56 protein-coding genes (2 of these 56 running past the window's edge) are annotated in these 56,022 nt (G+C 71.1%); 15 read left to right on the top strand and 41 right to left on the bottom strand.

The features are described 5' to 3' along the window. Positions 1-238 carry the 3' portion of a tRNA (cytidine(34)-2'-O)-methyltransferase gene (locus BN4252_RS09150; protein ID WP_096877795.1) on the top strand. The gene continues 227 nt to the left of window position 1, outside the view, so only the last 238 of its 465 coding nucleotides appear in the window; its start codon lies off the left edge, out of view; its stop codon occupies positions 236-238. A gap of 22 nt (positions 239-260) precedes the next feature. Here BN4252_RS09150 and BN4252_RS09145 read toward each other — a convergent pair whose 3' ends face one another. Together BN4252_RS09145 and BN4252_RS09140 are read right to left on the bottom strand one after the other, a co-directional pair. Beyond that, the gene (locus BN4252_RS09145) at positions 261-905 is read right to left on the bottom strand and encodes an MOSC domain-containing protein (protein WP_066529763.1); all 645 of its coding nucleotides are present in this window, start codon (positions 903-905) and stop codon (positions 261-263) included. Between the two features lie 11 nt (positions 906-916). Then, positions 917-4,105, bottom strand: a complete 3,189-nt coding sequence (locus BN4252_RS09140) for an error-prone DNA polymerase (protein ID WP_066529759.1) — start codon at positions 4,103-4,105, stop codon at positions 917-919. A 180-nt stretch (positions 4,106-4,285) separates the two neighbouring features. Here BN4252_RS09140 and BN4252_RS09135 point away from each other — a divergent pair, with 180 nt between their 5' ends. From BN4252_RS09135 to BN4252_RS09115, 5 genes are read left to right on the top strand one after another with little or no spacing between them, the layout of a single operon-like run. Next, the gene (locus tag BN4252_RS09135; RefSeq protein ID WP_066529756.1) at positions 4,286-5,173 is read left to right on the top strand and encodes a MetQ/NlpA family ABC transporter substrate-binding protein; all 888 of its coding nucleotides are present in this window, start codon (positions 4,286-4,288) and stop codon (positions 5,171-5,173) included. 39 nt (positions 5,174-5,212) lie between these two features. Beyond that, the gene (locus BN4252_RS09130) at positions 5,213-6,097 is read left to right on the top strand and encodes a MetQ/NlpA family ABC transporter substrate-binding protein (RefSeq protein WP_066529755.1); all 885 of its coding nucleotides are present in this window, start codon (positions 5,213-5,215) and stop codon (positions 6,095-6,097) included. Between the two features lies 1 nt (position 6,098). After that, positions 6,099-7,130 (top strand): methionine ABC transporter ATP-binding protein, encoded by a 1,032-nt coding sequence (locus BN4252_RS09125; RefSeq protein WP_066529752.1) that lies wholly within the window; start codon positions 6,099-6,101, stop codon positions 7,128-7,130. Positions 7,131-7,153: 23 nt separating this feature from the next. Further along, on the top strand, positions 7,154-7,834 hold the full coding sequence (locus tag BN4252_RS09120) for a methionine ABC transporter permease (protein ID WP_066530844.1): 681 nt from the start codon (positions 7,154-7,156) through the stop codon (positions 7,832-7,834). After that, complete coding sequence (locus BN4252_RS09115; protein WP_066529747.1) at positions 7,831-8,616, top strand: HAD family hydrolase; 786 nt, start codon at positions 7,831-7,833, stop codon at positions 8,614-8,616. Before BN4252_RS09120 ends, BN4252_RS09115 begins: the two co-directional genes overlap by 4 nt. Positions 8,617-8,628: 12 nt before the next feature. On the opposite strand, the gene BN4252_RS09110 is transcribed toward BN4252_RS09115, so the two are convergent. Further along, a complete protein-coding gene (locus BN4252_RS09110; protein WP_066529744.1) occupies positions 8,629-9,519 on the bottom strand; it encodes a sucrase ferredoxin in 891 nt (296 codons plus the stop codon). 117 nt (positions 9,520-9,636) lie between these two features. On the opposite strand from BN4252_RS09110, the gene BN4252_RS09105 reads away from it, so the two are divergent. Next, a complete protein-coding gene (locus BN4252_RS09105; protein ID WP_066529738.1) occupies positions 9,637-10,248 on the top strand; it encodes an AMIN-like domain-containing (lipo)protein in 612 nt (203 codons plus the stop codon). 24 nt (positions 10,249-10,272) lie between these two features. Here the strand turns inward: BN4252_RS09105 and BN4252_RS09100 are convergent, their stop codons facing one another. Beyond that, positions 10,273-11,841, bottom strand: a complete 1,569-nt coding sequence (locus BN4252_RS09100; protein ID WP_066529734.1) for a Y-family DNA polymerase — start codon at positions 11,839-11,841, stop codon at positions 10,273-10,275. Between the two features lie 5 nt (positions 11,842-11,846). Next, entirely contained in the window at positions 11,847-12,575 is a 729-nt protein-coding gene (locus BN4252_RS09095; protein ID WP_143341194.1) for a hypothetical protein, read from the bottom strand. Between the two features lie 112 nt (positions 12,576-12,687). On the opposite strand from BN4252_RS09095, the gene BN4252_RS09090 reads away from it, so the two are divergent. After that, positions 12,688-13,128, top strand: a complete 441-nt coding sequence (locus tag BN4252_RS09090) for a hypothetical protein (protein WP_187370945.1) — start codon at positions 12,688-12,690, stop codon at positions 13,126-13,128. On the opposite strand, the gene BN4252_RS09085 is transcribed toward BN4252_RS09090, so the two are convergent. Both BN4252_RS09085 and BN4252_RS09080 read right to left on the bottom strand, forming a co-directional pair. Beyond that, positions 13,125-13,784 carry a response regulator transcription factor gene (locus BN4252_RS09085; protein WP_066529725.1) on the bottom strand — a complete coding sequence of 220 codons (660 nt, stop codon included), beginning with the start codon at positions 13,782-13,784 and terminating at the stop codon, positions 13,125-13,127. The two genes, BN4252_RS09090 and BN4252_RS09085, sit on opposite strands and share 4 nt — an antisense overlap. Positions 13,785-13,789: 5 nt before the next feature. Beyond that, entirely contained in the window at positions 13,790-14,983 is a 1,194-nt protein-coding gene (locus BN4252_RS09080) for an ATP-binding protein (protein ID WP_066529722.1), read from the bottom strand. A gap of 112 nt (positions 14,984-15,095) precedes the next feature. Here BN4252_RS09080 and BN4252_RS09075 point away from each other — a divergent pair, with 112 nt between their 5' ends. Together BN4252_RS09075 and BN4252_RS09070 are read left to right on the top strand one after the other, a co-directional pair. Continuing rightward, positions 15,096-16,169: a PspC domain-containing protein gene (locus BN4252_RS09075; RefSeq protein ID WP_066529719.1), complete on the top strand. Its 1,074-nt coding sequence runs from the start codon at positions 15,096-15,098 to the stop codon at positions 16,167-16,169. A 14-nt stretch (positions 16,170-16,183) separates the two neighbouring features. Beyond that, on the top strand, positions 16,184-18,085 hold the full coding sequence (locus BN4252_RS09070) for an FAD/NAD(P)-binding protein (protein ID WP_066529716.1): 1,902 nt from the start codon (positions 16,184-16,186) through the stop codon (positions 18,083-18,085). 57 nt (positions 18,086-18,142) lie between these two features. On the opposite strand, the gene guaA is transcribed toward BN4252_RS09070, so the two are convergent. The 4 genes from guaA to guaB all read right to left on the bottom strand — a co-directional run bounded on the left by guaA (position 18,143) and on the right by guaB (position 23,633). Continuing rightward, positions 18,143-19,696, bottom strand: a complete 1,554-nt coding sequence (guaA, locus tag BN4252_RS09065) for a glutamine-hydrolyzing GMP synthase (protein ID WP_066529708.1) — start codon at positions 19,694-19,696, stop codon at positions 18,143-18,145. A gap of 68 nt (positions 19,697-19,764) precedes the next feature. Continuing rightward, on the bottom strand, positions 19,765-20,829 hold the full coding sequence (locus tag BN4252_RS09060) for an HNH endonuclease signature motif containing protein (RefSeq protein WP_078056920.1): 1,065 nt from the start codon (positions 20,827-20,829) through the stop codon (positions 19,765-19,767). Positions 20,830-20,931: 102 nt separating this feature from the next. After that, positions 20,932-22,095 carry a GuaB3 family IMP dehydrogenase-related protein gene (locus tag BN4252_RS09055; RefSeq protein WP_066529703.1) on the bottom strand — a complete coding sequence of 388 codons (1,164 nt, stop codon included), beginning with the start codon at positions 22,093-22,095 and terminating at the stop codon, positions 20,932-20,934. A gap of 14 nt (positions 22,096-22,109) precedes the next feature. Beyond that, positions 22,110-23,633: an IMP dehydrogenase gene (guaB, locus tag BN4252_RS09050; RefSeq protein WP_066529700.1), complete on the bottom strand. Its 1,524-nt coding sequence runs from the start codon at positions 23,631-23,633 to the stop codon at positions 22,110-22,112. 208 nt (positions 23,634-23,841) lie between these two features. Here guaB and BN4252_RS09045 point away from each other — a divergent pair, with 208 nt between their 5' ends. Continuing rightward, positions 23,842-24,198 (top strand): DUF5319 domain-containing protein, encoded by a 357-nt coding sequence (locus BN4252_RS09045; RefSeq protein ID WP_187370954.1) that lies wholly within the window; start codon positions 23,842-23,844, stop codon positions 24,196-24,198. Positions 24,199-24,223: 25 nt separating this feature from the next. Here BN4252_RS09045 and BN4252_RS09040 read toward each other — a convergent pair whose 3' ends face one another. Continuing rightward, positions 24,224-25,237, bottom strand: coding sequence for a hypothetical protein (locus tag BN4252_RS09040; protein ID WP_066529692.1), 1,014 nt, complete (start codon positions 25,235-25,237; stop codon positions 24,224-24,226). Next, on the bottom strand, positions 25,234-25,809 hold the full coding sequence (locus tag BN4252_RS09035; protein WP_230208618.1) for a sigma-70 family RNA polymerase sigma factor: 576 nt from the start codon (positions 25,807-25,809) through the stop codon (positions 25,234-25,236). The genes BN4252_RS09040 and BN4252_RS09035 overlap by 4 nt, the downstream gene beginning before the upstream one ends. Positions 25,810-26,110: 301 nt before the next feature. On the opposite strand from BN4252_RS09035, the gene BN4252_RS09030 reads away from it, so the two are divergent. Further along, positions 26,111-26,422 (top strand): WhiB family transcriptional regulator, encoded by a 312-nt coding sequence (locus BN4252_RS09030; protein WP_066529686.1) that lies wholly within the window; start codon positions 26,111-26,113, stop codon positions 26,420-26,422. Between the two features lie 114 nt (positions 26,423-26,536). Here BN4252_RS09030 and groL read toward each other — a convergent pair whose 3' ends face one another. From groL to BN4252_RS08985, 9 genes are all read right to left on the bottom strand, one after another. Beyond that, the gene (groL, locus tag BN4252_RS09025; RefSeq protein ID WP_066529684.1) at positions 26,537-28,153 is read right to left on the bottom strand and encodes a chaperonin GroEL; all 1,617 of its coding nucleotides are present in this window, start codon (positions 28,151-28,153) and stop codon (positions 26,537-26,539) included. 25 nt (positions 28,154-28,178) lie between these two features. Further along, positions 28,179-28,478, bottom strand: a complete 300-nt coding sequence (gene groES, locus BN4252_RS09020; RefSeq protein WP_066529676.1) for a co-chaperone GroES — start codon at positions 28,476-28,478, stop codon at positions 28,179-28,181. A 217-nt stretch (positions 28,479-28,695) separates the two neighbouring features. Next, positions 28,696-29,742: a tRNA (adenosine(37)-N6)-threonylcarbamoyltransferase complex transferase subunit TsaD gene (gene tsaD, locus BN4252_RS09015; protein ID WP_066529670.1), complete on the bottom strand. Its 1,047-nt coding sequence runs from the start codon at positions 29,740-29,742 to the stop codon at positions 28,696-28,698. Further along, positions 29,739-30,218: a ribosomal protein S18-alanine N-acetyltransferase gene (rimI, locus tag BN4252_RS09010; protein ID WP_066529663.1), complete on the bottom strand. Its 480-nt coding sequence runs from the start codon at positions 30,216-30,218 to the stop codon at positions 29,739-29,741. Before rimI ends, tsaD begins: the two co-directional genes overlap by 4 nt. Beyond that, entirely contained in the window at positions 30,215-30,856 is a 642-nt protein-coding gene (tsaB, locus tag BN4252_RS09005; protein ID WP_066529661.1) for a tRNA (adenosine(37)-N6)-threonylcarbamoyltransferase complex dimerization subunit type 1 TsaB, read from the bottom strand. Before tsaB ends, rimI begins: the two co-directional genes overlap by 4 nt. Continuing rightward, a complete protein-coding gene (locus BN4252_RS09000) occupies positions 30,856-31,365 on the bottom strand; it encodes a hypothetical protein (RefSeq protein WP_066529659.1) in 510 nt (169 codons plus the stop codon). The genes tsaB and BN4252_RS09000 overlap by 1 nt, the downstream gene beginning before the upstream one ends. Positions 31,366-31,404: 39 nt before the next feature. Beyond that, on the bottom strand, positions 31,405-31,890 hold the full coding sequence (gene tsaE, locus BN4252_RS08995; protein ID WP_066529657.1) for a tRNA (adenosine(37)-N6)-threonylcarbamoyltransferase complex ATPase subunit type 1 TsaE: 486 nt from the start codon (positions 31,888-31,890) through the stop codon (positions 31,405-31,407). After that, entirely contained in the window at positions 31,887-32,984 is a 1,098-nt protein-coding gene (gene alr, locus BN4252_RS08990; RefSeq protein ID WP_066529653.1) for an alanine racemase, read from the bottom strand. The genes tsaE and alr overlap by 4 nt, the downstream gene beginning before the upstream one ends. Positions 32,985-33,018: 34 nt before the next feature. Further along, positions 33,019-33,675: a hypothetical protein gene (locus tag BN4252_RS08985; RefSeq protein WP_066529652.1), complete on the bottom strand. Its 657-nt coding sequence runs from the start codon at positions 33,673-33,675 to the stop codon at positions 33,019-33,021. A gap of 88 nt (positions 33,676-33,763) precedes the next feature. On the opposite strand from BN4252_RS08985, the gene BN4252_RS08980 reads away from it, so the two are divergent. Next, entirely contained in the window at positions 33,764-34,618 is an 855-nt protein-coding gene (locus BN4252_RS08980) for a poly(ethylene terephthalate) hydrolase family protein (protein WP_066529650.1), read from the top strand. A gap of 15 nt (positions 34,619-34,633) precedes the next feature. Here BN4252_RS08980 and BN4252_RS08975 read toward each other — a convergent pair whose 3' ends face one another. The 10 genes from BN4252_RS08975 to eccCb all read right to left on the bottom strand — a co-directional run bounded on the left by BN4252_RS08975 (position 34,634) and on the right by eccCb (position 45,363). After that, positions 34,634-34,903 (bottom strand): hypothetical protein, encoded by a 270-nt coding sequence (locus BN4252_RS08975; protein ID WP_230208617.1) that lies wholly within the window; start codon positions 34,901-34,903, stop codon positions 34,634-34,636. Continuing rightward, positions 34,903-36,780: a hypothetical protein gene (locus BN4252_RS08970; RefSeq protein ID WP_066529638.1), complete on the bottom strand. Its 1,878-nt coding sequence runs from the start codon at positions 36,778-36,780 to the stop codon at positions 34,903-34,905. Before BN4252_RS08970 ends, BN4252_RS08975 begins: the two co-directional genes overlap by 1 nt. Beyond that, entirely contained in the window at positions 36,777-37,091 is a 315-nt protein-coding gene (locus BN4252_RS08965) for a hypothetical protein (protein WP_066529633.1), read from the bottom strand. The genes BN4252_RS08970 and BN4252_RS08965 overlap by 4 nt, the downstream gene beginning before the upstream one ends. A gap of 131 nt (positions 37,092-37,222) precedes the next feature. Next, complete coding sequence (gene glmM / locus BN4252_RS08960; RefSeq protein WP_066529630.1) at positions 37,223-38,566, bottom strand: phosphoglucosamine mutase; 1,344 nt, start codon at positions 38,564-38,566, stop codon at positions 37,223-37,225. A gap of 136 nt (positions 38,567-38,702) precedes the next feature. After that, entirely contained in the window at positions 38,703-39,269 is a 567-nt protein-coding gene (gene rpsI, locus BN4252_RS08955) for a 30S ribosomal protein S9 (protein ID WP_066529629.1), read from the bottom strand. Next, positions 39,269-39,712, bottom strand: a complete 444-nt coding sequence (rplM, locus tag BN4252_RS08950; protein ID WP_066529627.1) for a 50S ribosomal protein L13 — start codon at positions 39,710-39,712, stop codon at positions 39,269-39,271. The genes rpsI and rplM overlap by 1 nt, the downstream gene beginning before the upstream one ends. 243 nt (positions 39,713-39,955) lie before the next feature. Further along, the gene (locus BN4252_RS08945; RefSeq protein WP_066529625.1) at positions 39,956-40,240 is read right to left on the bottom strand and encodes a WXG100 family type VII secretion target; all 285 of its coding nucleotides are present in this window, start codon (positions 40,238-40,240) and stop codon (positions 39,956-39,958) included. 32 nt (positions 40,241-40,272) lie between these two features. Then, positions 40,273-40,590: a WXG100 family type VII secretion target gene (locus BN4252_RS08940; RefSeq protein WP_066529618.1), complete on the bottom strand. Its 318-nt coding sequence runs from the start codon at positions 40,588-40,590 to the stop codon at positions 40,273-40,275. A gap of 124 nt (positions 40,591-40,714) precedes the next feature. After that, positions 40,715-41,641, bottom strand: a complete 927-nt coding sequence (locus tag BN4252_RS08935) for a type VII secretion-associated protein (RefSeq protein ID WP_066529616.1) — start codon at positions 41,639-41,641, stop codon at positions 40,715-40,717. Further along, the gene (gene eccCb / locus BN4252_RS08930; RefSeq protein ID WP_066529613.1) at positions 41,638-45,363 is read right to left on the bottom strand and encodes a type VII secretion protein EccCb; all 3,726 of its coding nucleotides are present in this window, start codon (positions 45,361-45,363) and stop codon (positions 41,638-41,640) included. Before eccCb ends, BN4252_RS08935 begins: the two co-directional genes overlap by 4 nt. Positions 45,364-45,589: 226 nt before the next feature. Here eccCb and eccD point away from each other — a divergent pair, with 226 nt between their 5' ends. Then, entirely contained in the window at positions 45,590-46,924 is a 1,335-nt protein-coding gene (gene eccD / locus BN4252_RS08925; protein WP_066529610.1) for a type VII secretion integral membrane protein EccD, read from the top strand. Continuing rightward, the gene (locus tag BN4252_RS08920) at positions 46,924-48,090 is read left to right on the top strand and encodes a S8 family serine peptidase (RefSeq protein WP_066529609.1); all 1,167 of its coding nucleotides are present in this window, start codon (positions 46,924-46,926) and stop codon (positions 48,088-48,090) included. The genes eccD and BN4252_RS08920 overlap by 1 nt, the downstream gene beginning before the upstream one ends. Here the strand turns inward: BN4252_RS08920 and eccB are convergent. The 9 genes from eccB to infA all read right to left on the bottom strand — a co-directional run. After that, positions 48,087-49,334 (bottom strand): type VII secretion protein EccB, encoded by a 1,248-nt coding sequence (gene eccB, locus BN4252_RS08915; protein WP_078056874.1) that lies wholly within the window; start codon positions 49,332-49,334, stop codon positions 48,087-48,089. The genes BN4252_RS08920 and eccB overlap by 4 nt on opposite strands. Positions 49,335-49,395: 61 nt before the next feature. Beyond that, positions 49,396-51,534: a DUF6541 family protein gene (locus BN4252_RS08910; protein WP_066529605.1), complete on the bottom strand. Its 2,139-nt coding sequence runs from the start codon at positions 51,532-51,534 to the stop codon at positions 49,396-49,398. A gap of 77 nt (positions 51,535-51,611) precedes the next feature. Further along, a complete protein-coding gene (gene truA / locus BN4252_RS08905; protein ID WP_066529597.1) occupies positions 51,612-52,457 on the bottom strand; it encodes a tRNA pseudouridine(38-40) synthase TruA in 846 nt (281 codons plus the stop codon). A gap of 167 nt (positions 52,458-52,624) precedes the next feature. After that, a complete protein-coding gene (rplQ, locus tag BN4252_RS08900; protein ID WP_066529594.1) occupies positions 52,625-53,200 on the bottom strand; it encodes a 50S ribosomal protein L17 in 576 nt (191 codons plus the stop codon). Between the two features lie 46 nt (positions 53,201-53,246). Next, the gene (locus tag BN4252_RS08895; protein ID WP_066529591.1) at positions 53,247-54,260 is read right to left on the bottom strand and encodes a DNA-directed RNA polymerase subunit alpha; all 1,014 of its coding nucleotides are present in this window, start codon (positions 54,258-54,260) and stop codon (positions 53,247-53,249) included. Positions 54,261-54,418: 158 nt separating this feature from the next. Then, entirely contained in the window at positions 54,419-55,024 is a 606-nt protein-coding gene (rpsD, locus tag BN4252_RS08890) for a 30S ribosomal protein S4 (RefSeq protein WP_066529589.1), read from the bottom strand. 28 nt (positions 55,025-55,052) lie between these two features. Next, the gene (gene rpsK / locus BN4252_RS08885; protein ID WP_066529586.1) at positions 55,053-55,454 is read right to left on the bottom strand and encodes a 30S ribosomal protein S11; all 402 of its coding nucleotides are present in this window, start codon (positions 55,452-55,454) and stop codon (positions 55,053-55,055) included. Positions 55,455-55,457: 3 nt separating this feature from the next. After that, positions 55,458-55,826 (bottom strand): 30S ribosomal protein S13, encoded by a 369-nt coding sequence (rpsM, locus tag BN4252_RS08880; protein WP_066529581.1) that lies wholly within the window; start codon positions 55,824-55,826, stop codon positions 55,458-55,460. Between the two features lie 180 nt (positions 55,827-56,006). Further along, positions 56,007-56,022, bottom strand: the 3' end of a protein-coding gene (gene infA, locus BN4252_RS08875; RefSeq protein ID WP_018017508.1) for a translation initiation factor IF-1. Its footprint extends 203 nt past the window's final position; 16 of the gene's 219 nt are visible here — the last part of the coding sequence; the start codon falls outside the window, past its right edge; it ends in the stop codon at positions 56,007-56,009.

The following is a 56,022-nucleotide window of genomic DNA, read 5'->3' as shown; positions in this document are numbered from 1 at the left end:
CGCCTTCACCACCCAAGCCCAGCACTACTACCACGAGGTGGAGTACCGCGACGGTGACGCGCTGCTGTTCGGCACCGAGCCCACCGGCCTGCCCCACGAGCACGCCCACCACCCGCGGGTGACCGAGCGCCTGCGCATCCCGATGCGCCCGGGCCGCCGCTCGATGAACCTGACCAACTCGGCTTCCGTTGCGGTATTCGAGGCCTGGCGCCAGCTCGGCTTCGCCGGCGCGGTGTAGCTGCGGGGTTTAGCTGCGCTGTTCAGCCGAACTGCTTGTCCCAGCGCTCCTGGTAGAGCGGCGGGAGGATCCGCAGCTCCCACAGCTCGCGCGCCAGGTCCCTGTCGCCCATCCACGCGGCGAAGGCGTGCCCCATGGTGAACCCGTGTGCGGGGGTGTCCAGGACCTCGATCGCGTCGCCGGGGCGGATAGTGCCCGGGGTGATGACGCGGAAGTAGCTGCCGCAGTCGCCGGATTCGGTGAAGCGGCGCACCCAGCCCCGCTCCCCCAGCCACGCGGCGAAGGTGCGGCACGGCGTGCGCGGTACGGACACCTCGAGCTCCGCCTCGCCGACGCGGAACCGCTGGTTGAGCACCGCATCCGCCCACACGATGCCGGAGGTGGTGAGGTTCTCGCCGAACGCGCCGTTGGGCAGCTCGCGCCCGAGCTCGCGCCCCCACTCGTCGAGCAGCTCCCGCGAATAGGCGTAGACCGCTTTCTGCTGCCCGCCGTGGTGCTTGGTGTCCCCGATGAAGTCACCCTCCACGCCCGAGCCGTCGCCGTAGTTGGGGCCGGGGGTGGCCACCCGGATGCTCGCCGCGGGGACCTTGTGGATGCCGCTTTGGCGTTGCTGCCCGCCCGGCTCCGGGCGGGGCGCGGCGACGTTGGTGGAGACGACTTCAGCCATGCGCCCCAACGCTAGCGGAAGTCGCGGGAGCCCCGTGTGAGCCACTGCCCCATCTCTAGCGGCTCGAGCCGATCCGCCACCACCGACACCGCGCCCGAGGCGTTCTGGACGATCCCGCGCACGATCATCGCCTTCGCGGTGCGCGCCAGCACCTTCTGGCGGTTCCACAAGCCCACGGAGATGACCACGTTGATCAGTCCCGTCTCGTCCTCAAGGCCGAGAAAGGTCACCCCGCCGGCGGTAGCGGGGTGCTGGCGGTGCGTGATCACGCCGGCAACGCGCACGCGGGTGCCGTCCTCCACCCCCAACAGCTGGTCGGCGCGCAGGACGCCCGCCCCGGCCAGGCGCCCGCGCAGCATCTCCACCGGCATGGCGCCGGGCGTGACGCCGGTGGCCACCACGTCCGCCGCCATCAGCTCGAACGCGTTCATACCGGGCAGCGCCGGGGCGCTGATCGCCGACATACCCGGCAGCATGCCCTCGCGTTCCGTGGCGGCGATCCCCGCCTGCCACATCGCCTGCCGGCGGTCCACGCCGAAGCAGTCCAAGGCGCCTGCGCGCGCCAACGCCTCCACGTGCTCCACGGTGAGGTCGGCCCGGCGCGCCAGGTCCGGGATGCCGGTGAACGGCTGCGCCGCCTCGATGCGGTCCGCCGCCGCGGCGCCCACCCCCCGCACCAGGCCGAGGCCCACCCGGATGGTGCCGCCGCGCTCGTCTCCGTCGAGGCAGCGCGCCTCGCGGCCGGACTCGTTGACGCACACCGGCAGCACCCGCACGCCGTGACGGCGCGCGTCCTGGATCAACGACTGCGGCGAGTAGAAGCCCATCGGCTGCGCGCGCAGCAGCCCCACGCAGAATTGGGCCGGGTAGTAGCGCTTGAACCAGGCGGAGAAGTACACCAGCGAGGCGAAGGATTGCGAGTGGGATTCCGGGAACCCGTACGCGGCGAACGCGACGATCTTTTGCCACAGCCGGTCCGCCACTTCCGCGCCGATGCGGTTGGTCTCCCAGCAGCCGTCGAAGAAGCGCTGCTTGAGCGCCGCCATCTTCTCCGGCGATCGCTTCGCCCCCATCGCGCGCCGCAGCCCGTCCGCCTCGCGGCCCGAAAAGCCCGCCGCGTCCACCGCCACCTGCATGAGCTGCTCCTGGAACAGCGGGATACCCAGCGTTTTGCCCAGCGACTTCTCAAGCACCGGGTGGTCGAACTCCACTGGCTCCAGCCCGTCGCGCCGGCGCAGGTAGGGGTGGACGGATCCGCCCTGGATCGGCCCGGGGCGGATCAGCGCCACCTCCACCACTAGGTCGAAGAAGCGGCGCGGTTTCAGCCGGGGCAGCGTGCCCATCTGCGCGCGGGACTCCACCTGGAACACGCCCACGGAATCGGCGCGGCAGAGCATGTCGTACACGCGAGCGTCGTCAAGCGGGAGCTCCCACAGGCGCACCTCGCGGCCGGTGGTGTCGCGCACGAGGTCGATCATGTGGTGCAGCGCCTCGAGCATGCCGAGGCCGAGCAGATCGAATTTGACCAGGCCGGCGGAGGCGCAGTCGTCCTTGTCCCACTGCACCACCGAGCGGTTTTCCATCCGCGCCCACTCCACGGGCACCACGTCTGCGATCGGGCGGTCGCAGATGACCATGCCGCCGGAGTGGATGCCCAGGTGGCGCGGCTGGCCGCGGAACTCGGCGGCGAGCTCGGCCACGGCGGCCGGGGGTTCGGCAACCTCCTTCGACCAGCTGTCGGCGGCGCCCTGGGCGTAGCCGAGGGCGCGGGCGGCGTCGCGGATCGCGCCCTTGCGGCGGTAGGTGATCACGTTGGCCACCTGCGCCGCGTTGTCGCGCCCGTAGCGGGCGTAGACGTACTGGATCACTTCTTCGCGCCTGCCGGATTCGATGTCGATGTCGATGTCCGGCGGCCCGTCGCGGTCCGGGGACAAAAAGCGCTCGAACAACAGCCCCGCCTCGATCGGCTCGACGTTGGTGATGCCGAGCGCGAAGCACACCGCGGAGTTCGCGGCTGAGCCGCGCCCCTGGCAGAGGATGTTTTCGCGGCGGCAGAAGTCCACCAGGTCGTGCACGATGAGGAAGTAGCCGGGGAAGTTAAGCTCGTCGATCACCCCTAGCTCGTACTCGATTTGGGCCATTGCTTGCCGACGCACCCTTTGCCCCCGCGCCGCATACCGCACCTGCGCGCTACTGAGGGTCAGCACCCGCAGGTGGCTCATCTCGTCGTGGCCCTCGGGAGTGGGGAAGGCGGGCAGCTCCGGGGCGACCAGGTTCAGCGTGAAGGCGCACTGCGCGGCCAGCTCGGCGCTGTAGGCCAGCTTGTCCCCGCAGCCGGGCAGCATGGCCAGCAGCTGGTCGGCGCTGCGCAGCCAGTTCGCCCCCATGGGGTGGAGGTCCCCGTGCGCCTGGGCGAGCGACTCGCGCCGCGCCAGCGCGCGCTTCGCCGCGGCGAGACGGGCGGCGTCGCGGGTGGCGGCGGCGGGCACGGCGGTGACGATGGCGGGCAGCCGGCGCCCGCGCGCATCGCTCACGGCGTCGAGGAGGGCGTGGTGGTCCGCGTCCTCCGGGGTCATGGAGACCTCGTACTCCAGCACCACGTTCGCTTCCCCGAAGCTGTCGATCACACGGTCGATCTGCCCGCCTTCTTCGGCCCACCGCCAACCCGCCAGGGCGACGCACGTACCGCCGAGGCGCTCCCCCACCAGCTCCAGCGGCGGGTAGGCCACCTTGCCCTTCTCGCGGGTGGCCATGTGCGCGTCGGCCATAAGGTGGGACAGGCGCTTGTACCCCTCGGGGCCGCGGGCGATGACGGGGAGGACGGGGGCCCCGGGTGCGTCGACAAGCGAAAGCTCCGCTCCGAAGACGGTGCCGATCCCGGCGGCGGCCGCGGCCTCGGCGAACTTCACCGCGCCGTAGAATCCGTCCCTATCCAGCAGGCCGAGGGCGGATATGCCCAGCTGGCGGGCGCGCTCGACCAGCTCCTCCGGGTCGCTGGCGCCGCCGAGGAAGCTATAGGAGGACACGGCGTGCAGCTCCGCGAACGGCTGCGCGGGCGGGCGGGGCGGCGCGGGCGTTGCGGGCGGCCGCGCGGCGGGCGTGCCCGTGTGCCCCACCGGCACCGGCGCGGGGCCCGGGCGGCCGGAGAGGATGCGCTCGAGCCGCGACCAGGACAGCGGCTCTCCCCCGTTAAATCTCACGTCGGCAACGTTACCACCGTTCGCACCTGTGTTCTAGTCCCGGCGGCCGCGGCCAGAGGCGGCCCGGGCGGGTGCGACAGACAGCTCTGTTAGCGCCGCGGCGCGAAAATAGACTAAGCGGTATGCGGGGTGCTAGATTCGTGCGCGTCATCAATTTTTCCGCAGCATAAGGAGACCCCCATGCGCGCACAACGTTTCATCGCGGCAGCCGCGGCGGCCACGCTGGCCTTCACCGGCCTCACCGCCTGCTCCAACGAGTCCGAGGACAACGCCGCCGGCGAAAACGGCAACGTCACCGTCCGCATCGGCACCACCGACGCGGACCAGGAGGCGTGGTCCGTCTTCTCCGACCTCGCCGCGGAAAACGGCATCGACCTGGACATCGTCCAGTTCTCCGACTACCCGCCGGTCAACGAGGCGCTGGCCCAGGGCGAGATCGACCTGAACAAGTTCCAGCACATCCTCTACCTGGCCAAGTACAACGCCACCTCCGGCAACGACCTCAAGGTTGTCGGCTCCACCGAGATCTACCCGCTGGCGCTGTTCTGGAAGGACCACACCTCCCTCGACGGCATCGAGGGCAAGGAAATCGCCATCCCCAACGACGACTCCAACCAGGGCCGCGCCATCAACGTGCTGGTCCAGGCCGGCCTGGTCACCCTGAAGGACGGCGCGGACCCGCTCGCCCCGGCCCCGGCCGACATCGACGCGGCCAAGTCCAAGGTCACCGTCGTGCCGGTGGACGCCTCCCAGACCCCGTCCGCCTACAACGAGGGCCGCCCGGCCATCATCAACAACTCCTGGCTGGACCGCGCGGGCATCGAGCCCTCCGAGGCCATCTTCCAGGACGACCCGGCCTCCGAGCAGGGCGAGCCGTACATCAACATCTTCGCCTCCCGCGCCGAGGACCAGGACAACCCGACCTATGTCAAGCTCGCCGAGCTGTGGCACGACGCGAAGGTGGCCGAGGCCGTGCAGAAGGACTCCCGCGGCACCGCCGTGGAGGTCGAGCGCCCGGCGAACGAGCTCAACGACATCCTCGCCCGCCTCGAGCAGAACCAGAAGTAGAACCAGAAGTAGAAGCAGAAGTAAAGGAAACGCACCACTATGCGCGCACAACGTATCGCCGCGGCCGTCGCGGCAGGGCTGATCGCGGTCTCGGGGGCGGCGGCGTGCTCCTCTGGGGAGTCGTCGACAAGCAACAGCTCCGACACGGTGACCGTGAAGATCGGCACCACCGACGCTGACCAGCAGGCCTGGACCGCCTTCGCCGACAAGGCGGAGGAAGAGGGCATCCACCTGGACATCGTGAAGTTCTCCGAGTACCCCACCGTCAACCCGGCGCTGGACGAGGGGCAGATCGAGATTTCCAAGTTCCAGACCATCAACTACCAGGCCCAGTACAACGCGTCCGCGGGCAAGGACCTGCGCATCATCGGCTCCGGCGAGATCAACATCCTCGGCCTGTTCTGGAAGGGCCACGACTCCCTCAACGGCATCGACGGCGCCGAGGTGGCCATCCCCAACGACCCGTCCAACCAGGGCCGCGCCATCAACGTGCTCGTCCAGGCCGGCCTGGTCACGCTGAAGGACGGCGCGCCGACGCTCACGCCGACCCCCGCCGACATCGACGCCGCCAAGTCCAAGGTGACCGTCGTGCCGGTGGACGCCGCGCAGACGCCGAACGCCTACAACGAGGGCCGCCCCGCGGTGATCAACAACAACTGGCTCTCGCGCGCCGGCATCGACCCGGCCAGCTCGGTCGCGGCCGACGACCCGAACTCCGAGCTCGCCGAGCCGTACATCAACGTCTTCACCGTCCACGGCGAGGACCTGGACAACGAGACGTACAAGAAGCTCGTGGAGATCTGGCACTCCGACGAGGTCACCCGCGCGCTCGACGAGGACTCCAACGGCACCGCCGTGCAGGTTGAGCGCTCCGCAGACGAGCTGAACGCCATCCTGGACAAGCTTGTGAAGGAATACAGCTAAAATGTCTCAGACCGGCACCCGGGTGGAATTCCGGGACGTGAGCAAGGTCTTCCGCACGGGCGGCCGCGAAGTCAAAGCGGTCGACGGCGTGACGCTGACCGTCGAACCCGGGGAGATCCTCGGCGTGATCGGCTACTCGGGTGCCGGCAAGTCCACGCTCGTGCGGCTCATCAACGGCCTCGACACCGCGACTTCGGGGCAATTGCTTCTCGACGGCACCGATGTCGTCGGCCTCCCCGAGAAGGACCTGCGCGGCATCCGCCGCAACATCGGCATGATCTTCCAGCAGTTCAACCTGCTTTCCTCGCGCACCGCCGAGGGCAACATCGAGTACCCGCTGCAGCTGGCGGGCATGGGCAAGGCCGAGCGCCAGGCGCGCGTGGCCGAGCTGCTCGACTTCGTGGGCCTGGCGGAACGCGGCAAGAACTACCCGGAGCAGCTCTCCGGCGGGCAGAAGCAGCGCGTGGGCATTGCGCGCGCGCTGGCCACCAACCCGTCGCTTTTGCTTGCCGACGAAGCCACCTCCGCGCTCGACCCCGAGACCACCGAGGAGGTCTTGGGCCTGCTGCGTCGCGTGAACGAGGAGTTCGGCATCACCATCGTGGTGATCACGCACGAGATGGACGTGATCCGCGCCATCGCCGACAAGGTCGCCGTGATGGAGAACGGCCGCGTGGTGGAGTACGGCTCCGTCTACGACGTGTTCTCCAACCCGCAGACCCACGTGGCGAAGCGCTTCGTGTCCACCAGCCTGCGCAACACCCCGAACGAGGTGGAGGCGCGCGAGCTGCTCGACGCCGCCCCGGGCCGCCTCTTCACCGTCGACCTGAAGGAGAACTCGGGTTTCTTCGGCGCGGCCGAGGCGGCGCGGCGCAAGGGCGTGTCGGTCCAGCCGGTGCACGCCGGCATCACCACGCTGCAGCAGCACTCCTTTGGCAAGATGACGGTGCGCCTCACTGGCGACGACGCCGCCATCGACGAATTCCTGTCCACCCTGCAGCGCACCACTGACATCGAGGAGATCGCGCGATGACGAGCACCGTGACGACCAGCACCGTGAACCAGTTCATCCTCGCGGAGGCGAATTGGGACCGCCTCGGCCCCACCTTCGCCAGCGCGATCGGCGACACGCTGTGGATGGTGGCCATCACAATGGTGGTGGGCGGCTTCTTCGGCCTCGTGCTCGGCGTGTTTCTCTACACCACCCGCCCGGGCGGCATCCTGCAGAACCGCGCGGTGTACACCCTGATCAACGTGGCGGTGAACTTCTTCCGCCCGATCCCGTTCATCATCATGATCGCGATGCTGTACCCGATCACGCTCGCCGTGGTGGGCACGACAATCGGGCGCGGGGCGGCCACCTTCGTGATGTGCTTCTCGGCCACCTTCACCGTGGCGCGCATCGTGGAGCAGAACCTGGTGGCCATCGACCCGGGCGTGATCGAGGCGGCGCGCTCCATGGGCGCCGGCCCGTGGCGCATCATCCGCACCGTGATCCTGCCGGAGGCGCTCGGCCCGCTGATCCTGGGCTACACCTTCATCTTCATCGCCGTGATCGACATGTCCGCCATGGCGGGCTACATCGGCGGCGGCGGTCTTGGAGACTTCGCCATCGTCTACGGCTACCGCCAGTTCGAGCCGCAGGTCACCTGGGCCGCGGTGATCGTAATCGTGGTCATCGTGCAGCTGGCGCAATTCTTGGGCAACTGGCTGTCCAAGAAGGTTATGCGCCGGTGAAAATAGCGGCGTTCGACTTCGACGGCACGCTCCACTTCCCCGGCCGCGGGCCTGGAGCAGCGTTCGACCGCCCCTCCTTCGCGGCCATCGATGCCTGGCGCAACGCCGGGCATCTCGCCGTTTGCGCCACCGGGCGATCCGGCACCGCCCTGACCCACGGCCTCGGCGGGCCGGCGGACGCCTTCGACTACCTGGTGCTCTCCAACGGTGCCGTCGCCGCCGCCGCTACCGGGCGGCCAGACCCCATCTTCTCCTACCCGCTCGACCCCGCGGTGCTCGAGGCCGCCGTGGACGAATACGAGCACCGGGACGGCGCGGCGGTTTTCGCCACCACCGACGGCGACGTGGACGGCGTCTTCGCCGACAACACGGGCGCAACGTCCAGCCTCACCGGCCACTTCACGCCCATGACCCGCGCCGACATCCCACTGCACCGCTTCGCCGTGGTGCCGCTGTGGATCCCGCGTGATGCGGCCCTGCGCGCCGAAGCGGTCGCGTGGGCGCGTGGGCTGGGCGATGTCACCGTGGCGCAGAACCACACCTACGTAGACATTATGGCGCCGGGGCGCAGCAAGGGCGCCGGTATCCTCGAGCTGCTGGCGGCCCTCGGCATCGACCGCGGCGGGGTGGAGCTCTACACCTTCGGCGATTCCTGGAACGACCTGCCGATGCACGCGATCGCCGACGTCTCCCACAGCTTCCCCCACTCCCCCGCCGAGGTGCGCGCGGCCACAGACCGCGTCATCGGTTCGGTGGCGGAGGTGCTGCCCACCTACATGTAGCAGGGGGCATTGCTACTCGACGCCCGGCTCCACGCCCTCCGCCACCCACACCTTCTCCCGCTTCGGCGCCTGACCGCACGAGGCAACCACGCCGTCCACCTCGCGGCGGCGCAGCGACACGGTGTAGGCGCGCTCGCCCGACCGGACGGTGACGGTTGCGGTGTCGTCTGCTGTGTCGGGTGCGTCGACAAGCAACTGCCCGATAGCAACCTCCTCCCCGGCGCGCGACAGCTCCGCCGCCACCGCAATCTCCGCGACCTGGGCCGGCGGGGGCAGCGTGCCCCGGCCGCGGTTGCCGGGGACGAAATACCGGCCGGCCAGGGCGTGGTCGATCATCGCGCCCGCGGCGGCCTGCGACATGCGCCCGAAGCTGTACGCCCACGGCATGAGCAGCATCGTCGGCGCGAAGCGGTGGCCCTTGATGTGGGAGGTCTCCCACACCACGTCGTCGCTGCGCTCGAGCTCGCGCACCAGCGAGCGGCCCTTCACCGCGCAGCAGCGGTCACGCTTGCCGTGCGTGCACACCAGGACCAGCGGCGTGTCGCGGCGCTGCGCCCCGTTGTTGCCCGGGCCAGAGAGGTCGAGATCGAGCACCGCTCCCGGGCCGTCCACGTGCAGTACCTCCGTGACCGCCTCGTCGGCGAAGACGAGGTAGACGTGGTGGTCCGGGATGTCGCGGCGCTCACGGCTGGAGTGGCGGATGAGCAGCAGCGTGGCGTTGTACTGGGCCAGGTGCGCCTTCAGCTTCGCGCTCAGCTCCGCGCCGAGCGTGTCCCCGTCAAGCACGTCCCGGCTCCACGGGCCCGGCCACTCGAGAAGGACGTACGTGGAGCCCGTCTTCGCGGTCCCGGGCAGCGGCTCGGCCTGGGCATCGGAGCAGAACACGTCGGCGGGGTTAGTCATGCCTTACATAGTAACTGCCCGCGCCGAGGCGGCGGCTGGTCTAACAGTTTGGTAACCATTTGCGGTTTCGCGCCCGAAGGTTTGGTGCGGGCGGGGCGGGTGGATAACGTGAGGCGGGTGTTGAATCGAAATGCCCGCAGCCGCGCCGCGGCCGCCGCCGCCCTTGTGGCGCTCGGCGTCGCGGGGTGCGACGCGGGCGCGGACGGTGCCGGCGCACCGGTGATGGCGTCCGTATCGGGTGTGTCGGGTGTGTCGGGCGGATCGGGCGGGTCGAGCACGGCGCTGCGGCCGCTCGGCACCGCCGACGCAGCCGCCAAGACGCAGCGACCCTCCGAGCCGGCGCAGCTCGCGGTGGCCGGGGTGCGCGTGGGCAACCACGAGGGCTTCGACCGCGTGGTGCTGGACCTAGTCGGCGATGGCGAACCTGGCTGGTTTGTGGATTACACGCCCACGCCAATGCGCGCGACGGTGGGCAAGGCCCTGCCGGTGAGCGGCAACGCCTTCTTGAGCATCAACGTCGACGGCACCGTCTACCCCTTCGAGCTGGGCCTGGATTCCGAGGTGCCGGTGGAGTCTGCGGGCAACACCGGCAACATCGTTGACGTGGTGCACGGCGGCACCCACGAGGGCCGCAGCCAGGTGGTGGTGGGTCTGCGCTCCGAGACGCCGTACTCGGTGCAGGTGCTGCAGGATCCGAAGCGCCTCGTGGTGGATATCCTGCAGGCTTAGTGCACCGCCCTTTGTAAACCGGCCTTAGTACACCGCCTCCACGCGCCAACTGCGGCGCGTCCACACCAGCAGCCAGCCCGTTACCTCCGCCTCCCGCCCGCCGGGGTGGCCCACCACCTGCAGCCGGGCGGCGCGGTTGTGGTTGGCGGCCGAGCCCCACCAGCCCCCGTCCACCGGCCACGGCCCGGCCCACCCCGTGACCAGGTACTTCGTGTCGCCCCAGGCGAGCGCGTAGGGCTTGGCGCTCAGGAGGGCTTCGGCCGTGACGGCCACGGGGGTGCCGGTCGCGCTGATCAGCACGATGCGCGAGGCGGGGTGGTCGATGCCCCCGCCGAGCCGGGCCGGGAGCGGGGCCGGCACCGCGCCCGGCCACGCGTGCTCCGCTGGCGCCGGTGCCGCCTCGCCGAAGGGCACAAGGCGGATGCGCTCGGCCACCCCACGGCCGCCGACGAAGCGGGGCTGGAGCACCGCGTCGATGCCGAGCTGCGACTGGACGCGCTCGATGACGCGGCGCGCTCCGTCGGTGGAGGAACCGTCGGCCCACAGCTCCCCCACCGGGTCCGGCTCGCTGAGCTCCAGCGGCTCGAGGATGAGGGAGGTGATCGCGGCGGCGCCGTCCGCGCCGGCGGTGCGCTGCGCGGTGAGCCAGCCGTCCAACTGCCAGCGCACACGGTCGGCGGTTCCGGCCTCGGTGAGCGCCTCGCGGGTGCGCCACACCCGCTCGACCCGGGTACCGCCGTCCAGCTCGGCCACCACCTTCAGCCGCAGGCAATTGCGCCCGGTTGCTTTGAGACGCTCGTGCAGCCCCGCTGCCAGCGCCCGCGCCGCGAAGGCGGCCGCGTCGACGCGCTCGATCGGATCCTCCGGGGTGATCGCCACGGCCAAGTCCGCGGCCGGCAGCTCGGGAGCCACGCGGCGGTCGGGTGCCGCGGATGCGATGCGGTGCAGGTGCATGCCGGCCGCGCCGAAGCGCGTGGTCACCGCTGCCGGCGGGATGGCCGCCAGATCGCCGAGGGTGGCAACGCCGAGCTGGCCCAGGGTGGTCACCGTCTCCGCGTCCGCGGCCAGCGCGGGCTCCGCGGTGAGCACGCGCAGCGGGTGGCCGGCGAGGAACTGCGCGGATCCGCCCGGCGGCACGACGCGGGAGGTGCGCGCGGCGATAGCGGCGGTGGCGATCTCATCGGCGGCGCCCGCGAAGGCGTCGATGCCGCGCCTCGACGCGGCGTCGACCAGCATCTCGAGCGCCGTGTCCTCGCTTCCGTGGAAGCGCGCGGCCGCCTCTACGTCGGCGATGACCAGGCCCGGGCGCAGCACCTCGACCGAGGCGGCGACGTCGTCCAAACTGGCGGCCAGCGAGGCGAAGAGACGGCCGTCCCGGTCCGGGTTGTCCTCGATGACGGTGAGCTCCGGGGCGGCGGCCTGGGCGTTGCGCACTCGCATCCCGCGGCGGATCCCGGCGCGCCGCGCTTCTTGCGAGCACACCTTCACGCGGTGCTGGGCGGCAATGGCGATGGGCTCGGCCAGCTCGTCGTCGAACTCCAGCTTCGCCGCCTGCACCGGCCAGTCCGGGAACCAGAGTGCAGCCACGCGCATGAGGTTTACGTCACCGCCCGCAGCCGCGGCCGCTCGGGGGCGGCACCCAGGGTGAGCGTGGCGCTGGCCGGCCGCGCCCCCTTGCGCTCGGCGCGCACCCGGATGTCGATCCCGGCGATACGCCCCAGCCCTTCCCCGATGCCGTGGAAGGCGGTGATGGTGCCGGTGACGCTGAGCGCCGGCGAGGGCACGGTGGTGTTGACGGCAAGGAGCGCCGCGCTGCCCTTGCGCAGGCGCGCCAGCAGCGGCCGCGCCCGCACCGGGGTCAGCTCCAGCGGCGCGCGGGTGCGCATCACCACCAAGTCGAGCCCCTCGGCCAGCACGCCCGCCACCGCGATGTCCTCGATGCCTGGCTCGGGCACGGCGATGACCCGCTCCAGCCCGTCGCGCCCCACACCCGCGTACGAGAGCTCCGGCCAGCCCACCACACCCGCGTACCCGCCGGCTGCGGCGACCTGGTCGATGATTTCCACCACTAGCGCCGGAGTGTCGCTACAGTGCGTGACGGCACCGCGGGGCAGCCCGCCGTTCGGCAGCACGTGCGATAAAGGCCCGCCCACGGCCAACACCCCATCGCCCTCGACCACGGGGCGCGCCACCTCGCCGCCGAGCGCCGCCATCTTGGCGCGAAGCTCGGCAATCTGCGCGGCGCGACCGCCCTGCACTGCCGTTTCCCGTACTCCCGCAGCCTCCCCGGGGAGCTCCGCGAGTACCCGAATAGGTGTTCCACTCACGCCGATCAGTATGCCGGGCGCGCCCGACGCGGGCAACCGTAAAGGTCGAACATGTTTTCTATAGCGGGCGGGCGCTGGCCGCCGCGCGCAGCCGGCTGGTAACGTCCCCGCCATGTTCACCGCGCCGTTCACCGCGCCGTACACCGCGGCCGCCGCAGAGGCACGCAGCCGCGTCACGCCCATCCCCACCCCGCCGCTTGTGCGCCTCGTCGGCTCGCTCGGCGCGGCGGGCTCGGTCGCGGCGATGGTGTCCCGCCTCGGCGCCGGGCCGAAGGTGGCGGTGGCGCTCGTGTGCGTCGCCGCCGCCCTCGCCGTGGTGCTGGCGCACCCGTACCGCCAGCGCATGCGGGCGTTTGCGCGGGAAAAGAACGTGGCGACGGTGCCGTCGATAAGCATGCTCCTCCCCCTCATGGCGTGGTGGCTGATCCTCATGCTCGCGCCGCTCGCGGACTGGCCGGTGTGGGGCGCGCTGCTCACCTTCGCGGCCGTGTTCGGCGCGGCGTGGGTGCTGTTCCCGCACGTGGACGGCTCGCGGCGCCTCGCGTACGCCTAATCCAGCGCGCGGTCCGCGGCCCAGCGCGTGAGCTGGTGCCGGTTGGACGTCTGCGTTTTGCGCAGGATGTTCGACGCGTGCGTCTCCACCGTCTTCACCGAGATGAACAGCTGCTGGCCGATCTCCTTGTACGTGTATCCGCGCGCGAGGAGCCGCAACACCTCCAGCTCCCGCCGCGTCGGGGCGCCCCCCGCCGGGTCTTCCCCCGCGCCGCCGGACGCGAACGCGTCGAGCACGAGGCCGGCCAGCCGCGGGGAAAAGTAGGCGCCCCCGCCGTGCACGCGCTCGACCGCCTCCGCCAGCTCCGGCCCGCTGATGGACTTGGTCACGTACCCGCGGGCGCCGGCGCGGATCAGGGAAATCACGTCCTCCGCCGCGTCCGAGACGCTCAGCGCCAGGAACTTCGCGCTTGTCGACGCCCCCTCCAAAACACCCCGCATCACCCCCAGACCTCCCCCGTCTGGCATGTGCACATCCAAGAGCACCACGTCCGGGCGGGTCCGGGCGATCCCCGCCACCGCCTCCGCCACGGTGCCGGCCTCGCCCACCACCTCGATCGCAGTGCCCGCGCCGGCACCTGCGCCCGCCGCCGCCAGCTCGGCGCGCACCCCGGCGCGGAACACAGAGTGATCATCAACCAAGAAGACGCGGATCATGCGCTTCAGCGTAACGGCTCGCCCACCCGCAGGGTCAGCTCCACCTCCGTGCCCTCGCCCGGCGCCGAGGTGACGCGCGCCGCGCCGCCCGCGCGTTCCATGCGCCCGGTGATCGAGTCGCGCACGCCGTGGCGGTCGGCCGGCACCGCGGCCGGGTCGAAGCCGACGCCGCGGTCGCGCACGAACACGGCTAGCTCGCCGGCGAGGTACTCCGCGTACACGTCGACGCGCTCCACGCCGGCGTGGGTGGCCGCGTTGACCATCGCCTCTCGCGCCGCGAGGACCACGGGCTCCGTGGCGGCGTCGAAGCCGCACTCCCCGCCCACCGTGACCAGGCTGACCACCACGCCGAAGAGGTCCTCCACCTCCCCCGCGGCCCGCCCCAGCGCGGCGAAGACGGTGGGCACGGCGTCGGTGGTTTCGGCCGCCTTCTCGGCGGAGTCGAACAGCCAGGCGCGCAGTTCGCGCTCCTGGCCGCGCGCCAGCCGCGCCACCTCCTCCGGGTCGCCGGCGCGCTTCTGTATCAGGGCGAGGGTCTGCAGCACCGAATCGTGCAGGCGCGACGCAATCTCCGCGCGCTGATCCGCCGCGGCCTTCTCCTCGCGCTCCTGCACCAGCGAGCGGGCCAGGCGCGCGATCACCGGCACCACCACCACGCCCACGCCGAAAAACGTGGCCGCCACCGCGGCGACCACCCCGCCGGTGCCCGCGGCATCGCCCATCACCGCGAGCGCGATCACCCCGCCGAAAATCAGGGCGATGCCGGCCGCCAGCGCCGCCGTCGTCCACCCACCACCCCGGCCGCGGTCGTACGCCTGCAGCGCCAGCACCGCACCCACCGCCACCAGGCCCAACACCGCCGTAACCGCGGAACCCCCGCCGTCCGCCACCTGCAACGTGGCCAGCGAGGCCGCGGAGGCGATGGCCGCCAAGAGGTAGTCCACCCGGCGCGGCCAGGCCGCGCCCACCGGTGCCGCGCCGCCGGGCGCCAGCGGCGTCATCACCCACACCGCAAGGTAGAGCAGTCCCCCCAACCCACCCGCCAGGGAGGCGAGGGTGAAGAAGAGGCGTATGTAGCGGACGTCGACAAGCAAATGCTCCGAAAGCCCGGCGGCGACACCCGCAACCACCCGCCCCTCGCGCACGCGGGTGAAACGCGGCGTGAGCGGCGGCCGCGCGGCCGGAGAGTAAGCGGGCATGGTGGCGATTCTCCCACGCGGGCCCGGCCGACGGATCCGGGGAAACCCTGGTTTTCACAAATCAGGGGGATTCCGGATGGTGGGCCCGCGCCCGCGGCGGGAAAATGGGGGCATGGACACACCCAACGACTTCCAAACCACCGTGCGGCAGATGTGGGACACGCGGCCGCCGCGCATCCCGAAGGACCAGGGCGGCAACGCCCTCCTCGGCGGCGTGTGCGAGGGCATCGGCGCCCGCTACCGCATCGACCCCGTGCTGGTGCGCATCATGTTCGTCGTGCTCGGGCTGGCGTTCGGCGGCGGCATCTTCGCGTACCTGCTGTGCTGGATGAACATGCCGCGCTTCGGCATGACGGTCAGCCCCGGCCGCGCCATCGCTACACCGAAAGACCAGCTCACACCCATCGAGCGCAAGGAACGCTCCGCCGGCTGGTGGCTGGTGCTGGGCCTGGTTGTTTTCTTCCCCTCCGTGTCGTACGCGGGCGACCTGCGCGCCGTGGTGGTCACCGCGATCGTGCTGTTCGGCGCGTGGTACCTCGCCCACCGCAGCGTGCCGCAACCGCCCGCAGGGTTGCTGCCCTCGCAAGGGGCATTGCCTGACGACGCCGCCGTGGACACCTCCCACCTCACCCCGCCCGAGGGCTACCCGCACCCGGGCGTCGGCACCGCCACCCCGCCGGCGTGGGACCCGCTGGGCGCCGCGCCGGAACTGTGGCACCTGCCGGATCCCGGCCCTGCCGAGCCCGCGCGGCCTGCGCCGAAGGCGAGCCAGAAGTGGGTGTGGATCCCCATCGGCGTCGGCATCGCGGCGCTCACGGCCGCCGTCCTGAGCACTGCCGGCTCCGACGGCGCGGCGGATGGGGGCGCGAGCAGCAACGCCGGCGACATCTCGCTCGCCCCCACCAGCGAGGAGGGCTTGGACGACGTGGACAGCAGCCTCGGTGACATCAGCCTGGACCTGAGCGAGCTGCCCGCCCTGGACCAGCCGCGCACCATCGAGGTCTCCAACAACCTTGGCGACATCCGGATCACCCTCCCCGAGAACGCCAAAGTGAAGGTGAGCTGCTCCAGCAACATGGGCAGCGTGGACTGCCCCAGCGGCGTGATCAACGCCGACGCGCCGGGCGAGCTGCTGGAGCTGCACGTGAGCAACAACCTGGGCGACACGACAGTCACCCGGCCGTAGGGAGGAGCGGACTCGTGGCAGCATCGATCGCGATCATCGGCGGAGGCCCGCGGGGAATCTCCATCACGGAGCGCATCGCCGCGTACCTGCGCGGCACCAGCCCCGCGCTCACCCTGCACATCGTGGATAGCGCCCAAGTCGGCGCCGGCCGCGTTTGGGACACCGCGCAAACCCACACGCTGTGCATGAACACGCTGGCCGGCGCCGTCACGCTCTTCACCGAGCCGGGCGCAACCGTGGGCGCGCCCGTCCTGGAGGGGCCCACCATGTATGAGTGGATCCAGCTCGTGCGAGGCGATCGGGAGGCGGTCAGCGGGCCGAAGCGCTCGCTTTTCGACGCCCACCAGCCCGCCGCCCTCCCCCAGTTCGATGCCGAGATCGCCGCGACGCGCCCCGAATCGAACCCCTCGCGCGCCCTCTACGGCGAGTACCTGCGCTGGGTGTGGCGGGTCGCGCTCGCGCAGCTGCCGGCGTCGGTGGAGGTGGTCGAGCACGCGGCGCGCGCCACCCGGTTCGCGGGCGGGGCCATTTCGCTTGTCGACGCAACCGGCACCACCACCATCCACACCGACGCCGCCGTCCTAGCCTCCGGCTGGGTGCTACCCGCCGCAACCGAGGAGCAGCGCGCCTTCGCCGGGTCCGGGCTGACCTACATTGGCGCGGGAAACCCCGTCGAGCAGGACGTGGCGCGCCTCGGCGCCGGCGAGCGCGTCCTGGTGCGCGGGATGGGTATGGGCTTTTTCGACCTCATGGCGCTGACCACCATCGACCGGGGCGGCCGCTTCGTGGAGGACGCTTCGCGACGATCCGGTTTGCGCTACGAGGCGTCGGGAAGCGAGCCCCACTTTGTGCTGACCTCGGGCCGCGGCTATCCCTACCTGCCCAAATCCGAGTACCACTCGCTGCCGCCGAAGGCCAACCTGAGCCGGCTGCGCGCGGCGATCAGCGCCCACGCCGCAGTCGACGGGAGCGGGGCGCTGTCCTTCGGCCGCGACCTGTGGCCGGCGCTCGCGCGCGACGCCTACGCCGAGTACTACCGCACGCTCGCCCGGGTGCGCCCGGACTCGCTCCGAGCTCCCCTTGAAGAGGTGCTCGCCGCGATCGATGCCGCCGACCTCGGGGCGGCCGCGAACAGCGACGACATCATCCCCGTCGCCCGCGCGCTGAGCGGGGTGCTCGACGGCCTGACCAGCGAGCCGTTCAACATGGCGCACTGGGTGGACCCCCTCGCCGGGACGCATGCGCTGAGCATCGAGGACCTCGGGACGCGGATCACGGACGGCATGGTCGCCGACATCACGGAGGCGGTCGCCGCGTGGGATTCGCCGGTCAAGGCCGGTTTGTGGGCCATTTCTGCCGGGCGGAAGCCGGTCGCCGTCGCCACCCAGAACGGCCGCGGCGCGCGCGAGGCGGCACTGGGCCAATACATGGCGTTCGGGCAGATGGTCGGCTCCGGCCCGCCGCTGTTCCGCACCCGCGAGCTGCTCGCGCTGTACGACGCCGGCCTAGTCACTTTCCTCGGCCCCGAACCCCACGTCACTGTCAATTCGCTGCGATACCGCGCCGCCAGCCACAGCCGCACCGCCCACGCCGCCGCGCTCGCGGACGCCTTTCTCCCGGCCCCCGACATCCGCCGGGCCGCCGACCCGGTCAGCCGCTCGCTCATCGACGCCGGCCGCGTCCGCCCCTTCTCCCCAGGCGGCGTTGCCACCGGCTCACCCGAGACGGACGCGAACACCCGCCGCACGGTGCACCCAGACGGCTCGTTGGATGCCCACCTGCACATTACGGGCATCCCCACCGGCGATCAGTGGGCCGACACCACCATCTCCCCGATGCCCGGCACCGACCCGCTCATGCTGCAGGAGACGGACAAAACCGCGCACTCCCTGCTGGTGCAGGCAGGCGCGGTGTAAACGTGTTCGGGGCGTCCGGGGCGTCCGGGGCCGCGGGTCACGCGGTGCGCGTGCGCGCTACTCCCACTCGATGGTGGCCGGCGGCTTCGAGGTCACATCGAGCACCACGCGGTTGACATCCGGGACCTCGTTGGTGATGCGGGTGGAGATGGACTCGAGGACGTCGTAAGGCACGCGCACCCAGTCAGCGGTCATGGCGTCCTCCGACGCGACCGGCCGCAGCACGATGGGGTGGCCGTAGGTGCGGCCGTCGCCCTGCACACCCACGGAGCGCACGTCCGCGAGCAGGACCACCGGGCACTGCCAAATTTGCTCGTCGAGGCCGGCCTTGGTCAGCTCCTCGCGCGCGATAGCGTCGGCGGCCCGCAGGGTGTCGAGGCGCTCCTGGGTCACCTCGCCGATGATGCGAATGCCCAGACCCGGGCCCGGGAAGGGTTGCCGGTTCACGATGACCTCGGGAAGGCCGAGCTCACGGCCCACCGCGCGCACCTCGTCCTTGAACAGGAGGCGCAGCGGCTCGACGAGCGTGAACTCAACGTCGTCAGGCAGGCCGCCGACGTTGTGGTGGCTCTTGATGTTCGCGGTGCCCGTGCCGCCACCCGACTCGACCACGTCCGGGTACAGCGTGCCCTGCACCAAGAAGTCGACACCCTGGTCAGACAAAACGTCCGCCACCGCGCGCTCGAAGGAGCGGATAAACTCCGCGCCGATCGCCTTGCGTTTCGCCTCCGGCTCGGTGACCCCGGCGAGCTTGTCCAGGAACGCGGCGCGCTCGTCCACCGTCACCAGCTTCGCGCCGGTGGCGGCCACGAAGTCGGTCTCCACCTGCTCGCGCTCACCCTGGCGCAGCAGACCGTGGTCGACGAACACGCAGGTGAGACGGTCGCCGATAGCGCGCTGCACCAGCGCGGCCGCCACCGCGGAGTCCACGCCGCCGGACAGGCCGCAAATGGCGCGCCCCTCGCCCACCTGCTCGCGGACCTGGTCAATGAGCTGCTCGGCGATGTTCGACGCGGTCCAGTTCTGCTCCAGCCCAGCGATCTCCGTGAGGAAGCGGGTGAGCACCTGCTGGCCGTGCGGGGAGTGCATCACCTCGGGGTGGTACTGCACGCCCGCGAACCCGCGCTCCGGGCACTCGAACGCGGCCACCGGGGCGCCCGGCGTGGACGCCGTGACAGTGAACCCCTCCGGCGCGGCCGTGACCGAGTCACCGTGGGACATCCACACCGGGTGCTCCTCGCTCAGGCCCGCGTGCAGCACACCTCCGTCAACGCGCATCGGCGTGCGGCCGTACTCGCGCGCGCCCGTCTCGGCGACGGTGCCACCCAACGCCTGCGTCATCAACTGGAATCCGTAGCAGATGCCGAAGATCGGCAGACCGAGCTCAAATACTTCCGGGTCGAGGTGCGGCGCACCGTCTGCGTAGACCGACGACGGCCCGCCGGAGAGCACCAGCGCCACCGGGTCCTTGGCCTTCAGCTCGGCCGCGGTGATGGTGGAGGGCACAACCTCGGAGTACACGTTGGCCTCGCGCACGCGGCGGGCGATCAACTGGGCGTACTGGGCGCCAAAATCGACAACGAGAACAGGGCGAATCTGCGGAGTAGTCACGGGCCTAGATAGTAGCCGATCAGCGCTACCCGCCCGAGCGCGCTTCCGCCGTCAGCCGATGCGGGCAACTACTGGGGAAACAAGGTTCGCATCGCCGCGAACGGGTGGTAGGGATTCGCCACCGCGTACCCGCCCGGGGAGCACCACGTTGGGATCCCGGCGACGTTCTCGATGCGTCCGCGGCGGGCGCGCCCGGGGTCATCGTCGTTGACCCGGTTGTGGTACCGGCACAGCGGAGACAGGTTGGCCAGGTTCGTCTCGCCGCCGCGACTCCACGCCTCGATGTGGTGGATTTCGCACAGGTCCGCACCCTGCCGGCAGCCCGGGAACGGGCACACCGGCATCGCGGCGCGGGCCAAGTTCCGCTGCTTGCGGTTAGCCAGGCGCTCGGTCCGGTAGAGGTTCACCGGGCCCGCCTGCGGGTGGAAGGCTGCGACCTCGAGCTGCTCGCCATAGTTAGCTTGCAGGAACTCGGCGCCGGTCATTGTGGTGGCGTCGGTGAGGCCGAGGACCACGTCGTCGCCTTCGCCGTCGAGGATGCGCACGTACTCCGGCAGCGGGACCAGGATCATCGGACGTGGCACGGCCCGGGCGACCCCGCCGCCCTCGCCCCGCATCAGTGAGAGCAGGTTCTCAACAAGCTGCGGCCCCGCAGGTTGCTCGGGATCGATCCCCTGGTTCAGGTGGTGCTCTAGGTCCGCCACGTCGCGTTCGTCGGCGGTGGCCGTCACCGTCCGCAGCCCGTCGCGCGATTTCGAGAAGGCGACCCGCTTCACGGGCTTCCGCGCCGGTTTCGGCACCAGCTCTCGCACCAGTGCGGACAGGGTGCGGTAGTTGCGCTTTTGTCGTAAGAGCCGCAGCCGGAGCTTCATACGCGTCCGGGAGCGGCGGATGCGCTTGAGCGCCCGCTCGATCATCACCAGCTGATCAAACGTGAACGCCGCCTCCCGCGCGAGCCGAACCGCGGTGGCCTGCTGTTTGACTGCCTGGGTCGGCCCAAAGTATACGTCGTGAAGCAAGGCCCAATCTTTGACCTTGGCGGACGAGAAACCAGCGGCCAGGGCTTGCCCTCTGTCGTACCCTTCAAGTGCATCGATGGTTGTGCCGCGGAGCATTGATTCGAATGGAGTCATGCCGGGGACGTTAAGGCAAAATATCCGAATCGTAAAGGGCAGGAAAAATGCCCTGTGGAATTTCTGATCGAATTCCACAGGGCATTTTCATTAAGCGAGCGTTTACAGGGACGGACGCACCGTGAGCTGGACTTTTTGGAACTCCTTGACGTTGGTGTACCCGCACTTTGCCATCGTCCGGCGCAGGCCGCCCACCAAGTTCAACCCACCCCACGGGTCGTTCGACGGGCCGTGGAGAACCACCTCGAGGGGGTACTGGGTTTCCGCGAAGTTCACGTACACGCCGCCGCGGGGGTGGCGCGGGTGCGCAGCCTGCGGCTCCCAGTAGGAACCACCGCCGGCCGCTTCTTGGGCCTTTGCTAGGAGACGCCCCACCATCACCGCATCGGCACCGCAAGCGAGAGCGGTGGCCAGCTCGCTGTCGTCGTAGGTGGCCACGTCGGCGACGATGTGCACGAAGCGGCCCTCGGTCTCATCCAGATAGTCGCGTCGCGCCGCGGCAACGTCCGCAATCGCGGTGGCCAACGGCACACCGACGCCCGAATCGGACGCGGCTTCACCTGCACCGACGATCACACCGGCCACGCCAGCGCGCATGAGGTGCGTGGCCATGGAGTAATCGAAGACGCCGCCGGCGATCACCGGAACCTCGAGCGAGCCAACGAATTCCTTCAGGTTGAGCGGCTCACCGCCCTGCTGCACGTGCTCCGCGGAAACAAGGTTGCCCTGAATGAAGAGCAGCTCCGCGCCGGCCGCGATCACCACGGGCGCAAGCTCGCGCGCGTTCTGCGGGCTCACGCGCACCGCCACGGTCACACCGGAATCGCGCACCTGGCTGATCCGCTCGGCGAGCAGGTCGGTATCCAACGGCTTGGCGTGGAGGCGCTGCAGCACCTCCACCGCCCGCGTCTTCGACGCCTCGAACTCGAGAATGGCCTTCCGCGAATTCATCTCCTCCGGGTACTGCGCGGTGCCGGTCACCTCGGCGATCGCGTCTTCCAGCGATGCGCAGCGGCCCCACAGCCCCTCCGCGTCGATCACGCCGAGACCGCCCTGCTTGCCCATCTCGATGATGAACTCGGGGCTGGCCAGCGCGTCGGTGGGGTGAGAGAGGATCGGCGAGTCGAAGGTGTAGGCGTCCACGTGCCACGTGGTGTCGACGTCCTTCGACGAGCGGGTGCGGCGGGTGGGTACCAGGGAGACGTCGTCAAGCGAATAAGCCCGGCGTGCCTCGCGCCCGATTCCAATTTCGACGTAGTCGCGCATAATCGAATCCCCTCCTAACCGCGGTAGTTCGGCGCTTCGACAGTCTGCGTGATGTCGTGCGGGTGGCTCTCGCGCAGGCCGGCGGCGGTGATCTGCACAAACTTCTTCGTCTGCAGCTCCTCAACCGACGCGGAGCCGGTGTAGCCCATCGCGGCGCGCAGGCCGCCGACGATCTGGTGCGTGATCGCGTCGATCTCGCCGCGGTACGGCACGCGCCCCTCGATGCCCTCCGGCACGAGCTTGTCCTCGCTGGCCACGTCCGCCTGGAAGTAGCGGTCCTTGGAGAAGGAGCGCTTCTCGCCCGTCAGGCCTCGGCCCTGCATCGCGCCCATGGACCCCATGCCGCGGTAGCGCTTGTACTGCTTGCCGCCCACAACCACGATCTCGCCCGGGGCCTCCGCGGTGCCCGCGAGCATCGAGCCGAGCATCACGGACGACGCGCCGGCGGCCAGCGCCTTCGCCACGTCGCCGGAGTGCTGCATGCCGCCGTCCGCGATGATGGGCACCCCGGCCTGCTTCGCCGGCACGGCCGCCTCGAGGATCGCGGTAATTTGCGGGGCGCCCACGCCCGCCACTACGCGGGTGGTGCAGATGGAGCCCGGGCCGATGCCCACCTTGATCGCGTCCGCGCCGGCGTCGATCATCGCCTGCGCCGCGGTGCGTGTGGCCAGGTTGCCGCCGATAACGTCGACGCGGTCGCCGAAGTCCTTCTTCACGCGCGCCACCATCTCCAGCACGCGGTTGTTGTGCGCGTGTGCGGAGTCGACCACCAGGGCGTTGACACCCGCCTCGACGAGCAGCCCGGCGCGGTCGTACGAGTCGTCGCCCGTGCCGACGCCCGCCGCGACCAGCAGCCGGCCAGCATCGTCCTTGGACGCGTTGGGGTACTGCTCGCTCTTGACAAAGTCCTTCACCGTGATCAGGCCCGCGAGCTTGCCGTCCGACGTCACGATCGGCAGCTTCTCCACCTTGTTCGCGGAAAGCAGCCGCAGCGCCTCGTCCTTGCTCACGCCCTCCTCGGCGACGACGAGCGGCATGGGGGTCATGACCTCGGCAACCTTGCGGTCGAAGTCCGGCTCGAAGCGCATGTCGCGGTTGGTGATGATGCCCACCAGGCGACCGTCCGCGTCCACCACCGGCAGGCCGGAAATGCGGAAGCGGGCGCACAGCGCGTCAACCTCGGCGAGCGTCATCTCCGGCGACGCGGTGACCGGGTCGGTGACCATGCCGGACTCCGAGCGCTTCACAATGTCCACCTGCTCCGCCTGCTCTTGGGCGGAGAGGTTGCGGTGGAGTACGCCGATGCCGCCCTGGCGGGCCATGGCGATGGCCATGCGGGACTCGGTGACGGTGTCCATCGCGGCCGAGGCGATCGGGATGCCCAGGGTGATGTTGCGGGTCAGCTTGGTGGAGGTGCTCACCTCGGACGGCACGATGTGGGACTCGGCGGGGAGCAGGAGCACGTCGTCGAACGTGAGGCCGCGCAGCGCCACCTTGTCCGGATCATCCCCGCCCGTGAGAACTCGCTCGTTTGCCATGGATCTAGTGTCTCCTCTCCCGCGTGGTTGCCCACGACGATTGCGCCGGATCATCCGCCGATAGCTTTGCCCCATGATATTACGCGGGCGCAGCCGCGGCGCCTTTGCGGAGGTAGGCGGGCCAAACGCCGCGCGCGCCCCCGCAAACGCCCGCGTGGTGGCCGTGTCAGGGCGGCCTACTAGGCTTGGGGGCGTGAATTACGACGACATGATGCCCCTCGACCCGTTCGCGGACGACCCGAACGACCCGGCATCGTTCATCGACGATGACGAGGTTGTGGAGCCGCTCTCCGACCGGGAACGCGCCGAGGTGACCCAGGACTTGGCTTATGTGCGCGACTGCATGCGTCGCCTGCGCCCGCGCGGCATCCTCGGCATCTACTTCCAGTGCGAGGACTGCCAGGAGCTGCACTACTACGACTGGGAGATTATGGAGCAGAACATGCTCGCCTCCCTGCGCGGGGAGCTGCCGCCGGTGCACGAGCCGAGCGCCGACCCGAACGTGGACGCGTACGTGCCTTGGGATTACGCGATGGGCTACTTGGACGGGTTGGACGCCCGCTAGCGCCGAGCCGGCCGAGCCGGACGGGCTAGTTGCTCGAGCCCGTCACCACGCGCGGCACGGCACCCTCTTCGGCAGCCGGGGCTGACGGGCCGCCGTATTGCACCTGCGGGGTGAGCTCGCGCGAAGGCTGCACCACCTGCGGCGTGGCGCCCTCGGGCTGCTGCGACGCAGGGGTTTTGGCGCTCGGCTGCGGCGCCGGTGCTGGGGCTGACGGCTGCTGGGGCTGCGCCGGCTTGACCTCCTGCGGCGGTTGCGCGGACTGCGACGCCGGGGCGGGCGCCTGGCTCGACGGCGCGGGCTGCGACTCCAGCGCCGGCACCACCACGGTGGTCACTGCGGCCTCGGGGTCCTTCGGCTGCGACGGGTCCGGTTGCGCGGGGACGGCAGTCACGGTCACCGTCACCGTAGGCAAGTTGCGCATGCTTTCCGACGCATCCTCCGCACCGCGCCCATTCCCCGCCGGCCGGTTCATGGCGTCGACGAGCGAGCGCGCCTGCTCCAGCAGCGCGTTGAGGTGCTCCGTGTCGCCCTCCTGGGAGGCAACCTGGATCTGCTGCAGCGTCGACGCAAGTTCCACGGCGCGGGTGCGGTCGCCGAAGACGGTGGTCGCCGGGCCCCACAGCGGGGAGCCGGGCGTGGCGTTGTAGAGCGCGGCGCCAGAGCCGACCACGAGCGCGGTGGCCGCCGCGGCGCCGATCAGGCCCGACGCCCACGGGTTCATCGCCCTCCTCGACGTGCCGGGCGCTGCGGCGCCTCCAGTCTCCGCGGCCCCGCGGCGGCCCCGGCGCTGGCGCGCGGCGTCGAGGGAGGCGGGCGCTTCGGGTGCGTCGGCAAGCAGTGCCCCCAAAACGTCCGGCGCGGCGGGCATCGGCCGCTCCACCTCGGCGCGCAGGCCGAGCAGCAACCCGGCGAGCGGGTCGGCGCCGCCGGTGGGGTCCTCCCCGCGGGAGAGGGCGTCGAGGAACGCGTCGTCGGCGCCCACCGGCGCAAACTGCGCGGTCGCGTCGTCGCGGTTGTGCTCATTGGCGCGGCGTGTCATTCCTCTGTTCCCTGTTCCTCTAGCGCTGCTCGCAATTTTGCCAAGGCGCGGTGTTGCGCAACCCGCACCGCCCCGGGGGTGGACCCCACGGCCTCGGCTGTCTCCTCCGCGGAAAGGCCCACGAAAACACGCAGTACAACGATATCTCGGGCCTTGTCACCTAGTAGATCGAGCAAAGCGCGAATTTGGTTACTCTCGTCGCTTTCCAGGGCGAACTGCTCCGGCGACACGCCGTCCGCCGCCGCGTCCGGCACCTCGTCCGTGGGCTGCAACCGGTCGCGAGAGAGCGCCCGGTGCGCGTCCGCGACCTTGTTGAACGCGATGCCGTAGACGAACGCCATGAACGGCTTGCCCATGTCCTGGAATTTGTGGATGGAGGTGGCCACCGCGAGGCACACCTCCTGCGCCACGTCCTCCGCCGTGGGGGTGCGGCCGCCGCTGATGCGGGCACGCGTGTAGCGCAGCACCTGGGGGTGGATGAGGCGGATCACCTGCTGCAAAGCCCGCTGGTCCCCGGCTGCCGCCAGGGGGACGAGGCGGCGAAGCTCACCGTCGACATCGGTTTCAGCCACGGTTCTCCTTTCGCCGGCCATGCTCCGAGCCAAGTGGCCACCCTACGCGCACGGGCCCCGCTCTACCAGCATCCGGCCCGCACGCGCCGCGCCATGATTTCTTCCGCTGAAATTCACCAGCGCGTAACCTTTGGCAAATTCCCAGCTAAGGCGCACTTCTCCGCAAGGTTTCACGGCGGATCAACGTGCGCGTTACCGCCAGTACATCATCCGTTCACCCGCGGCGTGGACACTGCCTCTCGGCACGTTGCTCGCGCCGCGTGCGAAGGCTTGAGAGGTACACCAAAGGAGCTCCACACTAATGTCCCTGCCGCACCTGCTTCCCGGTCCGAACGCCGATTTCTGGGATTGGCAACTCAGAGGCGCCTGCCGGGGCGAAGCGTCCGAGGTCTTCTACCACCCGGACGGCGAGCGGGGCCGGGCCCGCACGCAGCGCGAGAACCGCGCGAAGGCGATCTGCTTCAGCTGCCCGGTGCTCTCCCAATGCCGCGAGCACGCGCTGCGCGTCGCCGAGCCGTACGGCATCTGGGGCGGCATGAGCGAGTCCGAGCGCCAGGCGGCGCTGCGCGGCGCCCGCGGCGGGATGAAAGTTGCCGCCGTATCCGCCAAGTAGAGCTTTTTTGCTTATCGACGCACACGCCCCGCCCACCAGCCCGAAATCCGGGCCGCGTGGGCGGGGCGTGCGTTGTTGCGTACGGTGTTGCTGGCGCTGTAGGCGCGGCTCGCGCTAGTGCGCGTGGCCGTGGCCGTGCGCTTCCTCGTCCTCTTCCGCCGGCTTGGTCACCACGGACGCTTCGGTGGTGAGCACCATGCGGGCGACGGACGCGGCGTTAACCACGGCAGAGTGCGTCACCTTCACCGGGTCGATGATGCCCTGCTCGATCAGGTTGCCGTACTCGAGCGTGGCGGCGTTGAAGCCCTCGCCGTTGCTCATCTCGGCCACCTTGGACACCACCACGGCGCCGTCGAGGCCGGCGTTCTGGGCGATCCAGTAGGCCGGCTTGGTCAGCGCGCGGGACACCGCGAGCACGCCGGTCTTGCGCTCGCCCTCGAAGCCATCGGCGAACGCCTCGAGCTCGCGTGCGATCTGCACGAGCGCGGAACCGCCGCCGGCGATGATGCCTTCCTGCGCGGCGGCGCGGGCGGCGTTGATGGCGTCCTCCACGCGCAGCTTGCGCTCGTTCAGCTCGGTCTCGGTGGCCGCCCCGACGCGCAGCACCGCGACGCCGCCGGAGAGCTTGGCCAGGCGCTCCTCCATCTTCTCGCGGTCCCACGTCGAGTCGGTGGCCTCGATCTCGCGGCGGATCTGGTTGCGGCGCTCCTCCACGGCCTCGGCGGTCCCGGCGCCGTCGACGATCACGGTGTCGTCCTTGGTCACCGTCACGCGGCGCGCGGAACCGAGGTGCTCCAGCGTGGCGTCCTTCAGGCTCACGCCCACCTCTGGGTCGATCACGGTGGCGTCGGTGACCACGGCCAGGTCATCCATGAAGGCCTTGCGGCGCTCGCCGAAGTACGGCGACTTCACGGCCACCACCTTGAGCGCCTTGCGCAGGGTGTTGACCACGAGGGTCTGCAGCGGCTCGCCCTCGACGTCCTCGGCGATGATGAGCAGCGGCACCGACTCGGTGGCCACCTGCTCGAGCAGCGGAAGGAAGTCCGGCAGGGAGGAGATCTTGTTGCGCACGAGCAGGACGCGCGCGCCGTCGAGCACGGCCTGGCCGGCGTCCGGGTCCGTCATGAAGTAGGGCGACAGGAAGCCCTTGTCAAAGGAGATGCCCTCGGTCAGGTCCACGTACGACTCGATGGACTGGGACTCCTCGACGGTGAGCACGCCGTCCTTGCCCACCTTGTCCATGGCACCGGCGACCATCTCGCCGACCTCCGGGTCGCGGGAGGACACGGTGGCCACGTTGGCGATCTCCGCGGAGGAGGACACCTCGGTCGCGCGGTTGGTCAGCTCCTCGACGACCTTCTCGGCCGCCGCGGCGATGCCCTTGTTCAGCTCGATCGGGTTGGCACCGGCCGCCACGTTGCGCAAGCCCTCGGCGACGAGTGCCTGGGCGAGCAGGGTAGCGGTGGTGGTGCCGTCGCCGGCGATGTCGTTCGTCTTGACGGCCACGGACTTCACCAGCTGCGCACCGAGGTTCTCGAAGGGGTCCTCGAGGTCGATGTCGCGTGCGATGGTCACGCCGTCGTTGGTCACGGTCGGGCCGCCCCAGGACTTGGACAGCACCACGTTGCGGCCGCGCGGGCCGAGCGTGACCTTCACCGCGTCGGCGAGGGTGTCCACGCCGCGCTGGATGCCCTCCCGGGCCTCCTGGTCAAATGCAATGAGTTTTGCCATTGGTGGCTTCGCCCCCTTCGGGTTGTTATTTTTCGACGATCGCCAGCAGGTCGCGAGCCGAAAGCAGCAGGTACTCCTCGCCGTTGTACTTCAGCTCCGTGCCGCCGTACTTGGCAAAGATGACGGTGTCGCCCTCGTGGACGTCCATCGCGACGCGGTTGCCGGACTCGTCCAGGCGGCCCGGGCCGACGGCGATAACGGTGGCCTCCTGCGGCTTCTCGGCGGCGGAGTCCGGAATAACCAGGCCGGAGGCGGTGGTGGTCTCGGCCTCGGCGATCTGAACCAGGACCTTATCTTCGAGCGGGCGGATGTTGACGTTAGCCATGATCGGTACCTTTGGTGCCTTTCGTCTCATTGAGCGTAGGCGCGCCCCGCGGGGCGGCCCAGGGTAGTTTGTCGCGGTCAATCCCATGTCGCGCAGCCGTCGTCGCGGGTGAACAACTGTGCTCGAGACAACCCATTTAGCACTCTACCGCCGTGAGTGCCAGCCGACAACACCGGCCCCGCGCCGCGCCGCGCCACCCCTCGCGCCGCGCCATGCGCTAGACCAGCGGCACGCCCACGTCCAAGCCCGTGTCGGTGCCGACCCCCAGGCCGGACGGCCGCCCGCCCGCGCGGATCAGCTGGGCGGCTAGCGCCGCGATCATCACCCCGTTGTCAGTGCACAGCCGGAACCTGGGCACGCGCAGCTCGATGCCCCGCTCCGCGCAGCGCTCGGCAGCCAGTTCGCGCAGCCGCGAGTTGGCCGCCACCCCGCCGCCGAGCAGCAGCGTCGACGCGCCCGTGTCCTCGCACGCTATCACCGCCTTCGCGGTGAGCACGTCGCATACCGCCTCCTGGAAGGACGCGCACGTGTCCTCCACCGAGATCTGCTCGCCCGCGCGCTCGGCTGCCTCAACGTGGCGCGCCACGGCGGTCTTCAGCCCGGAGAAGGAGAAGTCGTAGCGGTGCTCGCCGCGCAGGTCCTCGGCGCGGGTCAGGGCCCGCGGGAACGCGACGGCGGCGGGATCGCCCGCGCCCGCCAGCCGGTCCACCACTGGCCCTCCCGGGTAGCCGAGGCCGAGCAGGCGGGCGACTTTGTCGTAGGCCTCCCCGGCTGCGTCGTCAAGCGTCGAGCCCAACTCGCGCATCGGCGTACCCACGGCCTCCACCTCGAGCAGCTGCGTGTGCCCGCCGGACACCAAAAGCGCCACCGAGTGCGGCAACTCCGCCTCCCCGTCCAGGTTTGCCACCGCCACGTGCCCGCCGAGGTGGTTCACGCCGTAGAACGGCACCCCCCACCCAGCTGCGTACGCCTTGGCCGCCGACGCCCCCACCAGCAGCGCGCCGGCGAGCCCCGGGCCCACCGTCGCCGCGACCGCGTCCGGCTTTTCGATGCCCGCCTCAGCGAGCGCCGCCTCCATCACCTGCGGCATCGCCTCCAGGTGCGCCCGCGACGCGATCTCCGGCACCACGCCGCCGAAGCGGGCGTGCTGCTCCATCGAGGACGCCACCTGGTCTGCAAGGATTTCCATGGTGCCGTCGCCTCGCAGACGCACCACGCCCACCCCGGTCTCGTCGCACGAGGACTCGATGCCGAGCACGATCATTGACGCTGCTCCCCTTCCCGTTCGCTCTTGCGGCGGCGCATCATCGAATACGCGTCCGCACCGGAGGGCTGATAGTAGCCCTTGCGCGTGGCCAGCGTGAAAAACCCGACGCTTTCGTACAACCCGATCGCGGGCGCGTTGTCGGTGCGCACCTCGAGGAACACCGGCCCGTCCAATAGGTCCGCGGTGTGCAGCAGCTGATCCAAAAGCGCCCGCCCCAGGCCTCGCCCCTGGTGCCGCGGGGCCACGCCGATGGTGTGCACCTCGAACTCCGGGTCGTCGCGCGGGCCCAGCATCGCCAGCCCGGCGTACCCCGCGAGCTCGCCGCCGTCGAACGCGCCCACATAAAAGGTGTGCGGCTTGGCAAACTCCGCCGCGAACACGTCGCGTGACCACGGCCCGTCGCCGGCGAAGAGCTCGGCTTCGAGGTCGGCGACTGCGGGTGCGTCGCCAAGCGAAAGCTCCCGGAACCTCACGGGATCGCGGGGGAGGTGGGCTTCGCCTTCGGCTCGACGGCGTCGGGGCGGCGCAGGTAGTGCGGCACGAGCGGGCCCGGCTCGGCGGAAAAATCCGCCGCGCGCAGCAGGCCGAGCGTGTTCGGTGAGACGTGCCGCACCTGCCCCGCCTCCACCTCGAGTTGGCCAGCGAGGTGCGGCGGCACGCTCACCACATCCACGCGCTCGACGGGCACCGCCCCGGGCGCGCACACGCCCGGCCCGGCCACGCGGCGGCCGCGCTCGTAGTGGGCCCAGTACACCTCGCGGCGGCGCGCGTCGGTGACCACCAGCACGCGGCCCGCCTCAATCTGCGCCGCGACCGCGTCGTGCGTGACCACCCCGTGCACCGGCACGCCGAGCGCCTGGCCCAGCGCGGACGCCGACGCCATGCCCACCCGCAGCCCGGTGAACGGGCCCGGGCCGCAGCCCACCACCACGGCGCCGAGGTCGCCGAAGCCAACTCCCGCCTCCGCGAGCACAGCCTGGACCGCCGGCATCAGGCGCTCGTTGTGCGCCCGCGTCTCGGTGATCGACTCAGCGAGGGCTTGTTGCTTGTCGACGTCCCCGACGCCAACCACCAAATCCCCCGTCGCAGTGTCGATCCCCAGGGCCAGCATTACTGGTTGATCCCGAGCGCCCAGTGGCCGTCGGTGTAGAAGAACGGCAGCGCGTAATCAAGCTGGTAGCTGTCGGACTGCGGCAGGGTGCAGATGTCGATGTCCTTCAGGGCAACCTGGTCCAGCACCACCGGCGCGGTCTGGTCCTGCGGCAGCAGCACCATGTAGCCGTACGCGCCGTCAAGGTCCGGGGCGTTGTCGGTGAGCTCGAAAGCCTCGAGCTTCGCCTGCTTGAGCTGCTCAGGCTCGCCCGGGCAGAGGGTGGTGTAGCCGGCGAACTGCTCCGCGTCGTACACCCGCGCCGGGCTGACCAGCTGCGCCACCGAGGCGCCGCCCGTACGGCTGACGCTCTGCATGGTGGTAGCCAGCGAGTTCGTCGGCGCGACCTGCGCCTCGCGGGAGTCCGCGGGGCGGGTCATCGGGATAAAGATCAGGCCGGCGAGGATAATCAGCCAGGCCACCACGGCGAGCACAAGCCACTTGCGCTGGGAGTTCGAAAGTTTGAGCATGCGCTCTACCCTACCTTCCCCCGGCCCGCCTCACGCAGCTCACCCGGCGCGCCAAGAGATGATCCGCCCCTCCGATTCGGCGTCCTCGCGCACCAGCGTCTCGCGGTCCAGCTGCACGAACAGGTAGCGCTCCGCGATCTGCTCGACCAGGCCGCCGCCCCACTCGGCCACCACTACCGCGGCATCGAGGCCGGTATCGAGGTCCAGGGCGTCGAGCTCGCCCAGCGGGTCGCCGAAGGATCCTTCGCCGATGAGCCGGTAGGCGTCCACGTGGATCAGGGCGGGGCCATCGCCGAGCGGGCGGTGCTCGCGGGCGATGACGAAGGTGGGGCTGGTCACGCGGCCGCGCACGCCCATCCCCTCGGCGATGCCTTGGGTGAACGTGGTCTTGCCGGCGCCGAGCGGCCCGTCGAGCACCACCACGTCACCCGCCTCCAGCGCGCGCCCCAACTCCGCGCCCAGTTGCCTTGTCGACGCCGCCGTGGGGCAGACGCGGCTACCCTCCGCGGGAAATTCCGGTGTCACTGAGCTGACCCCTCCAGTTCGATGTATTCCCGCCGCGTGCGGCCCTTCGGCGCACACACAATTTCGTAGTCGATGGTGCCCACGCGGCGGGCGAGCTCCGTGGCGGACACGCCGCCAGGGCCGAAGATGACCGCCTCGTCGCCGGCGCGCACGCCGTGCTCGTTGGCGCCCAGCCACACCACCATCTGGTCCATGCACACCCGCCCCACCACGGGGTAGCGCCGCCGGCCGAGCGTGACCTCCAAGTGCGGCTGCCACGCGCGCGACACCCCGTCCGCGTAGCCGGCCGGCACCAGCGCGGTGTAACCCGCCGCCGGCGCCCGCCACGTCAGCCCGTAGCTCACCGGATCTCCCTCGCCGACGCGCTTCACCGCCAGCACGGTCGCGACCCAGCTCATGGCCTGCGCGAGCCCGTGATCCTCGCCGGGGACCGGGTCGAAGCCGTACAGGCTGATGCCGGGGCGCACCTGCTCGAAGTGCAGGTCGGGGCGAGACCACGTCCCGGCCGAGTTGGCCAGGTGGTTGCGCACCGGGTTCAGGCCCGCCGCGCGGGCGCGGGCGATCGCGGCGCGGAACCGCTCCCCCTGGGTAGAGGTGTATGGCTCGCCCGGGGCATCGGCGTGGGAGAGGTGGCTCATCAGCCCGGCGACCCGCACCTTTCCCGCCGCCTCCGCGGCCGCCGCCTCGGCGAACACCTCGCCCCACTGCTCTTCGTCGAAGCCGGAGCGGTGCATGCCGGTGTCCAGTTTGAGGTAGATGGTGGGGCTCAAGGGGGCGTCGATAAGCATGCGCAAATGCTCGAACGTGGGCACCGCGAGCTCAACCCCCTCCGGCACCTCCTCGGTGGGCGACCACAGCCACGCAATCACCGGCTTGTTGGTCAGCGCGCGCACTTGGCGGGCCTCCGCGAGCGTGGCCACCCCGAACGCGTCCGCCCCGTGCGCCTCCATCACCGGCACGCAGCGCTCGACGCCGTGGTTGTACGCGTCCGCCTTGACCACGCACACCAGCTCCGCCGAGCCGGCACGCCGTTTCAAAGCGGCGGTGTTGCGGGCGATTGCGTTGAGGTCAATGCGCGCGGACAGGATGTGCATGGTGCCCCATTGTGCACCCGTAAGCCGCCGCGGCCTACAGCAGGTGCACGACGCCGAGCAGGGTGAGCAGCGCGGCCACCGCCCACGTCGCCGCCGAGGACACGGTGCCCGGATTCGCGCGAGCCCAGTCGAACGCCCGGCCCGCGGCGCTGTCCGGGGCGCGGCGCACAAGCCCGACCAGCAGCGCGGCGGCGGTGGGCAGGGAGAGCGCTACCGTGGCGTAGAGCGGAATCGCGGCGTACCGGGCCGCCGCCCCCACCCCGGACGCGGACAGCAGCGCGAGCCCGCCGTAAAACGGCGCCGAGGTGGCGGACTGGATCACGCCGAGCACGAAGCCGGTGGCCACCGTGAGCGCCGACGGCGTGCGCAGCGGCCGCAAAATGCGTTCGACCAGCGCCGAATTATCGCCGCCACGCACCGCCAGCAGGGCAGTGACCACGCCGGTGGCGATGAGCAGAAGCCCGAAGATCGGCCCCTCCACCACCCGCTGCACCACAGGGCCGAGCCCGTCGAAGATGACCAGCATCACCAGCGCGAGCCCCGCCACGCCCAGCCAGTCGCCCGCGATCAGCAGCCCGGTCGTCGCGGCGTAGCGCCCCCCGCGCGGCGACACAATCCCAACCGCCGCGACCACCGCAATAAGTAGCAAGTTGATCGAGTCAATGAAAGCGAGGGAGAGCGCGCCGAGCACGCAAGCCACCCTAGACCATGCCCCAACGCGGGAAGAAGCCCCGCTTCTCCGCGGCTCCCGCGCCGCGCGATGAAGTAGACTCTCCCGCGTGTCTGCGAACTTGAAGCAACTTTCGGATCTGTCCAACCGCGGCCCGCACCACGTGATGGAGGGCGACCTCGGCTACACGGGTCTCCCGGGCAAGGTGTATGCCCCGGCTAAGGGGCGCGACCTGCCCGCAGTCGCCTTCGGCCACGACTGGCGCCGCGACATCAGCGCCTACGAGTCCACGCTGCGCCACCTGGCCAGCTGGGGCATCGTGGTGGTCGCGCCGGACACCGAAACCGGCCTGAACCCGGACCACCGAGGCTTCGCAGCGGACCTCGAGACGGCGCTGCAGATCGCTGCCGGTGTGCGCATCGGCAACGGCAACATCACCGTCTCCCCCAACAAGCTCGGCCTGGTGGGCCACGGCATGGGCGGCGGCGCGGCGGTGCTGTCCGCGGTGGACAACGAGAAGGTGGGCGCGGTCGCGGCAATCTACCCCTCCAACGTGGCGCCCTCCGCTGTGGAGGCTGCCCGCAACCTCTTCCTGCCGGGCCTGATCATCGGCCCCGGCGAGGACGCGGACGCGCTGTTTTCCCCCGGCAACCCGGCCAAGCTGGCGTACAACTGGGCGGGCAAGGCGGCCTACCGCACCGTGAAGAAGGGCGACCAGGAGGGCTTCTCCGAGGACAGCCTCGGTTGGCGCCTGCTGGGCCTGGGCAAGTCGGACCGCAAGAACCAAACCACGGTGCGCGGCCTGGTCACCGGCTTCCTCCTCCACCAGCTCGCCGACGAGAAGAAGTACGCGGCGTTCTCCGACCCGGAGGCCTCCGGCAAGAACGTCGAGTCCCTCACCGGAGACAAACTGGCCAAGGCCGCCGGCCTGTCGCGCGACAACAGCGCGTTTTCCCTGTTCTAGCCGCGCGTAGGCCGGTTAGCTGCTGGCGGGCCCGTATCCGCCGGGGCCTTCCCGCCGCAGCACGGATTGCACCTGCCCCTTCGAGCGGTCCTTGCGCCGCGGCATGCCGTATTCGCCGCGCGCCACCGGCATGGGCTGGCGCTGCGGATACATCTCGCGCGAAATCGCCTGCTGCTTCGCGGCGACCTCCATCTTGCGCTGCGTCTCCGCCACCAAGGCTTCAAAGTCCTGCATCCGCTTCGCCGTCCGGCGCTGATACATCTCTGCAAATTCCAGAAAGTCCACTACCACTGCCCCGCTTTCTTAATCCCCCACGTTGCGCTGCCTTTTCCTTCAATGCGCGCGTGCGCCCCAGAGCTTAGTGCAGGTTCGGGCCCTTTGCTTGTCGACGCCCCCTGCCCACCATTCCCCGCCCCCTGCGCCGCAACATGCGCCACCTTCTCCGCCGGCGGGGCGGGCTCCGGGACGCGTGCGAGCTCTGGCGGCGGGGCGGCAACCTGCTGTTGCGCTGGCACCGTGTCCGCCGGCGGCGGCGGCGCGGGGCACGGCTCACTCGGCGGCGGTGCGGGCGGCGCTGGCGGCGCGGGCGGCTCCCCACCGCCGCCCGGGCAGGCGAGGATCTCGTGGATGCGGTTTCGGAGGTGCTCGATGCCGCCCATCACGGCAGTCGCCCCACTTTGCGCCCACGGCCCGATGATCGTCCGCAACCCCTCCCCCGCGCCGGCCGTGCGGAACAGCTCCGCCACGCCGCCGTCGAGGCACCCGAGCGACGCGTTGACCGTCGCCTCGAGGGTGAAGTCGAACGTGATGGTGAGCCCGCGGCCCTCGGCGGCACCGCTCGGCCGCTGGGGCAGGCGCTCGCCCGTTGCCGCGCCGTCCACCCGGTTCGCGGGCGCCTCCGGTGCCGCGCCGTTCTCCCCCGGCGCCTGCACGGCCCCCGGCGCCTGCGGCTCAGGCCCAGCGCACCGGCAGAGCCTCTCGTACGAGGGGGCGCCGCCGGTGCGCGCCGGGGCAGCACCGGATCGGGCGGCGGCGTCGGCGGAGCCCGGCAGGTCGGTTCGGCTGGCCGCCGGCGGCACCGTCGTCGCCGCGGGGGCGGCGGGCGTCTGCGCGGATGTCACGCTCACGCCCGGCGCGCCACCGGGGCCCGGCACAGCTGGTGCCTGCGGCGTTTGCGGCACCTGTGGCACCTGCGGCACCGCCGCGGCCGGGGTCGTGCCCGCACCCGCCGCGGAAACCGGTGCCTGCGCACCGGCCGCGGCCTGCGCCGGACCAGCCGGACCAGCCTGACCAGCCGGACCAGCCGGGCCCGGGCACTCGGACACAGGCGCGGGGGCGGGGGGCGTGCCACCGGCTGGCGGCGCCACAGGCGGGCCGGCGGCGGGCGGGGTGACGCGGGTGCCGTCACCGGGCGGGTGCCCCGTGCAACGCTCCGTGCCCTCCGCGCTCTCCGCACCCTTACCGCCCTTACCGCCCTTACCGCCGTCATAGCCGACGGGCGGCGCCGGGCGCCGGCACGCGGCCGCGCCGATGCGCTCGGCGATGCGCCCGAGGATCGCGCGCACCGTCTCCACGCCGTCCTTTACCGCCTCGGCAGCCGCGCGCAGGCCCGCCACCGCCATCTCCGCCGCCATCTTCACCAGCTGCGGAACGCCTGCACCCAGCGTCATCCTCAGCAGCCGAAGTGGCGCCTCGAGGATGAGGCCGACGGCCACCGCCGTCGCGCCGAACACTTTGTCCACGGCGCGCGAGCATGCGCGCATCTGCTCGCCGGTGCCCCGCGCCTCGACGAAGAACTGCTGCTCCGCCTCCGCATCCCGCTTGTCGCGCGCGACCGCCCCGATGGAGGACAACCAGCGCCCGGCTGACGCGGGGTAGCAGGCCGCGGCGCCGTACTGGGCGGCGTCGAACTGGGCGGCGCCGAACCCCTCGTCGCCGAGATTGCGCGAGGCCCCGTTGAAGTCCCCCAGGTCCATGCCGCTGAAGTGGGAAAGGTGTTTACAGATATCGTCGCCAAGCAGGCGCGCCTGCGCCTTCGTCGACGCGCCCGCGCCCGGCGCGACCGTGACCAGGCGGCTCACCTCGGTAACCTGGCGGTGAAGCTGCGCCACCACCTCGTCCTTGGGGGCGCGCGACGCTACTGCGGTAATGATCACGCTCACAGCCCGCTCACCCCGCCGAGCTCACCGGCCGAATCGGCGTCGGCGCCCTCAACCACGTGCGAGAGCTCCACAATGCTGCGCCAATTCTGCGTGCGCACCGCGAGGAAATCGTGCGTGGCCTCGTGCAGCTCGTCGAGCGCCGCGGCGATGCGCGCGCCCTCCTGCGTAAAGCCCGCGCCGAACGCGGCGGGCGCAACCGGCACCCGGTTGCGGTCGAGTGCGCGGGCGGCGGACTCGTAGGCGTCAATAGCCGATCCGTAGTGCGCCCGCAGTTGCGTGGTGTCGAGGTCGGGCCCCTCGAAAGCGTCCATAGTCTCCCCCATGTGCTCGGGGCCGCGCGCGGCCCGGTCTGAAAACGGTTGCACGTATTCAGACTCCCCCAAGCACCCCCCGGTTCCATCGGCGGACGAAAAACTTTCCGCCCGCCCGGTCGGAGCCGGCGCTACACGGCGGCGACCACCGCGGCAAGGCGGCCCGCCACCTTGCGGGCGTGCTCTTCCTCGGCCGCCTCCACCATCACGCGGAACAGCTCCTCGGTGCCGGACGGGCGCAGCAGGACGCGGCCGGAATCCCCGAGCTCCGCCTCCGCCTGCTGGATCGCGGTCTGCACCTCCTCGGCCTCCATGATTGCCCCCTTGTTGGACACCGGCACGTTGATCAGCACCTGCGGCAGGACGGTCATCACGCCCGCGAGCTCGCGCAGCGTTTTCCCGGTTTCCGCCATGCGCGCCATCAGCATCAGGCCAGTCAGGGTGCCGTCGCCGGTGGTGGCGTGCGCGGGCACCACCACGTGCCCAGACTGCTCGCCCCCGAGCGAGTAGTCGCCGCGCCCCAGCTCCTCGAGCACGTAGCGGTCCCCCACCGCCGTCTCCTTGATCTCGATGCCGTGCTCGCGCATGGCCAGCTTCAGGCCCAGGTTGCTCATCACGGTGGCCACCAGGGTGTTGTCGTGCAAGGCGTTGCGCTCCTGCATGCCCGTGGCCAGGATGGCCATGATCTGGTCGCCGTCCACGATGGTGCCCTCCGCGTCCACGGCCAGGCAGCGGTCCGCGTCGCCGTCGTGCGCAAGGCCCAGGTCCGCGCCGTGCTCGACCACGGCCTGCTGGATCTGCTCCATGTGGGTGGAACCGGAGCCGTCGTTGATGTTGAAGGCGTTGGGCGTGTTGAAAATCGCGGTCACATCTGCGCCGGCGGCGGCGTACGCCTTGGGCGCCACGTCGGAGGCTGCGCCGTTGGCGCAATCCACCACCACCTTGATGCCGCTCAGGTCGGCGCTCACTGCCGCCTTCAGGTGCGCCAGGTAGCGGTCCTGCGCGTCGACCGCCTCCTCGATGACGCGGCCGATGGCGGTGCCGGTGGGGCCGGTCTCAGACAGCTCGTGCATGGCCGATTCGATCTCGTCCTCGAGATCGTCGGGAAGCTTCTTGCCCCCTGCCGAGAAGAACTTGATGCCATTGTCCGGCATGGGGTTGTGGGAGGCGGAGATCATCACGCCAATGTCCGCGCCGTAGTCGTCGGTGAGGAAGGCCAGCCCGGGGGTGGGGATCACGCCCACACGCAGCACGTCAACGCCTTTGGATGCCATGCCCGCCGCCATCGCCGCGGCGAGCATCTCGCCGGAGACGCGCGGGTCGCGCCCGATCAGCGCCATCGGCCGGCGCCGCCCGGAGGCCCGGTCGCGGGTGAGCACGGTCGCGGCTGCGGCGCCCAGCTTCATCGCCAGCGGCGCCGTCAACGCCTCGTTGGCCAGCCCGCGCACGCCGTCCGTTCCAAAAAGTCGAGTCATGGGTGTCCATTATGCCCGAGGGCTTTTGCTTCTCGACGCTCCCCTTCACGCCGCCACCCACCCCCGCACCAAACACCACCGCCCCCTGCGGGCACCGGAGGAGGTGCACGTAGGGGGCGGCGTGAGCGTGAGCGGATTAACGCTTGGAGTACTGCGGCGCGCGGCGGGCCTTGTGCAGACCAGCCTTCTTGCGCTCCACGGCACGGGCGTCACGGGTGAGCAGGCCGGCCTTCTTCAGGGTCGGGCGCTCCGCCGGGTTGTAGACGTTGAGTGCGCGGGCGATTGCCAGGCGCAGGGCACCGGCCTGGCCGGTCGGGCCGCCGCCGGCGATGTTGGCCTTGATGTCGAACTGGCCCTCGCGCTCAAGCAGCGTCAGCGGGGTCAGGATGTCCTGCTGGTGCAGCTTGTTGGGGAAGTAGTCCTCGAAGTCGCGGCCGTTGACGGTGATCTTGCCCTCGCCCTCGACGACGGTCACGCGGGCGATGGCGCGCTTGCGGCGGCCCACGGTCTGGATCGGGCCCTCGTGCAGCTGCGCCGGCTCGGCGGTCGCCGCAGCCTCAGTCTCGTCGACCTCGGGAGCGATGGCGTCACCGATGGTGTAGTTGAACTCCTCGGTCGCGGCGGTCGCAGCGTCGATGTCGGCTGCGTCGGCCACGAAGTCGTCGGCGACGTTGCCCTCGGTGTAGTTGTTCGGCTCGGTCATTACTGTGCCACCTGCTTAAACTCGTAGGTTTCCGGCTTCTGAGCGGCGTAGGGGTGCTCGGAGCCGACGAAGACGTGCAGCTTCTTGATTGCCTGGCGGGAGAGGCGGTTGTGCGGCATCATGCCCTTCACAGCCTCCTCGATCACGCGGTCCGGGCGCTCGTCGAGTGCGCGGCCCAGGGTCATGGACTTCAGACCACCCGGGTAGCCGGAGTGGCGGTAGCGCATCTCGCGCTCGCGCTTGTTGGACGAGATGTGGATCTTGTCGGCGTTGATCACGATGACGTGGTCGCCGGTGTCAACGTTCGGTGCGAACTGGGGCTTGTGCTTGCCGCGCAGCAGGTCTGCGACGGTGGAAGCGAGCTTGCCCAGCACCACGTCGGTAGCGTCGATGACGTACCACTGGCGGGTGATGTCACCGCTCTTCGGGTGGTAAGTAGACATGCATGACTCCTTTAAAGTCTGTCTAGTGGCTGCCGGCCATAGCGGTGTGCCCCGTCCATCCCCGTCGGCGGCCGGTGGAGACCCGGCGGGGGACGCGCTAGCCCGGGGTAACCCGGCCCGGCACGGCACACAGGGGTACGACTTTACGGCACCTCGCTGCTCAGCTCCAAAACGCAGCGCCCCGCCCGCCCGCGGTGGTGGCCGCGGAACGGGCGGGGCGCCGGTGGACCCCAGTGCGGGTTGCTAGCCCCAGCTGTTGGCGGCCGCCGTGTTCACGGCCATCATCTGGTTGTTGCCCTCCTCCACGGTGTCCGAGATCTGGTTGAGGATGCGGTTGAGGTCGGCCGCGGCCTGGTCCCACTTGGCCTGGTGAGCGCGGTAGCTCACGGCGGCCTCGCCCTCCCAGGAGTCGGTCATCGGCTTGATCATGTCCTTCAGGTCGGCGAGCTGACCGTCGATGCGGGACGCGGAGGAGCGGATGTCCGAGGCGGCGTTGGAGATCTGGGCGAAGTTGTACTTGATCTGCATGCGAGTGTGTCCTTTCGTGGGAGCGTTTTTGGCTAGAGCGCGAGGCCGGAGGTGGCGGCGAGGCGGTCGAGGCCCTCGGTGGTGGTCACGTCGGTGTTCTCGTAGTGCTTGGCGTTGTCGCGGATGTTGCCGGAGATGGAGGTCAGCGCTTCGGTGAGGCGGCGCTGGGCGTCGTCGTAGCGCAGCATCAGCTCGTCGAAGCTCTGCTGCGCGCGGCCCTCCCAGGACCCGCGGATTGACTGGGCGACGTCCTGGATGCGGTCGATCTCACGGTTGACATCGGCGTTGACTGCGTCCGCGTGGTCCGCGGTGGAGCGCATGACGTCGGCTTCGGTTGCGAATTGGCTCATGGTGATTCCCCCTCGAGGTTGAAACGGTTGAGAACAGCCGGACCGTTCAAGCGGTGAACTGTTCATGTATTTGACTGCCAAAACCGCCCCCCGGTTCCATCGGCGGCGAAAAAATTTTCTGCCCTTAAGAAACGGGCCGGTAGGAGGCGGAATCCATGGCCATGCGGCAGGTTGCCTGCTGCACCTGGGTGGGCGTCGTGCGCGTATGGCAGCCGACGAAGATCTGCCGGTTGCCGGCCGGCCACGTGCGCCACAGCACCTCCGAGCCGTCCCCGGGCAGCTCGCGGTACGTCAGCTTCTGCCCGTCCACGGCCACCAGCTCGGCCCCGGGGTCCGCCTCGAGGTCGCGCCGCAGCTGCTCGGCCATGGCCTCGGGCGGCAGGTTGTACAGCTCGTCCACCGCGATCTCGAGGCGGAAGTCCGGGTCGAGCCCGGTGGCCCGCCACAGCTCGCCGTCCGGCTCGAGGGTGAACCCCGCCGGCAGCTCCACGTGCAGGCCGTCGCGTTGGAGGACCACGGTTCGGGGAGGGGCTTCGTTGCTTGTCGACGCCTCCTCCACACCGCCATCCCCCTCAGCCGCCGCCCCACTCGCCATCGCCGCGGTTTGGGTAACCGTGGTCTCGGGCGGCGGCGCCGGGTCGGGCGGCGCGTGCAGCGTGCGCGTCGTCGCGGCCACGGCCACGGCGCACGCGGCGGCCGCGGCGGCCACCACGGCGGCCACGGCCCACACCGCCCAGTCGCGCCCGCCGGGCTCCTCGCCGGTGGGGCGGTGCAGTTCGAGAGCGGGGGAAGGTGGGTCGGGTGCGTCGACAAGCGAAAGCTCCTCGCAGGTCACCGCGATCCCCGAACCGGCGAGAGCGGCCTCGATCTGCGCGGCGCGCTCCGGCTCGGCGCACAGGTGCACCCGCGCGCCGGCGGTGTCTGGGCCGAGGGCGGTGCGGATCTGGGCCGCGATGTCGCGCGGCGACGGCGCGTCGAAGCGGTGCAGGTTCAGCGCGCCGGAGAACACGGTCGCGGTGTCGCTGGCGGTCACCCGCAGCTCGGCGCTCACAGCGCACTACCCGCCGGATAGGGCGCAGCAACCTGCACCGCGCCGACGATCTCCCCGCCCTGCACCAGGGTTGCGCGCCCGGGCGCGAGCGGGCCGGGGCGCACGCCGAACACGGTGCCTTCCTCGCGGGTGCCGTCCATCACCAGCACATCCGGGTGCGCGTCCTTCAGCGCGCCGAGGAAGCCCGAGAACAGCGCCCGGGACACCCCGCCGAACTTGCGGGCGCACACCACGTGCAGCCCGATGTCGCGCGCGTGCGGGAGCAGCTCGGTCACCTCGCGCAGCACCGGGTCGCCCACCAGGTCGAAGTCGTCGATGACCAGGTAGATATCCGGCCCCTGCCACCAGGAGCGCGCCGCGAGCTGCGCGGGCGACACGTCCGGCCCCGGCAGGCGGCCGCGCATCGTGGCCGCCAGCGCCTTGACGGCATCCGCGATCGCGCCGGCCTGCGCAGCGTAGAACGCCACCATCTCCTCGCCCGCTCGCCCGAGGTGGGCGCGGCGCGGGTCCAGGATCACCATGCGCGCCGACTCGCGCGGCATCGCCCCGACCGCCTCGATCGCGGCGGCGATGAAGGTGGACTTGCCCGCCCCGCTCGCGCCGATGGCCAGCGCGTGGCCCGACGCGCAGTAGACGGGTCCCAGGCGCGGCCCGCCCACCCCAATCGGGAGCCGGGGCGGGTCGCACAGCAGCCCCCGCACCTCGACGTGGGCCGGAAGCACCTTCAGCTTGGGCACCGACGGCTGGCCCGCGGTGGCGCGGGCGACGTGAGCGAGGTCCTCCGCGCTCGTGCGGGCGAACAGCACCATCTTGCCCTCCGGGCTCAGCCCGATTCCCGGGCGCGCGGGCAGGGCGCCCTGCGCCTTGCGGTCGATCAGCGAGTCCATGGGCTCGGTGAGCTTCAGCTCGAAGCGGGTGCCGATGAGATCGCGCACACCCGAGCGCACCGCGCTCCAGCGCTGGGTGGTCAGCACCAGGTGCACGCCGGCAGCCGGCCCGTCCGAGGCGATGCGGGCGAGCGGCTCGCGCAGGTCCTCCAGCTTGGAGTCGGGGGCGAGCAGCGCGTGCCAGCCGTCGACAAGCAACAGCGTCCGCCGCGCCGGGGGCTCGGCGGCGTCGATGAGGGCGAGCACCTCGTCCACCACGCGGCGCACGCGCTCCTCGTCGCCGCGCGCCGCGGTGCCGGCCACGTGCGGCAGCACCTCGAGGCCCGCCAGCCCGCCGCTGCCGGCGTCGATGGCGTAGATGGCCACGCTGTCAGTTGGCTGGGTCAGCGCCACCGATGCGGCGAGCGTGCGCAACGCCTCCGACTTGCCCGTCTGCGGCGCGCCCGCGATGGCCACGTGCCCGCCGGCCGCGGCCAAGTCGATGCACAGCGTGTCCTGGCGCTGGTAGTACGGCTCGTCGAGCAGGCCCACGGGGACCTCGAACTCACCTTCGGGCGCGCGCTGGTGCACGGCGTGCAGGCCCAGGGCCTTGGGCAGGGGCGGCAGCCACACCTTGTGCGCGCGCATCCCCTCCGCCTCGGCGAGCGCAGCGGTGACGCGCACCACCGCATCGAGCACCGTGACCGAGGGATCCTCCACCACGGTCTCGTCGCGGGCCTTCTCGCCGGCCGCATCGAGGGCGAGCTGCTCCGCGTCCCACCACGTGAACTCGCGCACCTCAGCCAGCGGTGCGGGCGAGGCACCCGCCACCCGGCGCGGCAGCGGACCGGAGACGTAGGCCGCGCGGAAGCGCACCAGGTCCGGCGACGCCGCCTTGAGGTAGCCGGACCCCGGCTCGCCCGGCAGCTCGTAGGCGTCCGGCACGCCAAGTACCTGGCGCGACTCGGCGGCGGAGAACGTCTTCAAGCCGATGCGGTAGGACAGGTGGCTGTCCAGGCCGCGCAGCTTGCCCTCCTCCAGGCGCTGCGACGCGAGCAGCAGGTGCACCCCCAACGACCGCCCCAGCCTGCCGATGGCCACGAACAGGTCCGCAAAGTGCGGGTGCTGGGACAGAAGCTCCGAGAACTCGTCCACAATCACCATCAGCGCCGGCAGCGGGGCCAGCGGCTCGCCGGTGTCCGCGTGCGCCGCCCCCGCGAGGCGGGCGGCGGTGTAGTCGGTGATGTTGGCGTAGTTGCCCGCCTTGCGCAGCAGCTCCTGGCGACGGTGCATCTCCCCGGAAAGCGCGTCGTACATGCGCTCCACCAGCACCGCCTCGTCCTCCAGGTTGGTAATCACCGCCGAGGTGTGCGGCAGCCCCTCGCAACCAAGGAAGGTGGCGCCCCCCTTGAAGTCCACCAGCACCAGGTTCACCTCATCAGGCGAGTGGGTGGCGGCCAGCGCCACCACGAGCTCCCTGAGCAGCTCGGATTTGCCGCTACCCGTCGCCCCGATGCACAGCCCGTGCGGGCCCGCGCCGCCGTGCGCCGCCTCCTTCAGGTCCAGGTACACCGCCCGGCCGTCCGGGGTGGCGCCGATCGGCACGGTCAGGCGCTGGCGGGTGCCCTCGCGGCCGGGCCAAAGACGCGCCGCGTCCCCCGGCGCCGCGGGCCCGCCCCCGTCGATCCCAGGCAGCTCGCCCAGGCGGTCCAGGCCGAGGATGGACAGCACGCCGCCGCCCTCCCCCGCTCCCGCGCGCTCCGGGCGCCGGTAAAACGCCAGCCGGCGCGCCACGTAGGCGGCCTCGGCCTCGGCGAACGCGTCCGGAACGCCGAGGCGCTCCGGCCCACGGGCGGTCAGCGCCACCAGCTCGTCGGCGCACACCAGGTGGAACGCGTCCTCGTCGCCGCAGAAGTCCGGGTCCGGGTGGAAGGTGATCACGCAGTCGCTCTCCTGCGCCGCGATGGCCGCGGCCACCGCGTGGGAGGGCGACGCCTGCTGCGGGGAATTGGGCTGCAGGGAGGCGTCGACAAGCGAAATGCGAAACTCGGCGCGCTCCGGCGAACGCGCGTGCGGCAACCACTTCACCCACCCGAACCCCGTGCGCGAGGCGTCGATGCCCACCAACTCCGGGCCGTGGAAGAACGCGAGCTGGCACGCGATCGAGCGCGCCACCTCCGCCGCGCGCGGACCCGCCAACGTGACGGCGGGAAAAGACGCGAGCTGCACCACAATCGGCATCCCGTGCACCGCGCCCACCGCCGCAACCGTGCGGCGCAGGCTCACGGCGCACACCGGGTCCAGGTCCTCCGGGGAGCCAGGCTCGTCCACCTCAACCGGCGTGCACAGCGCCGCCGCGCCCTCCCCCACGCGCACCTGCAACGCCTGCGGGTCCGCCCCGGCGCGCTCCCACACCCGCTCAGTGGCGGTACCGGTGGCCAGAGCGCCCGGCGCGGGGTGGAGGTACGTGAAGTGGGCGCGCTGGCGGTCCGCGTTCGCCCGCGCGCGGCCGGCGAGGGCGTCGAGGTGGCGCAGGTAGACGCGCCGCGTCTCGTCAATATCCCCCTGCTGCTCGGGCGGGTTGAACATGGCCACCAGGCCCACCAGCATCATCAGCGGAAACACCAGCATCATGGGGCTGACCCCGCGGCCGGAGAGCGCCATCAACGCCATCACCGCGCCGATCGCCACCACCATCACCACCGGGATGACAATGCGGATGATCGGCACCGGCGGGGCCCTCTGCGCCCCCGGCACCCCCCCCCCGCGCAGCGCCCCCGCGGGCCGCGGCGGCGCGCCGTCCGCGGGCTGCTGCGCCGCCGGTGCAATAACTGGGTTGTAATCGAGTCCGAGCATGGTGGTCGCCCGCCCCTCACGTGATCCGCGCGCCGTGCACCCCGCGGACGCCGACTCCCCCGAGCCGGACCCCCTCCCCGCGGGCAGCGTGCGCCTGGGATTCTAGGCCAGCGCGGCGCCGGTGTCGCCTCAACCGGCCGAGTAGACGGCGCAGACGCGGTGCGCCATACTGGTGCCCACAGCGCGGCGAAACGGGGGTCCGCGCCGCACGAACCGGGGGTTTTCCATGGCTGCTGCGTCAGCCCACCACGTTGTCCGCGTCACCGTCCGCCTCAGCGCGGGCGCCGTCCACCGCGACATCGACGTGTCGCTGCCAACCGCGTCCACGCTCGCCGAGGTCCTGCCCGAGCTCAGCCGCATGATCGACGTCCCGCGCGTGGACCGGCCGTGGTGCGCGTCCACCGCGGCCGGCTCGCCGCTTGATATGCACACGCCGCTGCATGAGCTCAGGCTTTTCGACGGCTCCCTCATCACCTTCCACCCCGCCGAGCCGCCCGCGCCGCCCGTGGTGCGCGACGCCGCCGAATCGCTCACCGCAGTGGCGGCCGGTGCCCGCGAGGTCCGCGGCCTCGACGCCGCCGCGGGGCTCGCGGGCGCGGCCTGCGCCGGCGTTGTGGCCAGCCGGTTCGCGGACGGCCCGGCGGCGCTCCCCGTCTCGTTCGCGGTGGCGGCGCTGTGCGCGCTCGCCCTGGCCGGGGCGGCGAGATCGCGCGCCGTGTTCTCCGCCGCGCCGCTGGCGGCGGGCGCGGCCGCCGGGGCGTGGGTGGCGGGGCCGCGCGCCGAGTGGCTCTCCCCCGCCGATCCCGCGCTGGGCGTGCTGGCGGCGGCGCTCGTGGCCACCGCAGCCGTAGCCGCCGGGGCGTGGATGCGGCTCGTCGGCCCGGCCGCGGTGGCGCTGCACCTCACCTGCGCGCTGCTGGCCTCCGCCGCGGCGGCCGGCGCCTGGTTTCCCGCCCCGACCGCGCCAGCCGCGATCGCAATCCTCGCGGGGTTATTCCTGGTCATGGCCACGCCGTCCGTGGCCACCCGGGCCGCCGGGCTGGCTATCCCCCGCATCCCCACCGCCGGCGAGGAGTTCGCCCACGCGGACGGGTACCAAGCGGACGTGGACGAGCGCAGCGCCCGGGCGGTGCGCATCGCCGCTGCCGTCTCCGCGGGCGTGGCCGGGTGCCTCATCCCCGCCTCCGCAGCGCTCGCCTTCGCGGCCGCGCCGAGCGGGTGGGCGTTCGCGCTGCTGCTCAGCACCGCCGGGGCGCTGGCCCTGCACGCCCTGCGCCAGCACTACCCGGTGCCCCGGGCGGCGCTCGCCGCCGCCACGCTGTGCGCGGTGGCGGGGTGCGCGGTGATCGCCGCGCGGCCCGGCGCGCACCCCGCCTTGGCGGTGATCGCTGCCGGCGCGGCGGCGCTGATGGGCACCGCCCCACTGTGGGCGACGCACCTACCCAAGCTGGAGCCCACCACGGTGGTGTGGTTCGAGCGGGCCGAGACGGCGGCCATCATCGCCGCGGTCCCGCTCGCCGTCCACCTCACCGGCGTGTTCGCCGCGATTCGGGGGCTGTGATGCGCCGCGCCGCCCGCCTGCCCGCGCTGGCACCGGCGCTGGCACCGGCGCTGGCGCTCGCGCTGACCCCGCCCGCCGCGCGCGCCCAGGAGCTCCCCGCCGCCGAGGACGCCTGCGCCATGCCCGCGCGCGTCGCCGCCGCCGACCTCCCGGCTCCGGACCCGCAGCTCGCGCAGCTGCGCCGCTTCGCCACCGGGGCCGGGGTGCGCGTGGCGGTGATCGACACGGGCGTCGCCCCAAACCCGGAGCTGCGCCGCCTCACCCCGGGCATCGATCTCGTTGACCCGCAGGCGCCGGACCCGCTGTTCGACTGTGACAGCCACGGCACCGTGGTCGCCGGCGTGATCGCGGGCGCGACCCGCGGCATCGCCCCGGACGCCGAGATCCTTTCCATCCGCCAAACCTCCATGCGCGCCCGCCAGGCTGGTAACTCCCCGGGCGGCGCCGGGTCGCTGCAGACCCTGGCGGACGCCATCCACTTCGCGCTGGACCAGCGCGCCCGCGTGATCAACGTCTCCGTCGTCTCCTGCCTGCCGCCGCAGCTGGCGGGGCGGGTGGACATGGGCCCGATCCGGGCGGCGCTCGCCCGCGCGGAGGCGGAGGGTGCGCTGGTGGTGTCGGCGGCGGGCAATGCGTCGGAAAGCTGCGAGCCCGGCTACACCGTAGTGCCCGCCCACGAGCCCACGGTGCTCGCGGTCGGCGCGCGCGACGGGGACCACAGCATCGCGGCGTACTCCCTGCCCGTGCCCGGCCCGTCCGTCTCCGCGCCCGGGCTGGTGGAGGCGGCGCTGGCCTCCGACGGCTCCGGCTGGGCGGGCGGCACCGCGGGCGGCACGGGCCCCCAGAACACGGTGCAGCCGTACATCGGCACCAGTTTCGCCGCCCCCGCGGGCTCCGGCGCGGCCGCCCTGCTCATCCAGCGCTACCCGCACCTTTCGCCCGCGCAGTTGCGCGCCCTGATCCGCGCAGCCGCCCAGCCGGGCGGCGCCGCGGTCGAACCCCTCGCCGCGGTGGAGCAGCTGCCGCCCGCTGCGATCGCCCCGCGCCAGTTAGCGGTTGGCACCAAGCCCGCACTGGAGTCGGCCGCGCCCGCCCGCTGGTTGCGGCTTGCCGCCGGGCTCGCCCTCCTCGCCGCGTGCGGGGCTTTTGCTTCCCGACGCCCCTAGTACGCCGGCGCCAACGCCGCCTCCCGCGTCAACTCCTCGCCCTCGGGCAGCAACGACAGGACGGTCCAGGGCACCTCGTCGGTCCGCGCCGCGCCGACGGCGGCGAGGGTGTCCGCGTCCGGCACCGGGTGGCGGATTCCCGCCGCCGACACCACATGGAAGCCGTGGCCGGAATCCACCGCGACCGCACCCGCGCGCAGGCCCGCGAAGTGGGTGGCGGCGCCGTCGCCGGGCAGCTCGACGGCCCCCGCCGCCGCCGCGTCGAGCGGGGCGGACGCGCCCTCGCCCTCCGGGCCCGCGCAGACGGCGCGCTCGCCGGGGTCCACCCACCGCGGGACGTCGGCGGGCAGCCGCAGGTCGAGCGGCGGGTCCAGGTCGGGGTAGGCGGCGAGCTCGGCGGGGTCGGTGTCTTTGACGGGGGTTGGTGGGAAGGTGGCGTCGATAAGCAATTGCCCCTGCAAGGCCGTCACGGGCTGCACCGCCGCGCCGACGAGGATCCACCAGCCGTCGCCGGTGCGCAGCACGCGCGGCGGCGGGGACGGCAGCGCGAACGGCGGCTGCTCGCGCACCGCGTTCAGGACCTGCGCCGGCGGGCGCCAGCGCGGGGTGGACGCGTCGATGCCCAGCGCCCGGCGCATGAGGCGGCCCGCGGGATCATCCGCGCTGGGCAGCTGGGTGCGACCCGCCGCGGTGACCACCCACTCGCGGCCGTCCGCGGCGGCGAGCACCGCCTCGTCCCCGGCCAGCTCGGCGGGCGCGTCGCCGGCGCGCACCACCACCCGCGCGCCAGCGGCACAGACGGACCACGCCTCCGGGCCCGACTCGGCCGGGGCGAACAGGCTGGGCGCGGCCGGGATGCCCACGGGCACGCCGCGGGCCTGGGCGGCGAGGAACTCGTCGCCGGCGCGCTCGGGATCCGCCGGGGCGCCCGTGATCAGGCGCGCGGAGGTCAGGTTGGTCACCGGGTGCAGCGCGTCCCCGGCGCGCACGTAGAGGGTGCCGTCCGCCGCGCGCAGGATCGGCGCGTCGCCGGGATCCGGGTTGGGCCGCATCCAGGCGAATAGGCCCATCACGCCGGCAATCATCGCCACGGCGATCAGGCCGAAGATGGTGGCGCGGCGCCTCGACCCCAGCGGGTCGTGGATCATGCGCACGTCGCCGAAAATCAGTCCGTGCTCGACGCGGCGGCGCATGAACCTGTGCCCCGACACCTGCGTCTTTGTGGTTGGCAGAAGCTTCGCCATCACGTACCCTCCCCCGAGTGTGCTGCGCACAGCCTACAACGCCAGCGGCGCGCCCGCCCGTTTAGCCGGCGGAGGCGGGCGCGCTGAGCTCGGTGAAGTCGTCGGAGCCGTGGCGCACCGCGTCGCGCTGCAGCTCCTTCAGCTCGTCTGCGCTGAACGCACTGTTGACGGCGAAGATGACCGTGTCGCCCTTGCGGTAGACGGGGGTTACGCCGCGCGTGAGCCACAGCCCCCGCTCGAGCTCCAGGTGCGGGCGCTGGAACGCCCAGAAGGGGCCGGGGCTGACGAGGTAGAAGCGCACGTCGAGGTCCCGCGCGGCCTCGTCCGCGATATTGCTTGCCGACGCCTCCCCGCGCACACCCTCACCGAGGAAATCCGACGCGTCGGCGAGGATGCTGAACTTCGCCCCCGGGTAGCCCACCGGGCCCAGGTAGTGGCGGGTGAGCGTGGGTACGCCGTTGTAGGCGTAGATCCAGGAGTGGCCGTCCGCCGGGTCGCCCATGGTGTAGCCCTCGTACGCGGCGGGCTGCGAGCCGAGCCAGTTGAAGGCGGCGAGGTCCTCCTCGGTGACCATGCGACCGCCGTCGCGCGACCCGAAGTAGGCGTGCTGCGCCCCCGCGGTAGCCGCGTCGCGCACGGCCGGCACGGCCCAGGCGCCGACGCCCAGCGCCACCACGACCGAGGCGCCGGCCGTGATGCGCCTGCCCACAGCGCTGTCCTTGCGGGCCGCCACGGGTGCGAGCAGGATGGCCCGCAGCATCACCGCCACGGCGATGGCGGCCGCCGCGTAGACGCACATCACCACCGGCAGGATGAGCCGGTGCTGCGTGTTGTAGTGCAGGTTGCCCACGGCCGAGAGCAGGTCGCCCCAGGTGCCGCCCACCGGCGTGACGGCGTTGGCGGCCACGCACACGCTCACCGCGTAGAACAGCGCCGGCCACACCTGGCCGCGCCAGAGGATGAGCGCGAGCGCCCCGAAGCCCGCCAGCCACAGCAGGATCGTGGGGTCGAAGTCTGGGAAGAACTCGGCCACGTGGCGGGTGTCCATGAAGAAGGTGGAGTGCCAGCCGTCGGTGTTCTCGGCGTTCTCCGCCGCCTGCCAGCCGGAGACCTCCTCGGCCTGCTCGGAGCCGGCCAGCAGCTGGGGCAGGAAGGCCAGCGACGCCCCGAGCGCGGGGACCGCCAGCCACAGCGTGTCCGCGAGGCGCCCGCGCTCCGGACGCACCAGGGTGGACGTGAGCCAGCTCAGCGCCACCGCCAGCACCACCACGGTGGCCGATGACGGGTGCACCGTGAGCACGCCCAAAAAGCCGAGGGCCGCGGGCAGCGCCGCCGCGTGCCGCCCAGGCACGCTCAGGAACAGCCAAACCACGATCCCGGTCATGGCCATGGCGAACAAGAAGGGCCACATGCCCACGTAATCCGAGATCCACAGGAACTGCGGCGCCGCGTAGATGCCCACGGCGGCGAGCCCTGCGCCGATCTGCGCGGTCAGCCCCCGCGAGCGCATGAACGCCAGCACCAGACACCCCATGGAGATGGGCAGGGCCAGCGCCGGTAGCACGGCCTGCGCGATGTTCAGGGCCGGGATGGGCTCCAGGCCCGCCGCCTCCGCAAACAGTGCGATGCCGGCGTGGTAGCCCACCGGGTACAGCGACGCCGCGTGCGTCTCAGGGTTCTGCAGCTCGCCCATGCGCGTCGCCGAGGCCACGCCGGTTTCCATGATGAATCGCACCGCGTTGGCGTGCCACTGCACGTCCCAGCCCTGCACGATGTTCCAGGTGCCGTGGGGCACCCGCAGCTGCCACTGCAGCCGGTTGTTCGCGCCCATCCAGGCGCCGACGGCCATGCCTGCGGTGGGCAGGACCCAGGAGGCGTCGGCAAGCCTGGCCCTGAATCCGCCGGGGAAGAGCGCCTCGCGCCACCCAGCGGCGCCCCGCGAGCGCGCCCGGCGGGCGAACGCGTAGCGCCACGCGGCGGCGAGCCCCAGCGCCATGGCAAGGCTCACCCCGTACGTCCACAAGGTGAATCGCGCGCTGGTCAGCCCCCACAACCAACCGCCCATGCCGATCACGCCGAACGTGACGGGCAGCGCCGCCCACAGCGCCTCGCCGCCGCGCATGCCGGCCACCCACGCAATGAGGAACCCGGGCACCAGGAAGAAGGCGACGGCGAACCAGGCGGCGGCAATCGCGCTCATCTCGCCTCCTGTCTCCGGTTGCTGCGTACCGCAAGCATTCTATTGCCTCCCCACCCGCGCGGGCGCACCCGTGCCGCCTAGAGGCTGCGGCGGTCCCGCGTCACCTCCACGCGCGCCGCCAAATCCTCATCCCGCGGGTAGTCCACGCCGGCAAGCGTCAGCCCCTTCGCCGGCGCCAGCTGCACCGAGGGGTCGCGCGACGTCTTCTCCAGCAGCGCCAGCGCCCACGCGAGGTCGCGGCGGCCCTCCCCCACCGTCAGGCACGCGGCCGTCATGGCGCGCACCATGTTCCAGCAGAACGCGTCCGCGGTGATCTCCGCCTCGTACAGGTCCGGCTCGTGGGGTGTGGAGGCGTCGCGCCAGCGAAAGGCGTGCAGCTCGCGGATGGTGGTGGCGTGCTCGCGCGGCTTGCAAAAGGCGGCGAAGTTGTGCAGGCCCACCAGCGCGTCCGCCACCTGCTGCGCGGCGGCCAAGTCCACCGGTTTGCCCCACACGGCGGTGTCCCGCGCCCGCGTGGGTAGCGCGCCGGCGGGATGCGTAGTCACCCTGTACGTGTAGTGGCGGGAGAGTGCTGCAAAGCGGGCGTCGAAAAGCAAAGGCACCTCCCGCACTGCGAAGACCCGCACGTCCGGTTCGAGGAGCTTTGCTAATCGACGCACAAGAGCACCCGCATCACCCCGAAGCGACCGCTGCTCCAAACTCGCGCGGGGGATGTCGGCGTGGGCGACCTGGGCGGAGGCGTGGACACCGGCGTCCGTGCGCCCCGCCACCGTGAGCGAGACCGGGGTGCGGAGCACTAGGGTGAGCGCGTCCTCGATCTCCGCCTGCACCGTGCGCACGCCCGAGGTCTGGCGGGCCCAGCCGTGGAAATCCGTGCCGTCGTAGGCGATGTCGAGGCGGATGCGCACCGTGTCCGTGTTCATTGCCCAGGCAGTGTACCCACACCGCGTACCCACACCGCGTACCCACTCCGCGTACCCCACCCCCCGGCGGGCCGGAAATGCGAAGAGCGCCCCGCCGCACGAATGCGGCGGGGCGCTTCGGCCCGGTAGGAGCTCGCTGGGGCGCTGGGCGCGCTGCGAGCGCCGGACTACTTCTCCTCGGTGGTCTCCTCGGCCGGAGCCTCGGTGGCCTCGGGGGCCTCGGGGGTCTCGACAACCTCAGTGGTCTCCTCGGCCGGAGCCTCGGCGGCCTCGGGAGCCTCGACAACCTCGGTGGTCTCCTCGGCCGGAGCCTCGACCTCAGCAGCGGCCTGCGCCTCGCGGGAAGCGGCGGCGCGGGCGGTGCGGGTGGCCTCGGAAGAGACGGTCTCCTCGGTCACCAGCGAGATCTGCACCATCGGGGCGTTGTCGCCGGAACGGTTCTCCAGCTTGATGGTGCGGGTGTAGCCGCCGTCGCGGCCCGCAAACAGCGGGGCCAGGTCGTTGAACAGGTGGGCAACGATGGCCTTGTTCGGCAGCTCAGCGGCCACAGCGCGGCGGTCAGCCAGGGTGCCGCGCTTCGCCTTGGTAATGAGCTTCTCGGCGTAGGGGCGAAGCATCTTCGCCTTGGCCTCGGTGGTCTTGATTGCACCGTGCTCGAACAGGGACTGGGCCAGGTTGGACAGAATGTGCTTCTGGTGGCTGGCGGACCCTCCGAGACGGGCACCCTTCTTCGGGGTAGGCATGTTCGTACTCCTCGTGTGCGATTAGTTGAGCGCGTGCTCAGTGTGGTTACTCGGTCTCTTCCGCGCTGGTGTCAACGTAGTCGCCGGTCTCAGCGTCGTAGCCCTCGATCTGGGTCGGGTCGAAATCTTCCGGGGCGTCCTTCAGAGTCAGGCCCAAGCTGGCGAGCTTGATCTTGACCTCGTTGATGGACTTCTGGCCGAAGTTGCGGATGTCCAGCAGGTCGGACTCCGTGTACTCGGCCAGCTCGCCGACGGTGCTGATCTCCTGGCGCTTGAGGCAGTTGTAGGAGCGCACGGAGAAGTTCAGGTCCTCGATGGGCATGTTGTAGGCGGCGATGTACTCCGTCTCTTGCGGGGACGGGCCGATCTCGATGCCCTCGGCGGCCGTGTTCAGCTCGCGCGCCAGGCCGAACAGCTCCACCAGGGTGGAGCCTGCGGAGGCCAGGGCGTCGCGGGCAGACATGGAGTTCTTGGTCTCCACGTCGATGATGAGCTTGTCAAAGTCGGTGCGCTGCTCAACACGGGTCGCCTCAACCTTGTAGGCGACGCGGGTGACCGGGGAGTAGATCTGGTCGACCGGGATGCGGCCGACCTCTCCGCCGGAGTTGGGCATGGCCGGGACGTAGCCGCGGCCGCGCTCGACAACGAGCTCCATCTCGAGTCGGGCCTGCTCGTTGAGCGACGCGATGTGCAGCTCCGGGTTGTGGATCTGCACGTCCGCCGGCGCGTCGATGGCGGCGGCGGTGACATCGCCCGGGCCCTCAACGTTGAGGTACATAACCACCGGCTCGTCGGAGTCGGAGGAAAGCACCAGATCCTTGACGTTGAGGACGATCTCAGAGACGTTCTCCTTCACGCCGTTGATCGTGGTGAACTCGTGGAGCACACCGTCGATCTTGATGGAGGTCACGGCCGCGCCCGGGATGGACGACAGCAGCGTGCGGCGCAGGGAGTTGCCCAGGGTGTAACCGAAACCGGGCTCGAGCGGCTCGATGACGAACTTCGAGCGGTTGGTGTCGATGTACTCCTCGGTCAGTTGAGGGCGCTGAGAGATGAGCATGAACTTCTCCTTTTTCGGCAACCACTATTTGATGCCGGTCGGGATGGATGTGTGGAAGATTTCGCAGGGCTCGTTGCTTTTCGACGCAACCTTGGAAGAGACTGCGAGACACTGCGGGATACTGCGCGGTTCGAAGCGACCGCGGAAGAAATCCGGGGTTACTTCGAGTAGAGCTCGACGATGAGCTGCTCCTGCAGGGGCACCTCGATCTGAGCGCGCTCGGGCAGCTGGTGCACGAGGATGCGCAGGGTGTCCGGAACGACCTGCAGCCAGGCCGGGACTACTGCGTCGAGCAGGTTGTCCTGAGCTTCTTCGAACCACAGCATCGAGCGGGACTTGTCGCGCACGTCGATGATGTCGTACTGGGTGACCTTGAAGGACGGGACGTCCACAGCCTTGCCGTTGACCGTGAAGTGGCCGTGGGACACAAGCTGGCGTGCCTGGCGGCGGGTGCGGGCCAGGCCTGCGCGGTAGACGACGTTGTCCAGGCGGGACTCCAGCAGGATGAGCAGGTTGTCGCCGGTCTTGCCCGGGAGGCGGTTAGCCTCCTCGTAGTAGCGGCGGAACTGCTTCTCCATCACGCCGTAGGTGAAGCGGGCCTTCTGCTTCTCCTGCAGCTGGAGCAGGTACTCGGACTCCTTGATGCGGGCGCGGCCAGCCTGCCCCGGGGGGTAGGGGCGGCGCTCGAAGGACATGTCGCCGCCGACGAGGTCGACGCGGAGGCGACGGGACTTACGGGTAGCAGGGCCGGTGTAACGAGCCATGTCTAGTTACCTCTTTCCTTTCAGCCTGTTAAACGCGACGACGCTTCGGCGGACGGCAGCCGTTGAACGGCTGCGGCGTCACGTCGGAGATCGAGGACACCTCCAGGCCGGCGGCCTGGAGCGAACGGATGGCGGTCTCGCGGCCGGAGCCCGGACCCTTGACAAACACGTCGACCTTCTTCATGCCGTGCTCCATCGCCTTGCGGGCGGCGTTCTCGGCAGCCATCTGCGCGGCGAACGGCGTGGACTTGCGGGAGCCCTTGAAGCCGACGTGGCCGGAGGAGGCCCAGGAGATCACAGCACCGGACGGGTCCGTGATGGACACGATGGTGTTGTTGAAGGTGGACTTGATGTACGCGTGGCCTGCGGCCACATTCTTCTTGACGACGCGACGCCCGCGGCGCGCGCCGGAACGAGTCTTCGGAGGCATGTGTTACTTCTTCTTTCCTGCGATGGTCTTCTTCGGGCCCTTGCGGGTACGCGCGTTGGTCTTGGTGCGCTGGCCGCGAACCGGCAGACCGCGGCGGTGGCGCAGGCCCTGGTAGGAGCCGATCTCAATCTTGCGGCGGATGTCAGCCTGCACCTCGCGGCGCAGATCGCCCTCCACCGTGTAGGAGGACTCGATCGCGTCACGCAGTGCGGACAGCTGGTCGTCGCTCAGATTGTCCGTGCGCAGGTCGGGAGAGATACCGGTCTTCTCGAGCAGTTCCTTCGCTCGGGTCGGGCCGATGCCGTAGATGTAGGTGAGTGCGATCTCCATGCGCTTGTTGCGCGGCAGATCAACACCTGCAAGACGTGCCATGTGGTCACGTTCCTTTCGGGTTGTTACGGTGGTTTTCTCCCTACCCGTCCACGCCAAGCAACGCTTTGTCCGGGCCGTGCCGGAGGATGGGTTGTGATTTCGCGCGGCTCTGGCCACCGTGGCCGGAGGTAGGCGGCGCGGCCGGGCTGGCCGCGTCTGGGTAAGGAGGCGAAAAGCTACTTACTTGTAGCGGTAG

It is taken from the genome of Corynebacterium bouchesdurhonense, assembly GCF_900078305.2.
Classification (GTDB): domain Bacteria; phylum Actinomycetota; class Actinomycetes; order Mycobacteriales; family Mycobacteriaceae; genus Corynebacterium; species Corynebacterium bouchesdurhonense.
The sequence above is the reverse complement of the archived record's forward strand: the minus strand, read 5'-3'. Positions and strand labels throughout refer to the sequence as shown.

Bases quoted from the DNA above. Each gene is read 5' to 3' on its own strand.
- BN4252_RS09090 (WP_187370945.1), top strand. From the start codon at position 12,688: ATGTTCACCGCGCCGTTCACCGCGCCGTACACCGCGGCCGCCGCAGAG.
- BN4252_RS09080 (WP_066529722.1), bottom strand. From the start codon at position 14,983: ATGCCCGCTTACTCTCCGGCCGCGCGGCCGCCGCTCACGCCGCGTTTC.
- BN4252_RS09135 (WP_066529756.1), top strand. From the start codon at position 4,286: ATGCGCGCACAACGTTTCATCGCGGCAGCCGCGGCGGCCACGCTGGCC.
- BN4252_RS09125 (WP_066529752.1), top strand. From the start codon at position 6,099: ATGTCTCAGACCGGCACCCGGGTGGAATTCCGGGACGTGAGCAAGGTC.
- eccB (WP_078056874.1), bottom strand. From the start codon at position 49,334: ATGGCGAAGCTTCTGCCAACCACAAAGACGCAGGTGTCGGGGCACAGG.
- BN4252_RS08895 (WP_066529591.1), bottom strand. From the start codon at position 54,260: ATGCTCATCTCTCAGCGCCCTCAACTGACCGAGGAGTACATCGACACC.
- truA (WP_066529597.1), bottom strand. From the start codon at position 52,457: ATGAACACGGACACGGTGCGCATCCGCCTCGACATCGCCTACGACGGC.
- BN4252_RS09045 (WP_187370954.1), top strand. From the start codon at position 23,842: ATGATGCCCCTCGACCCGTTCGCGGACGACCCGAACGACCCGGCATCG.
- BN4252_RS09100 (WP_066529734.1), bottom strand. From the start codon at position 11,841: ATGCGCGTGGCTGCACTCTGGTTCCCGGACTGGCCGGTGCAGGCGGCG.
- rplQ (WP_066529594.1), bottom strand. From the start codon at position 53,200: ATGCCTACCCCGAAGAAGGGTGCCCGTCTCGGAGGGTCCGCCAGCCAC.
- rplM (WP_066529627.1), bottom strand. From the start codon at position 39,712: ATGTCTACTTACCACCCGAAGAGCGGTGACATCACCCGCCAGTGGTAC.
- BN4252_RS09060 (WP_078056920.1), bottom strand. From the start codon at position 20,829: ATGACTCCATTCGAATCAATGCTCCGCGGCACAACCATCGATGCACTT.
- eccD (WP_066529610.1), top strand. From the start codon at position 45,590: ATGGCTGCTGCGTCAGCCCACCACGTTGTCCGCGTCACCGTCCGCCTC.
- BN4252_RS08965 (WP_066529633.1), bottom strand. From the start codon at position 37,091: ATGGACGCTTTCGAGGGGCCCGACCTCGACACCACGCAACTGCGGGCG.
- tsaB (WP_066529661.1), bottom strand. From the start codon at position 30,856: ATGCTGGCCCTGGGGATCGACACTGCGACGGGGGATTTGGTGGTTGGC.
- BN4252_RS08910 (WP_066529605.1), bottom strand. From the start codon at position 51,534: ATGAGCGCGATTGCCGCCGCCTGGTTCGCCGTCGCCTTCTTCCTGGTG.
- BN4252_RS09030 (WP_066529686.1), top strand. From the start codon at position 26,111: ATGTCCCTGCCGCACCTGCTTCCCGGTCCGAACGCCGATTTCTGGGAT.
- BN4252_RS08920 (WP_066529609.1), top strand. From the start codon at position 46,924: ATGCGCCGCGCCGCCCGCCTGCCCGCGCTGGCACCGGCGCTGGCACCG.
- BN4252_RS09040 (WP_066529692.1), bottom strand. From the start codon at position 25,237: ATGACACGCCGCGCCAATGAGCACAACCGCGACGACGCGACCGCGCAG.
- BN4252_RS09085 (WP_066529725.1), bottom strand. From the start codon at position 13,784: ATGATCCGCGTCTTCTTGGTTGATGATCACTCTGTGTTCCGCGCCGGG.
- BN4252_RS09130 (WP_066529755.1), top strand. From the start codon at position 5,213: ATGCGCGCACAACGTATCGCCGCGGCCGTCGCGGCAGGGCTGATCGCG.
- BN4252_RS09055 (WP_066529703.1), bottom strand. From the start codon at position 22,095: ATGCGCGACTACGTCGAAATTGGAATCGGGCGCGAGGCACGCCGGGCT.
- guaB (WP_066529700.1), bottom strand. From the start codon at position 23,633: ATGGCAAACGAGCGAGTTCTCACGGGCGGGGATGATCCGGACAAGGTG.
- rpsM (WP_066529581.1), bottom strand. From the start codon at position 55,826: ATGGCACGTCTTGCAGGTGTTGATCTGCCGCGCAACAAGCGCATGGAG.
- groES (WP_066529676.1), bottom strand. From the start codon at position 28,478: ATGGCTAACGTCAACATCCGCCCGCTCGAAGATAAGGTCCTGGTTCAG.
- glmM (WP_066529630.1), bottom strand. From the start codon at position 38,566: ATGACTCGACTTTTTGGAACGGACGGCGTGCGCGGGCTGGCCAACGAG.
- tsaD (WP_066529670.1), bottom strand. From the start codon at position 29,742: ATGATCGTGCTCGGCATCGAGTCCTCGTGCGACGAGACCGGGGTGGGC.
- BN4252_RS09075 (WP_066529719.1), top strand. From the start codon at position 15,096: ATGGACACACCCAACGACTTCCAAACCACCGTGCGGCAGATGTGGGAC.
- alr (WP_066529653.1), bottom strand. From the start codon at position 32,984: ATGCACATCCTGTCCGCGCGCATTGACCTCAACGCAATCGCCCGCAAC.
- eccCb (WP_066529613.1), bottom strand. From the start codon at position 45,363: ATGCTCGGACTCGATTACAACCCAGTTATTGCACCGGCGGCGCAGCAG.
- BN4252_RS08945 (WP_066529625.1), bottom strand. From the start codon at position 40,240: ATGCAGATCAAGTACAACTTCGCCCAGATCTCCAACGCCGCCTCGGAC.
- BN4252_RS09145 (WP_066529763.1), bottom strand. From the start codon at position 905: ATGGCTGAAGTCGTCTCCACCAACGTCGCCGCGCCCCGCCCGGAGCCG.
- rpsD (WP_066529589.1), bottom strand. From the start codon at position 55,024: ATGGCTCGTTACACCGGCCCTGCTACCCGTAAGTCCCGTCGCCTCCGC.
- rpsK (WP_066529586.1), bottom strand. From the start codon at position 55,454: ATGCCTCCGAAGACTCGTTCCGGCGCGCGCCGCGGGCGTCGCGTCGTC.
- BN4252_RS08940 (WP_066529618.1), bottom strand. From the start codon at position 40,590: ATGAGCCAATTCGCAACCGAAGCCGACGTCATGCGCTCCACCGCGGAC.
- rpsI (WP_066529629.1), bottom strand. From the start codon at position 39,269: ATGACCGAGCCGAACAACTACACCGAGGGCAACGTCGCCGACGACTTC.
- BN4252_RS09110 (WP_066529744.1), bottom strand. From the start codon at position 9,519: ATGACTAACCCCGCCGACGTGTTCTGCTCCGATGCCCAGGCCGAGCCG.
- groL (WP_066529684.1), bottom strand. From the start codon at position 28,153: ATGGCAAAACTCATTGCATTTGACCAGGAGGCCCGGGAGGGCATCCAG.
- BN4252_RS09000 (WP_066529659.1), bottom strand. From the start codon at position 31,365: ATGCTCAAACTTTCGAACTCCCAGCGCAAGTGGCTTGTGCTCGCCGTG.